The sequence below is a fragment of the Dyadobacter sp. CY261 genome, from assembly GCF_021440085.1.
In the GTDB taxonomy this organism is placed as follows: domain Bacteria; phylum Bacteroidota; class Bacteroidia; order Cytophagales; family Spirosomataceae; genus Dyadobacter.
The window spans coordinates 1-49481 of sequence record NZ_JAKCPW010000013.1; the positions used below are offsets into that span (position 1 = coordinate 1).

Annotated in this window: 40 protein-coding genes; 15 read left to right on the forward strand and 25 right to left on the reverse strand. The window is 46.7% G+C overall.

What is annotated here, in order from left to right; translation table 11 throughout:
• The first annotated feature begins 210 nt into the window (after positions 1-210).
• From LZD49_RS28660 to LZD49_RS28680, 5 genes are read left to right on the forward strand one after another with little or no spacing between them, the layout of a single operon-like run.
• A complete protein-coding gene (locus LZD49_RS28660) occupies positions 211-1485 on the forward strand; it encodes an oligosaccharide flippase family protein (RefSeq protein ID WP_234671328.1) in 1275 nt (424 codons plus the stop codon).
• Positions 1486-1496: 11 nt separating this feature from the next.
• A complete protein-coding gene (locus tag LZD49_RS28665; RefSeq protein ID WP_234671329.1) occupies positions 1497-2261 on the forward strand; it encodes a glycosyltransferase family 2 protein in 765 nt (254 codons plus the stop codon).
• 58 nt (positions 2262-2319) lie between these two features.
• Positions 2320-3375 (forward strand): polysaccharide pyruvyl transferase family protein, encoded by a 1056-nt coding sequence (locus LZD49_RS28670; protein WP_234671330.1) that lies wholly within the window; start codon positions 2320-2322, stop codon positions 3373-3375.
• Positions 3376-3386: 11 nt separating this feature from the next.
• Positions 3387-4625: a glycosyltransferase gene (locus LZD49_RS28675; protein ID WP_234671332.1), complete on the forward strand. Its 1239-nt coding sequence runs from the start codon at positions 3387-3389 to the stop codon at positions 4623-4625.
• Positions 4622-5239, forward strand: coding sequence for an acyltransferase (locus tag LZD49_RS28680; protein WP_234671334.1), 618 nt, complete (start codon positions 4622-4624; stop codon positions 5237-5239). The genes LZD49_RS28675 and LZD49_RS28680 overlap by 4 nt, the downstream gene beginning before the upstream one ends.
• A 54-nt stretch (positions 5240-5293) precedes the next feature.
• Here the strand turns inward: LZD49_RS28680 and LZD49_RS28685 are convergent, their stop codons facing one another.
• The 3 genes from LZD49_RS28685 to LZD49_RS28695 all read right to left on the reverse strand — a co-directional run bounded on the left by LZD49_RS28685 (position 5294) and on the right by LZD49_RS28695 (position 9969).
• Positions 5294-7480: a glycosyl hydrolase family 28-related protein gene (locus tag LZD49_RS28685; protein ID WP_234671336.1), complete on the reverse strand. Its 2187-nt coding sequence runs from the start codon at positions 7478-7480 to the stop codon at positions 5294-5296.
• Between the two features lie 167 nt (positions 7481-7647).
• The gene (locus LZD49_RS28690; RefSeq protein ID WP_234671338.1) at positions 7648-8736 is read right to left on the reverse strand and encodes a glycosyltransferase family 4 protein; all 1089 of its coding nucleotides are present in this window, start codon (positions 8734-8736) and stop codon (positions 7648-7650) included.
• 18 nt (positions 8737-8754) lie between these two features.
• On the reverse strand, positions 8755-9969 hold the full coding sequence (locus tag LZD49_RS28695) for a hypothetical protein (RefSeq protein WP_234671340.1): 1215 nt from the start codon (positions 9967-9969) through the stop codon (positions 8755-8757).
• A 312-nt stretch (positions 9970-10281) separates the two neighbouring features.
• Between LZD49_RS28695 and LZD49_RS28700 the strand changes: the two genes are divergently transcribed.
• On the forward strand, positions 10282-11415 hold the full coding sequence (locus tag LZD49_RS28700; RefSeq protein WP_234671342.1) for a glycosyltransferase family 4 protein: 1134 nt from the start codon (positions 10282-10284) through the stop codon (positions 11413-11415).
• A gap of 52 nt (positions 11416-11467) precedes the next feature.
• On the opposite strand, the gene LZD49_RS28705 is transcribed toward LZD49_RS28700, so the two are convergent.
• The 6 genes from LZD49_RS28705 to aspS form a co-directional block, all read right to left on the reverse strand.
• Positions 11468-12616, reverse strand: a complete 1149-nt coding sequence (locus LZD49_RS28705) for a hypothetical protein (RefSeq protein WP_234671344.1) — start codon at positions 12614-12616, stop codon at positions 11468-11470.
• Between the two features lie 14 nt (positions 12617-12630).
• Positions 12631-13713 (reverse strand): EpsG family protein, encoded by a 1083-nt coding sequence (locus LZD49_RS28710; RefSeq protein ID WP_234671347.1) that lies wholly within the window; start codon positions 13711-13713, stop codon positions 12631-12633.
• 78 nt (positions 13714-13791) lie between these two features.
• The gene (locus LZD49_RS28715; RefSeq protein WP_234671349.1) at positions 13792-14592 is read right to left on the reverse strand and encodes a glycosyltransferase family 2 protein; all 801 of its coding nucleotides are present in this window, start codon (positions 14590-14592) and stop codon (positions 13792-13794) included.
• Between the two features lie 55 nt (positions 14593-14647).
• Positions 14648-15709, reverse strand: coding sequence for a Wzz/FepE/Etk N-terminal domain-containing protein (locus LZD49_RS28720; protein ID WP_234671351.1), 1062 nt, complete (start codon positions 15707-15709; stop codon positions 14648-14650).
• A gap of 2 nt (positions 15710-15711) precedes the next feature.
• Entirely contained in the window at positions 15712-18096 is a 2385-nt protein-coding gene (locus LZD49_RS28725) for an SLBB domain-containing protein (RefSeq protein WP_234671353.1), read from the reverse strand.
• Between the two features lie 143 nt (positions 18097-18239).
• Positions 18240-19997, reverse strand: a complete 1758-nt coding sequence (gene aspS / locus LZD49_RS28730) for an aspartate--tRNA ligase (protein WP_234671354.1) — start codon at positions 19995-19997, stop codon at positions 18240-18242.
• Positions 19998-20089: 92 nt separating this feature from the next.
• On the opposite strand from aspS, the gene LZD49_RS28735 reads away from it, so the two are divergent.
• The 3 genes from LZD49_RS28735 to LZD49_RS28745 are packed head-to-tail and all read left to right on the forward strand — an operon-like array spanning position 20090 to position 25032.
• Complete coding sequence (locus LZD49_RS28735; protein ID WP_234671355.1) at positions 20090-21013, forward strand: PE-PGRS family protein; 924 nt, start codon at positions 20090-20092, stop codon at positions 21011-21013.
• 9 nt (positions 21014-21022) lie between these two features.
• Positions 21023-22909: a CocE/NonD family hydrolase gene (locus LZD49_RS28740; protein ID WP_234671356.1), complete on the forward strand. Its 1887-nt coding sequence runs from the start codon at positions 21023-21025 to the stop codon at positions 22907-22909.
• A 32-nt stretch (positions 22910-22941) separates the two neighbouring features.
• Positions 22942-25032, forward strand: coding sequence for a prolyl oligopeptidase family protein (locus LZD49_RS28745; protein WP_234671357.1), 2091 nt, complete (start codon positions 22942-22944; stop codon positions 25030-25032).
• Positions 25033-25118: 86 nt separating this feature from the next.
• Here LZD49_RS28745 and LZD49_RS28750 read toward each other — a convergent pair whose 3' ends face one another.
• Together LZD49_RS28750 and LZD49_RS28755 are read right to left on the reverse strand one after the other, a co-directional pair.
• On the reverse strand, positions 25119-26051 hold the full coding sequence (locus LZD49_RS28750; protein ID WP_234671358.1) for a hypothetical protein: 933 nt from the start codon (positions 26049-26051) through the stop codon (positions 25119-25121).
• A gap of 3 nt (positions 26052-26054) precedes the next feature.
• Positions 26055-27491: an MBOAT family protein gene (locus tag LZD49_RS28755; RefSeq protein ID WP_234671359.1), complete on the reverse strand. Its 1437-nt coding sequence runs from the start codon at positions 27489-27491 to the stop codon at positions 26055-26057.
• Between the two features lie 352 nt (positions 27492-27843).
• Between LZD49_RS28755 and LZD49_RS28760 the strand changes: the two genes are divergently transcribed.
• A complete protein-coding gene (locus tag LZD49_RS28760) occupies positions 27844-29967 on the forward strand; it encodes a bifunctional aldolase/short-chain dehydrogenase (protein ID WP_234671360.1) in 2124 nt (707 codons plus the stop codon).
• Positions 29968-30030: 63 nt separating this feature from the next.
• The gene (locus LZD49_RS28765) at positions 30031-31314 is read left to right on the forward strand and encodes a TIM barrel protein (RefSeq protein WP_234671362.1); all 1284 of its coding nucleotides are present in this window, start codon (positions 30031-30033) and stop codon (positions 31312-31314) included.
• Positions 31315-31433: 119 nt separating this feature from the next.
• Here the strand turns inward: LZD49_RS28765 and LZD49_RS28770 are convergent, their stop codons facing one another.
• Entirely contained in the window at positions 31434-32453 is a 1020-nt protein-coding gene (locus LZD49_RS28770) for a GntR family transcriptional regulator (RefSeq protein ID WP_234671364.1), read from the reverse strand.
• Positions 32454-32562: 109 nt separating this feature from the next.
• On the reverse strand, positions 32563-33855 hold the full coding sequence (locus LZD49_RS28775; RefSeq protein WP_234671365.1) for a DUF6600 domain-containing protein: 1293 nt from the start codon (positions 33853-33855) through the stop codon (positions 32563-32565).
• A gap of 116 nt (positions 33856-33971) precedes the next feature.
• On the opposite strand from LZD49_RS28775, the gene arfB reads away from it, so the two are divergent.
• Together arfB and LZD49_RS28785 are read left to right on the forward strand one after the other, a co-directional pair.
• Complete coding sequence (gene arfB / locus LZD49_RS28780; RefSeq protein WP_234671368.1) at positions 33972-34379, forward strand: alternative ribosome rescue aminoacyl-tRNA hydrolase ArfB; 408 nt, start codon at positions 33972-33974, stop codon at positions 34377-34379.
• 14 nt (positions 34380-34393) lie between these two features.
• The gene (locus LZD49_RS28785; protein WP_234671369.1) at positions 34394-35635 is read left to right on the forward strand and encodes an MFS transporter; all 1242 of its coding nucleotides are present in this window, start codon (positions 34394-34396) and stop codon (positions 35633-35635) included.
• On the opposite strand, the gene LZD49_RS28790 is transcribed toward LZD49_RS28785, so the two are convergent.
• The 7 genes from LZD49_RS28790 to LZD49_RS28820 form a co-directional block, all read right to left on the reverse strand.
• A complete protein-coding gene (locus LZD49_RS28790) occupies positions 35632-35982 on the reverse strand; it encodes a DUF6984 family protein (protein WP_234671370.1) in 351 nt (116 codons plus the stop codon). The genes LZD49_RS28785 and LZD49_RS28790 overlap by 4 nt on opposite strands.
• A 27-nt stretch (positions 35983-36009) precedes the next feature.
• Positions 36010-37041: a hypothetical protein gene (locus tag LZD49_RS28795; RefSeq protein ID WP_234671371.1), complete on the reverse strand. Its 1032-nt coding sequence runs from the start codon at positions 37039-37041 to the stop codon at positions 36010-36012.
• Between the two features lie 47 nt (positions 37042-37088).
• Complete coding sequence (locus LZD49_RS28800) at positions 37089-37355, reverse strand: DUF5615 family PIN-like protein (RefSeq protein WP_234671372.1); 267 nt, start codon at positions 37353-37355, stop codon at positions 37089-37091.
• 19 nt (positions 37356-37374) lie between these two features.
• Positions 37375-37557 carry a DUF433 domain-containing protein gene (locus LZD49_RS35855; protein ID WP_310590508.1) on the reverse strand — a complete coding sequence of 61 codons (183 nt, stop codon included), beginning with the start codon at positions 37555-37557 and terminating at the stop codon, positions 37375-37377.
• 127 nt (positions 37558-37684) lie between these two features.
• Positions 37685-41113 (reverse strand): HEAT repeat domain-containing protein, encoded by a 3429-nt coding sequence (locus tag LZD49_RS28810; protein WP_234671384.1) that lies wholly within the window; start codon positions 41111-41113, stop codon positions 37685-37687.
• A gap of 132 nt (positions 41114-41245) precedes the next feature.
• A complete protein-coding gene (locus LZD49_RS28815) occupies positions 41246-41806 on the reverse strand; it encodes a Uma2 family endonuclease (protein WP_234671373.1) in 561 nt (186 codons plus the stop codon).
• Between the two features lie 78 nt (positions 41807-41884).
• The gene (locus LZD49_RS28820; RefSeq protein WP_234671374.1) at positions 41885-43090 is read right to left on the reverse strand and encodes a DUF763 domain-containing protein; all 1206 of its coding nucleotides are present in this window, start codon (positions 43088-43090) and stop codon (positions 41885-41887) included.
• A 143-nt stretch (positions 43091-43233) separates the two neighbouring features.
• Here LZD49_RS28820 and LZD49_RS28825 point away from each other — a divergent pair, with 143 nt between their 5' ends.
• Both LZD49_RS28825 and LZD49_RS28830 read left to right on the forward strand, forming a co-directional pair.
• Positions 43234-44526 carry a hemolysin family protein gene (locus LZD49_RS28825; protein WP_234671376.1) on the forward strand — a complete coding sequence of 431 codons (1293 nt, stop codon included), beginning with the start codon at positions 43234-43236 and terminating at the stop codon, positions 44524-44526.
• A gap of 68 nt (positions 44527-44594) precedes the next feature.
• Positions 44595-45011, forward strand: a complete 417-nt coding sequence (locus LZD49_RS28830; protein WP_234671377.1) for a hypothetical protein — start codon at positions 44595-44597, stop codon at positions 45009-45011.
• On the opposite strand, the gene LZD49_RS28835 is transcribed toward LZD49_RS28830, so the two are convergent.
• From LZD49_RS28835 to LZD49_RS28855, 5 genes are all read right to left on the reverse strand, one after another.
• Positions 45008-45697 (reverse strand): SDR family NAD(P)-dependent oxidoreductase, encoded by a 690-nt coding sequence (locus LZD49_RS28835; RefSeq protein ID WP_234671378.1) that lies wholly within the window; start codon positions 45695-45697, stop codon positions 45008-45010. The two genes, LZD49_RS28830 and LZD49_RS28835, sit on opposite strands and share 4 nt — an antisense overlap.
• Positions 45698-45717: 20 nt before the next feature.
• Positions 45718-46581 carry a UTP--glucose-1-phosphate uridylyltransferase GalU gene (galU, locus tag LZD49_RS28840; protein WP_234671379.1) on the reverse strand — a complete coding sequence of 288 codons (864 nt, stop codon included), beginning with the start codon at positions 46579-46581 and terminating at the stop codon, positions 45718-45720.
• A 170-nt stretch (positions 46582-46751) separates the two neighbouring features.
• Positions 46752-47747 carry a mevalonate kinase gene (locus LZD49_RS28845; RefSeq protein ID WP_234671380.1) on the reverse strand — a complete coding sequence of 332 codons (996 nt, stop codon included), beginning with the start codon at positions 47745-47747 and terminating at the stop codon, positions 46752-46754.
• A 183-nt stretch (positions 47748-47930) separates the two neighbouring features.
• The gene (locus tag LZD49_RS28850; RefSeq protein ID WP_234671381.1) at positions 47931-48458 is read right to left on the reverse strand and encodes a YceI family protein; all 528 of its coding nucleotides are present in this window, start codon (positions 48456-48458) and stop codon (positions 47931-47933) included.
• Positions 48459-48588: 130 nt separating this feature from the next.
• Positions 48589-49320 (reverse strand): outer membrane lipoprotein-sorting protein, encoded by a 732-nt coding sequence (locus tag LZD49_RS28855; protein WP_234671382.1) that lies wholly within the window; start codon positions 49318-49320, stop codon positions 48589-48591.
• Positions 49321-49481: the final 161 nt, after the last annotated feature.

A 49481-nucleotide genomic window follows, 5' to 3' on the forward strand; every position in this document is an offset into this window, starting at 1 on the left:
GAATCCGGGGTCGAGGGTCACAGAAACAAGGCGCAGGGTACGACAAGCCGGCCGGTAAGTTTGCGGCCATTGGTGGTAGTTTATTACAAAATATCGTGATTACCTTTGTAGGCGATTGGCAGTGAAACCGATGGGAACGGAACAGCAATCAGGAGGCAGGGGCACACACGTACAGAAACCTGCGGTTACAGCAGTTAACGTAACATTTTTATGTTGAAGAGTTATCAGGGGTTAATTTCAAAATTAAAGACTCACAAAACAATTATAAGTAGCTTTGGTTATCTGAGTATACTTCAGGTGTTGAATATGGTAATGCCGCTGGTGTCATATCCATATTTGATCAGGGTCTTGGGTACCGAGTCTTACGGCCTGATTATCTATATTACGACTATCGCCTCCTATTTCTCAATATTGGTCAATTTTGGGTATCAATTAACGGCGACTAAGAAGGTCGCACAGAACAGGCACAGAATTGCGAAGCTAAATCAGATAGTTTCTGCCGTGATTATCAGCAAGGTTTTTTTGCTTCTGATATCCGCCGTAATATTTGCCGGGATGATTGCTGCATTTGACGTTTTATCGTCCAATAAAATGCTTGCCATTATGTGTTTTGCCGTTTGTGTAAACGAAGTAATATTTCCTAGCTGGTTTTTCCAGGGGATGGAGAAGATGAAGCATATCACGGTGATAAATGTCGTCAGCCGTATCGCATCTCTAGGGCTAATATTCCTGTTTGTAAAAAGTCCGGGCGATTATTTACTGGTTCCCATTTTCAATTTTTTGGGTGCATTTGGCGGTGCTGCTTACGGCTGGTATAATATGACACAACGTTATTCGATCAGGCTCCTTGTTCAACCTTATCGCCGCATTAGACATTACCTGCTTGAAAGCTGGCCCGTATTCGCTACCACTATCACTGGAATTGTGAAGGACAGAACAAACGTCATTTTTATAGGTGCGTTTTTAGGAAATAAGGAGGTTCTATACTATTACTTTGCTAATCGGATCGTTACCACGCTCCTGGCACTTTTTTATAATGTTTCGGCAGCGATTTTTCCGAATCTATCAAAATCCCGGAACCATCTGCTGCTCAATAAGGCCGTTAAGATGACTGCGTTGGCTGGTATATTCGTCGCGTTATCCATTGTGGTTTTAAGCAAATTTATAGTAACAGTTTATGGTGGAAAGGAAATGATACCTTCAATCCCAATTCTCCAGATATTATCCGTTATGCTGATAATCGTGCCTTTGACATCCCTCTTTGGATTGCCGTTAGTAATTAATGGTAAGTACGATCTCCTTTACAGGGGCTCTCTTTACTCAACGTCCGTTTATCTGATAACAATTTGCGTTCTATATGTAATGGAATGTATCAACATATATTCAGTGACCTTCGGATTGATCTTCATTTTAATGTTCGAATTGGCAAACAGGTATTATTTATGTAGGAAATCCGGATATGGGCATTGGATATTTTCAAAATAACCGGAATGGATATGAATCAGCCTAAGATATCGATTATTACCGTTTGCTTTAATAGTGAAAGCACCATCTCTGAGACGATTGAAAGTGTTTTAAATCAGGATTTTGGCGACTTTGAGTACATATTGGTGGACGGCGGATCGAAGGATAATACGTTGAATATCATTGCAGGATATGCCGATAAATTCCATGAAAAAGGCTTAGGATACTCATTTAGAAGCGAGCCGGATCGAGGTATCTATGATGCAATGAATAAGGGTATTTCCAAGGCCAGAGGGGAACTAATAGGGATCATAAATTCCGACGATTGGTATGAGTTATCCACGCTAGGGAAGGTTTGGAAGGCATATTCCGGATTGGAAGAGAAATGTAACACGGTCATATATGGGATGATACGTCTGTGGAAGCAGAATATGGAATATGCCATCCGGCGGTATCATCATAATTTCGTGACGACCGAGGTGATCCAACATCCTACCTGCTTCGTACCCAAGGTCGTTTATGAGAAATACGGAATGTTTAATCCGGATTTTCGGGTATGCGGCGACTTTGACCTATTAAACCGCCTTCATGCAAATAACGTCGCTTTTAACAACATTGACGAGGTTTTAACCAATTTCCGTATCGGCGGTGCAACTTCTTTGCATACACTAACTGCCGCTGCCGAAGGCCTTGAAGTGAAAAGAAGTTTCGGGACAATCGGTGAGGAAGAATACAAGGCGGCGATTTGGCGTATCAAGTTACGGAAAATGCTAAGAAAGTATTTTAGACGGGGCTAAGTTTTGGCGTTCAACCCAGCGTTTTAATAAGCATCAAAATTCAATGGACATAAGTCAAATGTTAAGCTATACATACAAAGCCTCTAAAAGGGAAATAAAGAACTGGCGAAATGCTTTTCGCTCGAAACAAAAATTGTCTGCAAATGTAAGCCTGGAAAGGATTGGCTTGATGGACCCTTCGATCGGAACCAGTAATATGGGCGACTACATTATTCAGGATGCGGTCAGAAGGAACATTAGGGAAATTTTTCCTACCTCATTTGTGTCTTCCTATCCGACTCAATTGAGCCGGAAGATGGATGCTATTAAATTGATGCAGGACCAGGATATAATCCTGATTGGGGGTACCAATCTTTTGGCTTCCAACATGGATAGCCGTTTTCAATGGAAAGTTACTCCCCGGGACAGTTATTTTTTGGCCAATAAAATGGTTTTATTCGGCACCGGCTGGTGGCAATATCAGGACGCTCCCAATGACTATACCAGAAATCTTTTTTCCGGCCTTCTAAGTAAGAAATTTATCCATTCGGTACGCGATTCGTACACAGCCGCTAAACTTAAATCGATCGGCATAGAGAATGTAGTTAATACTACCTGTCCTACGTTGTGGAGCATAAGCAAGCAACATTCCGAGTTGGTACCTGTTAGGAAAGCGAAAGATGTGGTTACCACACTTACTTTCTATAATAAGGATCATGAGAAGGACGCAGCATTAATTAAACTTCTGCAGAAGCATTATGAGAATGTCTATGTGTGGATCCAGGGATATGAGGATATGCATTATCTGCGGGAGATAGCTCCGGGTATGGAGAGGATTTTACTTGTTAATCCTGATTTGCATTTTTACGACGAATTGTTGGAAAGCCATCCGGATCTCGACTATGTGGGCACCCGACTGCATGCGGGAATCAGGGCAATTCAAAAGAAGAAACGTACACAAATCGTTGCGGTCGACAACAGGGCTTATGAGATTAGTAAGGACACAAATCTGAATGTCATCCGACGAGCGGAGCTGGATAGATGTAGTGATTTTATCGTTAATGACTATATAACCGATATCAGACTTCCCGAGGAAGAGATTGCACTTTGGAAGAGTCAGTTCGTTGGGCGGTAATTGGAATTCGGATGAAAATACTTTGGTTTTGTAATACTCCTTCACTTTACAAAAATATTCAGCATGGTTATAACGGAGGCGGATGGATGTCTTCGTTGGAAAGAGCCATGTCGAGTGTTCCGGATTTGGAGCTTGGTATTTGCTTCTTACTGGCAGGTAGTGAGGAGTTTAAAGTTAAAGAGGGGAGCACTACCTATTATCCAGTCTCCCTGTACAATAGCAAATACAAGCGAATCAAGCGTGCTTTTTTTTCAGCTACTTCAGATGAAACGGAGACGGGGAGATATTTGGAAGTTATAAATGACTTTGAGCCTGACATAATCCATATTTTTGGTAGTGAGCAGGCATTTGGACTTGTCCAGGGTCGTACGCAAATTCCCGTCGTTATTCACATCCAGGGAATCCTAATACCCTATCTGAATGCGATGTTTGCTCCTGGCACCAATGCTTTGGACTATTTTCGACATCTTGGATTGAGGTCTGGAATTACCCGATTGAAGGATTTGTCCGTATTTGCACACAACGCTCGTCGCGAGGAAAAAATCCTGAGATTATGCCGGTATTTTATGGGCAGAACGGAGTGGGACAATACGGTAGCCAGATATTACGCGCCGCACTCTCAATATTTTTATTGCAGTGAGATGCTACGTTCGATTTTTTACGAGGCAGCTCCCTGGAGCAAACCCAGTAATAGTATTTTACAACTCGCAACCACGATTTCAGGGACGGATTACAAAGGTTTCGATCTAATTTTGAAAACGGCGCGTTTGTTGCAGGGTATCGAGGGACTTCGGTTCGAATGGAAGGTGTTCGGAATCATGGATTTTCCATTTTGGGAGAGAAAACTGAAGACAAGGCCTGACGAGGTTGGTTTGCAACTGATGGGAGTGGCCTCTCCGGAGGCGCTGGTCGCGCATTTGCAAAAGTCGGACATGTTCATACATCCTTCTTATATCGATAATAGTCCGAATAGTGTCTGTGAAGCCCAATATCTAGGCGTGCCGGTAATTTCGACAAATGTGGGCGGGATATCCAGCCTTATAACCGATGGGGAAAGCGGGTTGTTAGTGCCGGCAAACGATCCTTTCGCGCTTGTAGGCAAAATCATGAAAATTGCCGGCGATCATGATCTGGCTATTCGAATAGGAGAAAGGGCCAGAACCGTGGCCATCGCACGGCATGATCCTGACCGCATCGTGGCACAGAATCTGGCTGCATACAACTCGATCTTTGAAGCAAACCGAAAATGATATTAAGAGAATTGAATTTTTTCTTAAAGAGGATCAGAGCCCGCAGCGCTTCGTTGCTATCTCCTGTCCTCACCCGCTGGAGGTTCAGCCTGAATGGGGTTGAGTACAAGAGCTTCACGTGCCGTGGAGTACCGATCGTGGAAGTGGATCGGAGCGGTAAATTGACGATCGGTGAAAACTTTACTTTTTACAGCGGTACCCGGCACAACATGATCGGCCGACAGCAGCCTTGCTATTTTATTGTGAACAAAAACGCAGTTCTTCGGATAGGCAACAATGTAGGCATCAGCTGTGCGGCGATTGTCTGTCATAATAGCGTCACAATTGAAGATAATGTAAAAATTGGAGGAGGCGTGGTGATATATGACACCGACTTTCATTCGTTGAATGCGTCCGAGCGCAACGGCATTCCGGAGAACTTTGATAATGTTAAAACCAATCCGGTGCATATCAAGTCTGGAGCATTCATCGGCTCTCACGCAACCATTCTTAAAGGGGTAACAGTCGGAGAAAATTCGATAGTAGCTTCAGGGTCCGTCGTTGTAAAGTCTATTCCGGATTTTGAGATTTGGGGTGGGAATCCTGCCAGGTTTATTAGAGTAATAGATGCCTGAAAAAACAAGGGTGACAATTTTGCCACCCCCACTGAAATGCTTGAAATATAGTTGTTACGGCTGTACTGTCCAGGTTCCAATTATTTCCTTGATAAACCAGCTATTATCCAGGGTCTTTTTCAAAACAATTTTGCTGCCTACTACTTTGCTGGTGATGTATTTTCCGTTTACGGGCGACAAGGGAACGATATTGTCTGTTGCGTTAGGATAAATTGTCACAATTTGAGGCGAGCGTACTTCCACCGTTATTTCAGGAAATCCCGCGTTTACTTTCCCCAAAGTCAGGTTTCTGGTGCCCGTCGATGTCTGATTAGTGTATAATGGCTTGTAATAGGTATAGTCAGCTATACTATTGCCGGTGGCAAACTCATGGACCATCGAATTGTAGCGATCCGACAGCAGGATCTCGGCATTGGCTATCATGTTGGTGCCTGGGAAGAAGGAGCCGACCTTTATAGGGTCTATGATGCTACAGTTAAGGATCTTGTTATTTGGGCTAGCCCAATCCTTGAAACTAAATGCTCTTTGGGTCAGCATCGGCGTTCTTAAATCCATTATTTTCGGATTAATAATATGGATGTTGCCCAGGTTTGTATCACCGACATCTGCGGCCTCCCGGTGAACGTAAAAGGCGGCGCCGGCCGTAGGAGAAGTACTCGCACTCGTGTTACAGTTGATCACTGTCGGGTTCAAAAGGGTAACGGCACATGCGCGATAGCCCCAGTTCCGAGCGACGAAGCCGCAAAGGCGCGAGTTTTTCCATGTGGGACTTTCAATCGTGACTGATCCCCCCAAAACGCTTTTACCTGAATTTACCAGCAATCCATATTGGCTGCCGTCGTCGATATGGTTGGTGATGTAGACTTCAATCATCCGATCAGAACCCGAGAGCATGCCAGGGTTGACGACGATCCCAGGACCAGTATTTCCACCAGTGGTTACATTTTGAACCCGAACACCCTCAAGTCGGTTTTCGGCCGAGTTTATCTCCATATTTAGGCCGGCCTGGGGGCCTTCTCCTTTGGTATTGGTCAGAACGGCGTTGCTGATTTCAATGTTTTTGCCTGTGGTTAACGCGAGACCATGCCTTCTGTTATTGTTCGCACTGACATTCGCTATTCTAATATTCTCGCTCACTTTCCTGACGCTTCCTGCTCCAATGTAGAAACCGTCACCACCACTATCATTGGCGGCCATTCCTTCGAGCGAAGCATTGAAGACACCTTCAAGGGAGAAAATGTGCCTGTACTGCCCGCTTGTGTAATTCTCGCGATGATCTTTAAAAGTAACACCATGTGCTCTGATGATAATATTGTTGACATCGTACATGTAAATCAACTTCTCACTGGTACCCAGCGTCCCCAACCCTTCGACAACCGTCCCCTCTTCGAAATTTAATGTGGTATTGCTTAATAGTCTCAGCGTCTTTATACGATAGGAGCCAGCACCTTTTGGGAAGAAAACATTCCGGTATTTGGCGCTGTATAAAATCGCCTGCAACACCGCCGTCTGATCAGTAGTGCCGTCGGCAACAGCCCCAAACCAGGTTACGTTAACGGCACCTTCATAAACGCGCTCGTAGCGTCGGCCTCCGCCTAAAATAGTCATGGCACCGTCGTCGGGAGAAGTCGATGACGCATTATACCGGAACAGTCCATATTTGCCATTATCAGTAATGAAGACAGCTCTGGCTGTATCCGCAGCTCCTGCCCGAACCTGGCTGATGCTCAAATAAGGAACATATCCTGGCGTTCCGGTCAGAGCGATTCTTGCGTTAGCGTCATCCGCAACGGGAAGACCATCTTCAGTCTTAAAGGATAGCGTGGCGACTTGTATAAATGTGCTTTGGTTATCAGCCTTCTGATGACTTCTGAGAAGTTGGAAGACGCCGTCGTTCGCATCCCTCGTAAACTTTCCCTTAACCGTGTATGAAACATAAGGCTTTGTTGAAGAAAGCTCAGCACCTGCAAAATCCGAAAAACTTCCGCCGGTTTGCTGAAATCCATCCGGTAATACAAGTTTGAGCCGAAATGAATTGGCACCTTCAAAGACGAAAGCCGTATTTGCCGGAATGTACATGTAACTCGCTTTAATACTGATCTCAAACTCCTCATTAACAGCAACATTGGTTGCAGATGTGCTGATAGAGAATTTTATTGGATCGATTTTCGGAGAAGCATCGAGTTTGTTCTGTAAAAATGTAAATATTGTAAGTAGTAGAAAAATAAAATAAATTCTCATAATTGTGTATATTGGCTTCTGTATTGTAACACGAATTACGACAAAAATTTAAAATAATTCTACATATTTTGTAACAAATTTTTCTTTTAGTGCCAAAACGACGAATGGCCGGCATTTTTGCCGGCCATTCGTCGTTTTGGTTTGTGTAATATGCTGATAATGGCTACTTAGGCTTCGAGTTGCTCAATAAGAGAGTCCTTATACTCTTCCCTGGAAAGAAAATTTTTATGACACTTTGTAGAAATCCTTAGATAGGTATTTGGATTAGCTATTACTTCGCTAATCTTACCAATATCGTTTTTCCATACTGCCTCATCAAAAATGTTGATAAAGATAGCCGACTCCATGTCGCGCGCATAATGGACGATTTCACCGACGGGCGAGACGACACACACAAGACCGTGCTGCATCGCTTCCGCGACGCTCATCGCCATACCTTCGAACGAACTAAGCTGGAGGTAAAAATGGTACCGGTGAAAAAGGTCACTCCTCTGGCTGCTGGGAACTTCTCCCATGAACCTTATGTGTTCTTGAAGATTGGCTTGGCTAATCCGCTCAATGGCCTCCTGGCCATCGCCATCATTTCGCCCATAAATGTCAAGTGTCGCAGGTATTGACATTCCACGTAAAGTTTCTATCACGCTGACCATCAATGGCAAGTTTTTTACCTTGTTGATCCTGCCAAGAAACATAAATCTGACGCTCTCATCCGGCTTGGGAATATTACTTGTGATCTTCTCCGGTGCTTTTTGTGTCAGGAACGAAACAATTTTTACAGGTGCTTTCGGCCGTAGTTTTTCCTGAACAAAGTTACTTGTCGCAATTCCGTCCGTGAGTATTACGTCGGCAGTTTTAGCGGCCATTCGGGTGAAGAATGATGAAAAGAAATGCGGGAAGCGTGTACTATGGTTAAAGGAATAGAACTTTACTCTGCTGTTGCCCAGTTTGACCAGCGTGCCCACCATTGATGCTCGCCATAATGAGCAAATAAGTAAATCGGGGCGGTGCTCCGAGACCTTTCGCAATATTTTGGGCAGAATAACAGGATAAAGGAAGAGTGGATAGTCAAATGCGGTAAAAACCTGCTTTTCTTCAGCGCTCAAATGTGCCACCATCGAATCATTAACGGTACCCAGCACGATAACCTGAAGATGATATTTTTTGTGTAGAGCGGGCAGTGCCGAGATAAATGCAACCTCGACCCCGCCGACTGCTATATCATGCAGAATGTAAGTAACTCTTTTTTTGGATTCCAACTCAGGGTGTATATAATGCTAATTAATAGATAATTTGTTGCTTTTGTTGGCCAGGTCAATCGTCCTGTTGATTGCTTTATCCCCACTTTTATTTTTTAGTCCAAACGCTTTTCCCTGGCGTACGAATTTGAGGTTGGAAAGTGTATATTTCACACCGCCTTTTCTTGCTTCCTCATGACCATGCAGGAAATAGTAGTCGTACTTTTCCTTCTTCGTGTCGCGAATGATGGTAGCATTGTTAATCGTGAATGTCCCGTTAATGTCCTTAGTGTCATACTTTTCCATACTGCCGCTAGCGACATCAAAGGAAGCTCCGTAACACGCAGGATCGTCGTTCAGGTCTTTCCAGTTATTGATCGAAATACTGATGTTATTCGGGCCGCATGTATTCTTGGTATAAATGGCGTAAAAGTTAGTGGTGGCGACTACTGGTCCCAGGTTATTTTTTGTTTCCAGATTGGTGAATTTACAGTTAATATACTTACTCGTGCAATCATTTGGCTCGAAGGACAGCGCAGTCTGCGGCTTTACAACTTTTGACTGGTCTTTTTCTCCGGTTCCTTCGATGTAAATATTGCGGAAATCACCGTTCTCTATTCCCGTGATAAGCATACCCACGCGGCTGGCGTTCACAATAGTGGCTTTGTTGATGACAATATTTTTACTTTGCTTGTTCCAATGCGTTCTGACGGTGAGGCCATCCCCGGAGTTCTTCGTAATGGTAGCATTCAGCACAGTCACTTTAGTTGGGGCGTACATCGCAATGCCCGCGCCATAAGGGGAAGGCTTGTAGTCGGCATTCACCTTACTTCCCCTTAGATTGATCCCATCGATAAAAACGTCAGACACTGCCCAGGACACGAACACCATGTAGCCGTTTGTTTTCATATCGGTGGGACAAACCAGCTCACTGCCTTTGGGGAAGTACAGTCTGTTTCCGGAATTGACGACCAAATGGCTCCGGTAACTCTTAAATGAATCGTCGATGCCAATGGTAAGCGCATACGGAGGGAATTTGACGTATTTGTTCTCCTTCAGAAATTTGTTGATATGCGGCGAATAATTGAAGCCTTCGACGATTTTGCCGTTATTCAGACTTTTGAGGAATGGTTCGATCTCGACGCCATATTTAATGGTACTGTCTCGGATAACTTGCTGCTTATCTGCGCCGTAAGTATCTAAGATCGTGAAGAGAGTGAGTACAAAGCATGCGTACAATGAATACCTTTTCATAGTCAAAAAGCTTGAATTAGTGAAAAAAAACCGTTTCCGAAATTGGCTTAGAGAAGGTTACTATAACCGAAAGAACGGAAATTTTTCTTTTGGTATTGCCGTTTTCCGGTGATAAAAGTCATCTCTAGGTGTTTATCCGTAATTTTCATGCCTTCACATCACCGATAATATCCAGCATTTGACCATGAACTGAAAAAATTTTAACATTCGTGTGGCATTTCGTAATTTCAGCGCCAGTGCTTCCCCGATGTTAATAATTTTTGGACTCTTTCGGTTTATTGCTGCTAGCGATAATAATAATATCACCTCACTATGAAAATTGCTTACACTACTATCTACGATGCACAGGATATCCATAAATGGTCGGGATTGGGTTATATGATCGCAAATGCACTAGAGCGCCAGGGTAACGAAATCGATTTCATAGGAGGCCTGAAGTCGAGTCCTGCCATAGATATGTATCTGAAGAAGCTGTATTTCAAAATTCTTCGAAAGGATTTTGATTTCGGAAGAGAACCACATACGGCATCGGAATACGGGAAGCAAATCAAGGCGCTTTTAAAAGATGATACGGATATTATCTTTTCTCCGGGGACCATTCCTATTTCCTTGTTAGAAACCAACAAGCCGAAGGTTTTTTATACCGATGCTACGTTCGCGGGTATGATCGGATTTTATAAGGATTTTTCAAACCTTTCTTCCGAAACCATCAAACACGGCAATTTTCTGGAAAAAGCCGGGCTCGAGTCTGCCAGGCTGGCTATTTATTCTTCCGACTGGGCTGCGCAAAGCGCTATCAAACATTATGGTGTAAATCCGGAGAAAGTCAAAGTCGTTCCTTTCGGTGCGAACCTTGAATCCAGTCGTTCGCTGGATGATGTGAAACAAATGGTTTCGCGCAGACCTCAAAACGAATGCCACTTGTTGTTCTTAGCGGTGAACTGGGAGCGTAAGGGAGGAGATATAGCCGTAAAAATAGCCGGGAAACTGAATGAGGTGGGCATTAAGACGATCTTACATGTGGCGGGCATAAAAGAGATCCCCATGGAAACCATACCATCATTTGTTGTTAACCACGGTTTCATCAGCAAATCAAATAAAGAAGGGCAGCAATTGATCAACAAGCTGCTGTCGACCAGTCATTTTTTGCTACTCCCGACTCGCGCTGATTGTACCCCGGTAGTTTTCTCAGAAGCGAATTCATTTGGCCTGCCTTGCATCACTACCAATGTAGGCGGGATTCCGACGATCATCAGGGACGATGTTAATGGAAAGACATTCCCGTTGGATGCGAGCGTAGAGAGCTATGCAGGTTACATTCAATCGGTATTCGAAGACAAGAAGCGTTATGCTGATTCCGCCGCTTCCTCCTTTCATGAATACGAAAGCAGGCTCAATTGGGATATTGCCGGCAAAACGATTAATGATTTAATGAAGGATCTTTAACGCCCGGGCAGGTAACGTCAAATATGCCGGGATAATTTTGCGTTTCGTTGCTTCAAACGGTTTGATTGAGCTGTTGCGTAAGATTTGCGGGGCTCATGTAATGATACTTCAGTTTTCTGATGTTATCGGTGAAACGTCGGTACTGGTCATCAAAATAGCTGTCTCCACGTTCAATGAGTGATATAATATGTTCATTAAGTTCCTCGGCAGTGTCAAAAGCCCGTCCGATCTCACCCGTTATCGTCACGTAATGATCGAAGTAATCGTTCCGTACATACAGCAGCGGTATTTCCATGTTAATGGCATCCCAAAATGCACCGCTCGAGCACATGGAATAGTCCCTGTTATCGTAGTAAAAAACGCAGTAATCCGAGTTGCTCACCACTGTTTCCAGCTCTTTGCGACTGTACGAACCAAAATCCTTTTTGTAATTGACGAAATCGTTCAGGTACGGAACCATGTTTTTATAAACCCGTCCTCCAACAATAAATTTGCATTTCTGGGTTAACCCAAGTTGCGACGCTTTTAATGCTGCCATGAACAGATATTGCGAATTCTTGAAAATTGACGCAACCCCCAGAGAGGAGAAGGTAATGGTTTCGTTTGGCGAAAACTTCTCCGGTCGTCGGGAAAAGGGATAAGGATGGTCGAGGATGATCGTATTCTGGTCCGTAAATGACGGCAGCACCTTTAAAAGGTTATCGTAAATGCTTTTCCCCAGAATAATGTAACTTAGGTTTGGGCGCTGTGTGGTGAGTGCTTTTAACAAAAACCATCCCCAAATTTTATTTAGAAAATGCTTATTGAATTTTAGGGATTCCAGCTCACCGTGCATCACTACCGAAATTTTTTGATCAGTAGGTGCAAATTTTTTCAAAAGAAAATGAGCAAAGGGATGTATAAGAAGTACATATATCTGAGTCACCGTCCTACCTTTTGCCGAGCGGATTACTCCTAATAGCGCCTTGAACTGGTAATATGCACGAATAAACTCCCGAAGTCCACCTCTCTTGTCATACACGTAGATAGCATTCGACTCAATTCCCGGAGCCGACCGGGATAAAATGACCTTCCCGTGGTTCTTTTCAGCAAAGAAAGCGATCGGCGTGCCGGGGTTATTTTGCCGTAACAGTTCTATAAACGATTTATTGAACTGTTCGTGCTGAACGTAAATCGAGGAAATATCCGCAACATAAATCATCCTGAAAGTATCGCTTATGAATCAAAAATTGTCCGGTACGGGATCAACGACCCGTCTTCACTACCTGAAAGCGTCGTGTAAAACTTGAAAAATGAAAAAGCAACTATTATCGAAATGATAATGATTTTTTGTGTCCTGTTGGCAAGTGAATATGCCATGGGTATAATCAGGATCTGGCAAATGTCGTAAGGTCGGGCTAGGCGGCTGAAAACAAGGTTAATAGGTGTAAAAATAATATACATGATAATTCCCGTGATGTAGATATTGAATATGCCGTTATAATGACTGTTCCCATCCGACTTATAGTTTACAAAACCGATGCAAATCATCAGGAACAGAAAACGACCGGATAGTCCTTTCAATAGCGCAACATATGGATTATCAGCCCGTACCGCGATGAGGCCCATCTCCATGTAGTGCTCCGTTTTATGCGCTGAAATGAGCGGTCCGAGGGTGATAATAAGCCTTTCGGACATCAATACACAAAATATAACCCCGATGAGCACAACGACCACCTTAACCGTGTTCCATTTAAACGTATAGAGAAAGTATGCAGGCAGGAACATGACAGCCGAGTTGTGGATTAACGCCGCCGTTAGTACTGTCGCAAAAAACTTGAAAGGGGATCTTTCCGTGATAAATATGATGGAAAAGAATGTCAACGCAATGGACAAGTCTTGCCTTACGCCGAAACCACTGCCCACCACGCTGTAAGATATCAATAGAAACAGCGAAAATAATGGGAAAGGGCTCAGTTTATATAGGCTGGTATACGTAAAGAAAACGATGAAGGAGGCGCAGAAAAATAGAAATGGTGTTTCGTCTGTATTGGTAAGGGCCTTGACAGTCCGGACAAGCACCTCATATCCGATCTCCATGCCCGACAATCCCCAAATCCTTTGCTCGATCGTTTTATAATAGTAGTGGTATTGCGGCCAGTCAGTGCCTGTTTCCCACCTTATTCCCGCGAACACGATCATGGTCAGACCCAAAATGCCCATCAAAAAAAGTATAACGCTTTTTCTCCTCCCCGACACAAATACATTGAAGGTCGAAAAAAGAAAGAAAATAGAGTATATAACAAGATAAATGGCCATTGTTTCTTTTCCTTGGCTTGTGCGTGCTTTTAAGTCGTTGCCGATGCAATCGAGATGCTGTCAGCCATCAGGGAATTATTAATTTTTTAGAATTCCTCGTATTCTGTTTTTCCATTCTACGCCGAAGGCTTTGATAATAAGGTCGATAACTAGCAGCTTGAACGCGGAAACGTGCCATGAAAATGGCGGTATGGAACGGTACATCTTGTTTTTGATCTGGGCTTTTCGTGTATCCCGCAGCAAATCTATTTTGCTTGCTGTAAAACTTATGCCGTCTGCCCGCATTTTGGCAATCATCACCGGGAAAAAGGTAGCTTCATGATCTTTCAAGTGCCTGAGCAAAAAGTCATAATCACCTGCGATCCTGAAATTCTTATCAAAGCACCCGTTCACGAAAAGCTTTCGGGAGTGGAAGGTTGCCTGATGCGGAATACACATCGCCACCTCCCTGAACCGTTTTTTTAGCGATCCCCATTCAGCTCCGTAGGTTTTCTCCGATTGATCCGGATATATAAAGCCAACCTGCCCATATGCGATCTGGTGAGTTGAATTGCGAAGATAGGGTACGGCCTCCTCAATCACCGTAGGGCTTAAAAGGTAATCATCGGAGTGAATAAATAGCAGCCAATCTCCGCTGGAAGCTCTGACCCCCTTATTCATTGCATCGTAAATGCCACTATCGGGCTCAGAAACCCAGAAAGAAATCTGATCCTGGTATTTTTTTATGATTTCAATCGTCCTATCCGTAGAGTTGCCATCAATTATAAGATATTCTATATTTTGATAGCTTTGATTTACGATGCTCTTGATTGTGTGTTCAATGTGCTGTTCTCCATTCCGAACAACTGTAATGATGGATATCTTAGGGGAAAGATTCATTGGATCTGATTGCTCGTTTCATTTCTTTGGCGACGGGCTTGTATTCAAAGCTCGCCTAGATATCCGCCAATAACTTCAAATGAAATTTTTCCTTGAAGAAAACAATGTAGAACATAGTAAGCACCGCACCAATGACACCAAAAATAAATCCGATCGTAAGACGTTTTGGGCTACTTCTGGAAGTAGGAACTTTCGTCGGTTCGAGTACCTTAAAAACAGGTCTTTCTTCTTTCACTTTGATCCTCGCCTGTTCAAGTTTCACAATCAGATCGGAATATATGGATTGCGCAAGGGTATATTCGGCCTGTAAACGTTGTTCTTCGATCCTGGCCACATTTAAATAAGCGCTCCTGTTGTGATCGCGATAGCTTTGTAGCGCATATTCCGCATTTTGCTGGCGTTTTTTAGCCTCGGTGACCCTACTTTCCAGAAAAATTGCCTGCTCGCTAGTTTTGGATGTGCGGTAATCTTCGACATAGTTGACGAGGTAGTTTTTACTTGCTTCCACAACTATCGCGGCAACAACCGGATCGGTTAACTCACTTTCCAAGGTTATAATGCCATTCTTGCTATCGACGTTTGTTCGCACGAGGCCTATTGCACCAGAGATACGGCTTTGTTCCTGAGTCGACAGGGACATAATACCGGGCGAAGGGATTGATACAGGAGGTCCTGATTTTGTTGGAGGACTTGACTTAAAAATGGATGTCAACTTAGATAGAAGACTTACGGAGGTGTCACGTGCCATGTATTCTTTCAGGGATTCGTATTTCCTTCCGTTCACGTCAGTAATTTTTTCTTTCAGGAGATACTGGCCGAAAGGTGTACTGCTAAGAATGTTTGGGTACAGTTCGGGAACGAGTTTCTCCGCGCCGGTCCTATCACTTCCCATGGCCATGCTGAAAAACGAGTTATCGTTCCCCATGCTATATTCAGGCAGCAGGATAGTTTGCGCCGTGTATTTTTTGGTCACAGAAAAGCTGAAAGCGATACCAAGGATTCCACACACAACCGCTGAACCGATCACGAGCAAAATGTACTTTTTTGCGAATCTGATCAGGTCTTTCAGGCTGACCTCGAGTGGATCTTTGTTAGGTATACTGAGATGATCAGTCATAGTTACAGTATGCGTATTAAAGCAATGGCCAGAGTTGAGAACAAAGAGATGATTGCCAATCTTTCGCCGCGCGACATAGGTTGATCATTTCTCGGTTCTTTAATCGGAATCGTTATCACTGATCCCGGTTCGACCTTTGGATAGGATTTAAAAAACAAGAATTTGGTAGTACGATGTGTTCTTCCGTTGGGATAGGAAACATACGTTCTGCTCTTCCGGGCTCTTTCCGTAAATCCACCGGCCTGGGAAATATATTCTTTAAATGAAAAGTTCTTATCAAAGTTGACAAGCGATGGATTGTAAATCCCTCCCTGAATGCGGATCATTTCCGATTTTTTTGGCACTACGAGCGTATCGCCATCGGCGAGGAGCAGGTTTGCTGGAATGGCTGGTTTGTCAAGGATTGCCTTAAGATCAAGCGCAACCAGCTCTCTGTTCCGGTAAAATCTCGCTCCGTCAATGTAAGCTTCTTTCCTCATTCCACCTACTTTTGGAAACAAATCAGAGATTCGCTCAAAGTTGTTACGGATCGTATAAGTTCCCGGGTAGAGGACCTCGCCCACCACTGTTACCGTTTTCTGTTGCTCATAACGTGGGGATTTTCTTATCAGGATGATATCATAAGGCAGCAACTTGAACTTCTGATCCTCTTCGTTCAAGACCAGGTTATCGCTTACATTCAGTGTGAAGATCCTTACATTCTGATTGTCGGGCAAACCGATTGTGTCATTTTTGACCCGGCGCGACACCTCGATGCGATAAGGAACTCCGCCCTCCGTATATCCGCCCGCCTGAAAAATAACGTCGGCGATGGTAATGTCCTTATAGTAATAATATGCCCCCGGGTTGATAACTGAGCCACCGACCGACAAATACGTAAATTCCCGGAGGTCTTCAACTGATTTAATAGTGAGGATGTCGCCAGCCAGAAGTTGTATATCCGGAATTTCCCCGTTCAACAATTTCCGGAGATCGATTGCCACCAGGCCTGTTTGCGTATCACCGCTGGCTCTTTCCAGCAACGCACGGTTCAGGAATGCTCTGGGGCCAATTCCCTGTGCGATAGTGATGAGGTCTTTGACGCTTTTCGTTCTTTCATCAAGAGGATATATGCCAGGACGAGTCACAGATCCTCTTATCTCGACTTGGTTAGCGACAACATCCAGTATCCTTTTCACTCTGAACAAGTCGCCGTTCTTAGGCTGAAAAGACGCTATCTGTGTGGAATCAATAGACCCTATTATAAAGTTATTACCTGTGTTGCGCTGATATTGAATGAGGTCCGTGAATGCATCGGGTGTAAAGCCACCTGCATAGCGCAAAATGTCTTTCAACGTTTCATTACCTGTTGCTTCAAAGATGCCCGTCTTTTTGACCTCTCCTGATAATTCTATTTTCCTCTCATATGGACGGATCAGAATGATGTCCTGATCTTGCAGCGCAATATTGTCCTGCATATCGGCATCAATAAGGAAACGATATAAGTCGATTTTTTTGATGGTCTTGTTATTCCTGATAACCTCGATGTTTCGATATGAACCGTTTCTGCCGGGGCCGCCTGAAACATACAATGCGTTGAAGGCAGTCGCTAAGGAAGAAACCGTATAGGTCCCTGGTCTGGCAGCTTCTCCCACAATCATTACCCGAATACTACGGACATTTCCCAGCGTAATGGTGGAATAGGTGCCCGAGCCGGGTCGGTTGAGTGTGGAATAGGCTTGTCTTAATCTGTTGACAATACGCTCATTTGCCTGCTCAATAGTAAGCCCATTGACAAATACTGGCGCGAGGTTAAGCATTTTGACTGTTCCTTCAGGACTAACTTTCATCCTGAAATTCTCCACAGCATTACCGTAAATATCAACGACAAGCTCATCATCCGGGCCTAAAACATAATTCTTGGGTGTGGGAATTCTAAGATTAGGTTCGAACGTAACGGTCGATCTACGAAAAAACGAGGAACCGAAAGTCCGGCTCAGAGCCCTGGACCTTGCGCGCCTCGCAGAAGTAGAGTCATTTTCATTATTGGTTTCTTCGTCGAGCTCATCCAAATCATCCTGTTCCCTTGTTTCGTCGATTTCATCGCGGTTAGGGTCGTTTTGCGTATTATTTTTTGCGGCCGATTGTTGTAAACGTCTCCGAATAGCAGAAATATCGTCCAGGGTATATCCTTTCTGTAGAGCGGCTCTTTCTATATCCATATCGGACATGCCAGCGCCCTTGGCCTGGTTGTAAAATTCGACAGCTTGTGAATTGCTGATCGTAGAGGGGTCTATCTGTGGTTGCGTCGCCGGGGCGGTTTGCGGAGCAGTATTTTGTGTAAAACCTTGAAAACTAAAAAGTGTTAGAAATACAATGTAAATGCCAACAATGTGTTTTCTTGTCATAGGTGGATAATGCATGCAGAGTATTTTAATATTATCTAGTATTCAAGGATTAACAAACGAAACCAACGCCGTAACCTGGCAAAGCTACAAAATCTTCCATCAATAAGACTATTCGGCAATCAATTCAAATCGCAAAGCCGGGTTTATTGAACCTTAATGGCAAGCTCTTTCAATTGTGCTTCCGAGATCGTCGAAGGCGAATCGATCATGACATCGCGGCCGGAATTGTTTTTAGGGAATGCAATGAAATCCCGGATCGAATCCGCACCACCAAAAATAGAGCAAAGCCTGTCAAAACCAAATGCAATACCGGCGTGAGGAGGAGCGCCGAATTCAAATGCATTCATCAGGAAGCCGAATTGATCCTGTGCTTCTTCGGCTGAGAATCCGAGGATCTCGAACATTTTCCGTTGAAGCTCTTTTTCGAAGATCCTTACAGAACCTCCGCCCACTTCAACGCCGTTGATCACCATATCGTATGCATTGGCGCGAACCAACCCTAAATTTTTATCCAGTAATTCGATATCCTCCGGCTTGGGGCTCGTAAACGGATGGTGCATCGCAAACCAGCGGTTTTCTTCCTCGCCAAATTCCAGCAGTGGGAAGTCAATCACCCACAGTGCGCGGTATTCATCAGGGTTACGCAAGCCCAGGCGCGAGCCTATTTCCAAGCGCAGCTCGTTAAGTTGCTTGCGCGTTTTATCACCTTGGCCCGACAGGATCAATAAAAGATCGCCCGGCTTGGCATCAAACGCTTCAACCCATTTTTTAAGCTCTTCTTCGGTGTAGAATTTGTCAACGGACGATTTGATTGATCCATCGGTGTTGTAACGAACGTACACAAGGCCTTTCGCGCCGATTTGCGGACGTTTGATCCAGTCTGTCAGTTCATCTACCTGCTTTCTCGTGTAAGTGGCACAGCCGGGTGCCGAAATACCCACTACCAGGTCGGCATCGTCGAACACGCCGAAGCCTTTTCCGGAGGTAAGATCCTGGCCTTCACCTTTCAGTTCGACGAATTGTATGTCGAAACGGATATCCGGTTTGTCGGAACCATACAGACGCATGGCATCCGCGTAAGTCATGCGTGGAACTTCGGGGAGGGCGATACCCTTCACTTTGGCGAATAGGTCGCGGATCATGCCCTCGAATGTATTCAAAACGTCTTCCTGCGTCACAAACGACATTTCGCAGTCGATTTGCGTAAACTCAGGCTGGCGGTCGGCGCGCAGATCTTCGTCGCGGAAACATTTCACGATCTGATAGTAACGGTCGAAACCGGCTACCATGAGCAATTGTTTGAATGTCTGCGGGGATTGGGGTAATGCGTAGAACTCACCCGGGTTCATCCTGCTGGGTACTACGAAGTCACGGGCGCCTTCCGGGGTCGATTTGATCAATACCGGGGTTTCGACTTCGATAAAATTCAGGTCGTCGAGGTACGCACGCGTGTAGCGGGCTACCTGATGGCGCAGTTGTAAGTTTTGGCGGACCGTATTCCTGCGCAGGTCGAGATAGCGGTATTTCATGCGGATATCGTCGCCGCCGTCGGTTTCGTCTTCGATCAGGAATGGAGGCAGCTTCGCAGGGTTTAGAATACTAAGTTCCGCTACGCGTATTTCGATGTTCCCAGTAGCAATTTTGTCATTTTTGGACAAACGTTCGATGACCGCGCCCTTGGCGGAGATTACGAATTCGCGGCCCAGTGAGCGCGCGGTTTCCAATACACTGGCGGGAGTTTTTCCCTCTTCGAAAAGAAGCTGGGTGATGCCGTAACGGTCACGCAGATCGAGCCAGATCATGCCTCCTTTGTCGCGGACGCGCTGAACCCAACCACATAATACAACGTCTTGATTTACATGTCCTAAGCTTAATTCCCCGCAGGTATGTGTACGTAACATATAACTATTTTAATACTGATATAATGAAAGCCGCTGATAATAAATGCCGCAAAAGTACGTATTTTTAGCAAATCTAACATGAAGTGTTTTTTATGAAAGTATATGGCAGCATGGGCGGACAAGCGAGGCTCATTATTTCTTCACTTGTTTTTTGTGTAACCTGTTCATGCGGCGATCCCGAGCCTGCGCCGGGCGGTTCAGGGCAGTCGGACCAGTTCGAAACGGCACCTGAGCAATTTCCCATAGCACCAGGCATTATCGACGAAGCGTCCGGCCTCGCGGCGAGTGCGACAATGGCCGGTTACCTGTGGACGATCCAGGATTCAGGTCAGCCCAACTCACTTTATCTGATTAGCAAGGACGGCAAAAGCATTAAGGAATATAATGTACCGGGCAGTAACAACCACGATTGGGAGGAAGTAGTTATTGGCCCCGGACCTGACAATGGGGTGTCCTACGCTTATATTGCCGACATAGGCAACAACAATTCGCCGGTCACTTCTACCAATATCATTTACCGTATTCCCGAGATTACCAGCGCCGGCGGTTCTTTTAGCCAGAATGCATTGCAAAAGATCACTTTCAGCTACCCCGACGGCCCCCGCGATGCCGAAGCGCTGATCGTCGATCCGCAAACGAAGGATATTTTTATAATATCGAAGGAAATGCAGGGCACCAATATTTACCGACTGGCCTATCCGCAATCGACATCCGATGTTACGGTTGCCGAAAAAGTTGGAACTGTGCCGGGAGTGACGTTGGCAACTGCCAGTAGTATTTCAAAAGACGGCAGCGAAGTTGTCGTACGCACTTATCTCGGTGTATTTTATTGGAAAAGAAACACTGGCGAGACTGTCGGTCAGACGCTCATGAAATCTGCCACAAAGACTTTAACGGTCGCTCTTGAACCTCAGGGCGAGGCGATCTGTTTTGAAACCGAAGGCAAAGGATTCTATACATTAAGCGAAAAAGGCAATGCCGCCAGCGTTTCACTGAGTTTTTATAAAAGAAAATAATCACAAACAATGATCAGAAGTCTATTCTGCGCAGCACTCATTGTGCTGGCCCAGTACGTTTATGCGCAAAATCCGTCGGATGAAAAGTATATCCGCGAGAATTACTCCAAAGCTGAATACGACATCCCGGTGAGGGACGGTATCAAGCTCCACACCATCGTTTACTCGCCTAAGGATGCCTCATCCGAGAAGAAATACCCTTTCCTGATGCAGCGGACCTGTTACAGCGTGGCACCTTACGGAGCGGACGCTTACCCGCCCCGCCTGGGACCAAGCCCTGCATTAATGCGTGACAAGTTCATTTTTGTATACCAGGATGTACGAGGCCGCTACATGAGCGAGGGCAACTGGACGAACATGACCCCGCATATCGATCAGAAGAAAGGGAATAAAGATGTGGACGAAGCTTCGGATACATATGATACCATCGAATGGCTTCTGAAAAACATCCCGAACAACAATGGCCGGGTAGGGCAGTGGGGCATTTCGTATCCCGGTTTTTACACCACGGCCAGCGCATTGGCGGGCCACCCTGCATTGAAAGCATCGTCGCCGCAAGCACCTATTGCCGACTTCTTTTTTGATGATTTCCACCATAACGGAGCATTTACGCAGGGATATTATCTAACATTTCCGGTATTCGGTATCAAGCCTCCCAAGCCAACTACGGCGTCATGGTTTACCGGTGAAATGTTTACGCCAAAGCCGGATGGTTACACATTCAACCTTGAAATGGGGTCGTTGAAAAACTTTGATAAATATTACAGTCAGAACTTTTACTGGCAAGAGACGGTCAATCACCCAAATAAGGATGATTTCTGGAAAAAGCGTGATATCCTTCCGCATTTGAAAGGGGTAAAACACGCATTTATGACCGTCGGTGGCTGGTTCGATGCTGAGGATTTGTACGGGCCTTTAAATACCTATAAAACACTCGAAAAGAATAATCCGTCGATGTACAATACACTGGTGGTTGGACCATTCGGACATGGGCGTTGGAGCCGGGAAACTGGACACACGCTGCATAATGATATTTATTTCGGTGACAGCATTGCCACGTTTTATCAAAACAATATTGAAGCCAAATTTTTCAAACACTTTTTGAAAGAAGCCGGTGATGGGAAAACCGGTTTACCGGAAGCTTATTTGTTTGACACCGGTAAAAAGGAGTGGAAGACGTTCGATAAATGGCCGGTTGCAAGTGCAGAAAAACGGAAGTTGTATTTTAATGCAAAAGGCAAACTTGGTTTTGAAGCACCTAAGGAAAGTAAATCGGTGTCAGAATACGTGAGCGACCCGCTCAAACCGGTGCCTTATACTGCGAACTACAAACAAATGTCGGGCTTTACGCCTTTTGAATATATGTCGGAAGACCAGCGTTTTGCCGCGACCCGTCCCGACGTGCTGGTTTTTGAAACCGATGTGCTGACCGACGATATTACGCTTGGTGGGGAAATTAACGCATTACTCAAATTCAGCACGATCGGCACCGACGCCGATTTCTTCGTGAAACTGATCGACGTGTATCCGGACGATGAAAAGAACCACGCTTATCTGCCCGATCCCAAAGTAGTTCTCGCTGGTTATCAGCAAATGGTGCGAAGCGAGGTCATGCGCGCGCGTTTCCGCAACAGCTTTGAAAAGCCGGAACCGGTGGTGGCAGGCAAGGTTACGGACCTTAAATTCCGTTTGCAGGATGTGCTGCATACTTTCAAAAGAGGCCATCGAATTATGGTACAAGTGCAAAGTACTGCATTTCCGCTGTTTGACAGGAACCCGCAGAAGTATGTCGAGAATATCTACAAGGCACAGGATTCGGATTTTATCAGCGCCAAACAGACGATTTATCACCAGGCCGATGCCCCCAGTTCGCTGGAAGTAGAAGTTATCAAGTAGCGGCCGCATTTGTAGATTCTAAAATTTTAGTGATGACTTTATTGACAGCATCGGCATTATCGGGCAACGGCAGCGCCCAGCAATTGAAATATCCTGAAACCCGGAAACAGGAGCATTACGACGAATACCACGGCGTAAAAGTAGCGGATCCTTACCGCTGGCTCGAAGACGACCGCTCGGAAGAAACGGCACAATGGGTGAAAGCGCAGAACGAGGTCACATTTGGTTACCTGAATGCGATCCCGTTCAGGGAGAAAATATTCCAGGATCTCGAAAAGGCGTATAATTATCCCAAATATTCTGCCCCACGGAAGAAGGGCGAATATTTCTATTTTTATAAAAACGATGGTTTGCAAAATCAGGCAGTGCTCTATCGCCAAAGAGGTCTGAACGGTAGACCTGAAGTTGTGATCGATCCGAACAAACTTTCCCCTGACGGCACTACGCGGCTGACCGTTTTCAGCCTTTCCAAAGATGGTACTCATGCCGTTTTAGGGTTTTCAAAAGGTGGTTCCGACTGGCAGGAATACCAGGTGATGAAAATGCAAGACTTGTCCATGCTGGCAGATAAGGTGGAATGGGTCAAAGTTTCCGGTGCTGCGTGGCAAGGCGATGGGTTTTATTACAGCCGCTATCCTAAACCCGATGGCAGCGCATTGGCCGCCAAAAATGAAAACCATCAGGTGTTTTATCACCGAATGGGTACGGCACAGGAAGAGGATAAATTGGTATTTGAAGATCCGGCCAATCCGCAGCGCTTTCACACTGTAGGTACAACCGAGGACGAGCAATATGCCGTGCTTAGTGTAAGCGATCGCGGAAAAGGGAAGGATGGCAATGGGGTGTGGGTATTGAAACGAGGTGAAAAGCATTTTGTGCCGGTGCGCGAGGAAATTACCGACTCACGTTTCCGCATTATAGACAACATCGGCGGCGATTTTCTGATCGAAACGAACGATGATGCCCCAAATGGAAAAGTGATGCTTTTTAAATCGGCTGACCGGTCCTGGAAAACTGTGTTGCCCGAAAAAGAAGAGCCACTCGAAAATGCCGAACTGGCGGGCGGAAAGCTTTTCGCTTCCTATTTAAAAGACGTCACCACGCGTGCGTTTGTATACAATACGCAAGGAGTCTATGAGAGCGAAATTCAAATGCCGGGCTTAGGCTCTGCCACGGGTTTTGGAGGCGATAAGGAAGATACCTTCGTATTTTACACATTCACTTCTTTCAACTATCCGGCTACCATTTTCCGGTACGACATTGCCAGTGGAAAAAGTGGTGTTTTCAGGGAGCCTGAGGTTTCGTTTAAGCCATCGGAGTATGAAACAAAACAGGTATTTTATCCCAGCAAGGACGGTACACGCATCCCTGCATTTATTACCCACAAGAAAGGGCTGAAACTGGACGGCGCCAATCCGACCATCTTGTACGGCTATGGCGGGTTCAATGTAAGTTTGCCGCCTGCGTTTAGTCCTACCCGTATTCCGTTTTTTGATCAGGGAGGAGTGTATGTGCAGGCGAACCTCAGAGGCGGCAGCGAATATGGTGAAAAATGGCATGAGCAGGGAATGAAGTTGAAAAAGCAAAATGTGTTCGACGATTTCATTGCGGCCGCAGAATATTTGATCCTGGAAAAATATACCTCACCCGAGCATCTGGCTATACAGGGAGGTTCCAATGGTGGCCTGCTGGTGGGCGCGGTGATGAACCAGCGTCCGGAGCTATTTAAAGTTGCGTTCCCTGCAGTGGGTGTAATGGACATGCTCCGTTTTCACAAGTTTACAATCGGCTGGAACTGGATTGCAGATTATGGCAGCAGCGATAATGCGGAGGAATTCAAGGTTTTATACGACTACTCCCCGCTTCATAATATCAATGCAGACGGGAAATATCCTGCTATTATGATTACCACCGCCGACCACGACGACCGTGTTGTACCCGCGCATTCGTTCAAGTATGCCGCCGAGTTACAAGCCAAAGCCGGCCAATCTTCGGTAAATCCGTTGCTGATCCGGATTGATACCAACTCCGGTCACGGCGCTAGTAACACCCAAAAAGCGCTCGAAACCCAGGCGGATATTTATGCGTTTTTGTTTCGGAATATGGAGCTGGTTTGGAAGTGATTTGTTGGGGCTTACTAGCTAGTATTAATCTTTAATAAATATTTGTAACCGGAGTGTGACTATGTTATGCATTCGGTTACATTGTATTAATCTCTTTTTACAACCATCCGTAAATCATCTATAAGCATCCTAGTTCGAATATCAATGCCCGGCTTGGTAAGGTGATAATAGGTGTCGAAAAACAAGGAATCGTCAAAACGATATTTTTCCGGCATTGAGATCACCGGTAGGTCTGCTTTCGCCAGTGCCTGCATGACGCTGTCGATGATCGCAGCATGATTTGCATAAGAACTGGATTGATACGCAGGCGGGACTATGAGGAAGTCGGCAGATAAAGAATTAACGTGGTCTTCAAAATCTTCTATAAAGGACACTACCTCCCCGCTTACCTGTTCGTCGGCAGAAATAGGGCTGGCAGGTTTGATATATTTACGGGGCAAATTCCAGTGGATGAAAGCATCTCCATGCTCATTGAAAGCTTTGCGATCATAGACGCTGATTGTCTGATTTTTACTGCGTTTTTTAGTCGGTTTTAGTTTGGAAACGGCATATCCGGGGATGAACTTTAACAGTCGGCACCAATGTCGGAAATCCAGATGCATTTGACCTTCCCTATACACGTCGAAAAGGACACAGACCAGTTCGGTCCGTCCGTAAAAGGCATCAGTGTAAAATTGACCATATTCGGGGGACAGAATCACCAGATCGCCTTTTCTAATGTAGGGCTTGATATCGTTAAGATAATACTTCATACCAATGGCGGCATGTAAGCCCGCATTAACCACCGGGATTTGGAGTTGTTCTTCAATTTTTTTGCTATCCAATCCAAAACTGAGGTTAGACCCACCAATAAAGATGATCCTGGGAGAAGGTGTTTGTTCGAGACGCTTGTGCTTATCCAGCAAAGCACTCATCATATTGTGCTCGATAGCCGGGTTTGGCATTAGTAGGAGGGCATAAATGAGAATGATTCCCGTTACTAACGCAAACAACAAGGTTTTAAGAATAAATTTCTTCATCGCTTAGAATTGAAAATAAATGAATTCCTGGTTCTGTTTGAAATTGGCAATGCAAACCATCAAAAGGACAACGTATATCGCCCAGCGAAAAGCTATTTTCGGGGATTTGTCGATAGTCATAGGGTGCAACTGGTGGCGTTGAAACCATTCCACGAGAATCATGAATAGCATCTTGGGAAACATGGTGTGGTAGCCGTCGTGTAGGGGCAGACTTAAAACCGAGGGATCGAGGATGCCCTTGAAATACAGGATTGCAGTGGATAGGTCGGGAGCGCGGAAGATGATCCAGCCAATCACAACAAGAACAAAGGTGGTTAGTATTTGAAATAATTCTAACGGAGATGGAAGTAATTTCCCCTCAGCCACGATATTGGTATGTTTGCGATTTTTATCAAAGACTAAAAGTGGCAGAAATAGCAATCCGTGATAGATACCCCAAATGATATACGTCCAGTTCGCGCCATGCCAGAAACCGCTTATGAGAAATATGACGAGGGTGTTTCGAATGCTCTGTAATTTTCCGCGTCTGCTTCCTCCAAGAGGGAAATACAAATAGTCTTTGAACCAGGACGACAAGGAAATGTGCCATCTGCGCCAAAACTCGGCGATGTCTCTTGAAAAGTAGGGAAATGCGAAGTTTCTTAACAGCTCAAACCCGAAAAGCCTCGCTGTACCGAGCGCGATGTCGGAATAGCCCGAAAAGTCCCCATAGATTTGGAAAGCAAAGCAAATGGCTCCGACAATCAGGGTACTGGCAGAATAATTTTCGGGGTCTGAAAAAACCAGATTGGCATATTCTGCACAACTATCCGCAACGACAATTTTTTTGAAAAATCCCCACAGCATCTGCCGAAGACCATCCACGGCTCTGGAGTATTCAAAACGCCGGGGTTTTTCGATCTGCGGTAAAAGGTGATTGGCGCGTTCGATTGGCCCGGCCACAAGCAGAGGGAAGAAACTCACAAAGAGGGAATAGTTAGTTAAATTAGTGGAAGGCTTTATTTTATGATTGTAGATGTCGAATACGTAAGAAAGGCCATGAAATGTGTAAAAGGAGATGCCGATCGGCAGGATAATATTAAGTGTTTGTATGTTAAATGATAGTCCCACGCTTTGCAGCAACTCTGAGAATGAGCTAAAGAAAAAATTATAGTATTTAAAGTAAGCAAGAAAACCAATGTTAATGACGACGCTGGTAATCAGCCAGCCCTTGCGTACGGACGATGATTCCGAGTGATGTATCTTCAATCCGGTATAAAAATCCAGCCCTGTCGAGAACATGAGCAGAAACATGAAACGCCAGTCCCAACACCCATAGAAGAAGTAACTGCTTGCAAGCAGCAGGATGTTTTGATATTGAAGCGACTTTCTTGCTATGAACCAATACAGGACGAAAACCACGGGAAGGAACGCAGCGAAGCCAGGTGAATTGAATAGCATAAAATAGAGAAGGAATTGTGATATTCTTGTTAAAGAAAGTTAGCAAAACCCCTCTATTTAATTACCTTGTGGTGACAATTAATTATTAAACGGTCACTTGTGCGGAGTAAGGTTATTCTTGACTTTTGAAGTCTATCACTTCTAAGTGAGCTGTTTTCATGGAGGGATAATTGAAAACTTCCAATTCTCACATTAATTCTCAAATTATTTCAACATGCAGGATACAACAGGACGGTGTGCATTGGTAAGTTTCCTAATCTTGCACATGCGTTCAGAGTAGTATTAATCTGTTAAAATACTTTCAGAAAGAAGACTTCTTACCTCACAAACGATCAATAATCAGGAAACAAATATGAGCAGTTCTAAAGTAAGCCAGTACAGGTATGTAAGCTATTTATGGGATGAAGAGAAAGCCGCCTCTCTTGGTGACGATCAGGTCGCACTCCTCTTGTACCGTTCAAATCTGTTGGGTGCCGATCTACGCCTGACCAACTACGCTGGTGGAAACACGAGCTGTAAAACCATTGAAAAAGATCCGCTGACTGGCAATCCTGTCGAAGTGATGTGGATCAAAGGCTCGGGTGGAGATATTGGTACTTTAACAAGAAGCGGACTGGCGGGTCTGTATGTTGACCGCCTGCATAGCCTGAAAAGCATCTACCGAGGACTGGAATTTGAAGATGAAATGGTGGAACTGTTCAACCATTGCATTTATGACCTGAAATCGAAAGCGCCTTCGATCGACACGCCGCTACATGGTTTGCTGCCGTTCAAACATATCGATCACCTGCACCCCGACGCGCTGATCGCGATCGCGGCTTCCAAGGAAGGTGAGGCTATTACCAAGGAACTGTTCAATGGCGAACTGGCATGGGTGCCCTGGCAGCGTCCCGGCTTCGACCTCGGTTTGCAGCTCGAACAGGCGCTGAATGATAATCCGGGCATCCGGGGTATCGTACTCGGCGGACACGGATTGTTCACATGGGGCGATACTGCCTACGAATCTTACATTAATACACTCGACACGATCGAAAGAGCGTCGGAATATCTGGCCGAAAACTACGGTAAAAGCCGCCCTGTTTTCGGGGGAGTGCGTCTGGAAAGCGAGCCGAAAGAACGCCGCGCCTCGATAGCGGGCAAACTGGCACCTTACCTGCGCGGTTTGGCCTCAGAACAGCAAGCGATGATCGGTCACTTTACCGATGACGAGCGTGTGCTGGAATTTATCTCGAGCCACGACCTGGACAAACTGGCGCCACTTGGTACCAGTTGCCCCGACCATTTCCTGCGCACGAAGATCCGCCCGCTGGTGCTCGACTTGCCATTTGAAAAACTCGAAGCGGCTGACACCGAAATTCTGGATCATATCCGCCCACAATTCGAGGCTTACCGCGCGGATTATATCGCTTATTACAACCGTTGCAAGCATTCAAACAGCCCCGCAGTGCGTGACCCGAACCCGGTGATTATCCTTCTGCCAGGTGTGGGGATGTTCTCGTTCGCAAAAGACAAGCAAACTGCACGTGTAGCGGCCGAATTTTACATCAATGCGATCAATGTAATGAAAGGCGCCGAGGCGATTTCTTCTTATGTATCGTTACCGGAGCAGGAAGCATTCGATATCGAATACTGGTTGCTGGAAGAAGCAAAATTGCAGCGTATGCCGAAAGAAAAATCGGTTTCCCGCAAAGTGGCATTCGTAACCGGCGGCTCGGGCGGTATCGGTAAAGCAATTGCCCAAAAGCTGTTGCAGGAGGGTGCTTGCGTGGTGATTTCCGATATCGATGAAAAAGCATTAGCAGAAACGAAAGCGGAATTCGACGCTAAATTCGGCAAGGACTTTTCAGATACTACCGTAGCGAACGTGCTCGACGACGAGGCGATCAAAGCCGCATTGCACTCGACCAAATTGAAATATGGTGGTTTGGATATAGTGGTAAATTGCGCAGGTTTATCGATTTCGAAGCCATTAGCGGATACGACTATCAAAGACTGGGATATTTTGCAGGATGTATTGGTAAAAGGCCAGTTCCTGGTATCGCAGGAATCAGTCGCGATTATGCGTCAGCAAGGGTTGGGCGGTGATATTATCAACATTGCAAGCAAAAACGGAATTGTTTCCGGCCCAAATAACGTGGCTTATGGAACAGCCAAAGCTGCACAGCAACACATGTCGCGCCTGCTGGCTGCCGAGCTCGGTCCGGACAGGATCCGCGTGAACGTGGTGAACCCCGATGCGGTAATCGCCGGAAGCAAGATATGGGAAAGCGGCTGGGCTGCCGGACGTGCGAAAGCGTACGGCATTAAAGTAGAAGAACTGCCGGCCTACTATGCAAAAAGAACGGTACTGAATGCGGAAATCCACACGGACGACATCGCAAACGGCGTTTACATCTTCGTGAGCGGATTGCTCAACAAGAGCACCGGAAACGTCATCAATGTGGATGGCGGCGTACCGGCGGCATTCCTGAGATAATTTAAACATTCACAAGCATTGCCGGGCCTCCAAGCCTGGCAATGCTTTTTTCGTACTATCCGGATGAAAATTGAACAATATCAGATAGACCAGCATAACGATAGCCTGTTTTCGCGGCATAACAATCAGTTCATTTTCCTGCAAGAGCAGCTGGGCGAGCAGGGAATCAATGCAAAAGACATTGTGAAGGCGCTGGAAGCATTCCAGGTGGCGATCCCGAGCTGGGCATTGGGCACCGGCGGAACGCGTTTCGGCCGGTTCTCTGGCGTAGGCGAACCGCGCTCGCTGGAAGAGAAGATCGAAGATGTTGGTTTGCTCCATGCATTGAACCGTTCCAGTGGCTCAATTTCGCTGCATATTCCGTGGGATATTCCCGGCCAGGCGCAGCAGATCATTGATCTCGCAACCTCGTTGGGCCTTACTTTTGACGCAGTCAATTCCAATACTTTCCAGGATCAGAAGGATCAGGAGCATTCCTATAAGTTCGGCTCTTTGTCGCACGTGGATGCGAAGGTGCGTAAGCAGGCGGTTGAGCACAATATCGAGGTGATTAAACATGGTGTAAATCTCGGTTCCAAGTCGCTATCGATCTGGCTTTCGGACGGATCATGCTTCCCCGGCCAGTCCAACTTTGTGCGGGCATTCCAGAATACGCTGGAATCATTGCAAGAAATTTACGCTGCATTGCCAGACGACTGGAAGGTCTTTGTTGAATACAAAGCCTACGAGCCGAATTTCTATTCCACCGTGATCCAGGATTGGGGCAGCTCGCTGCTTTTTTGTCAGAAACTAGGCCCCAAAGCGGATGTACTGGTGGATCTGGGCCACCATTTGCCTAATGCCAATATTGAGCAAATCGTAGCAACCCTGATGATGGAAGGCAGACTTGCCGGTTTCCATTTCAATGATTCCAAATATGGGGATGACGACCTCACAGTAGGCGCTATCCGCCCTTACCAGCTCTTCCTGATCTTCGTAGAATTGGTGGAAGGTATGAAACGCGCCAATCGAGCCAGCGACACCTACGCCTGGATGATCGACGCCAGCCATAATGTGAAAGATCCACTGGAAGACTTATTGCAATCAGTAGAAGCGATTTTGCTCGCTCACGCACAAGCACTGCTCGTCGACCGAAAGAAACTGGAACAAGCCAGAAATGATAATGATGTAGTATTAGCCCAGCAAATATTGCAGAATGCTTTCCGGACGGATGTACGCCCGCTCGTCCGCGAGGCCATGCGCCTAAGCGGCGGCTCACTCGACCCGATCGGCTTGTACCGTCACATCGGCGTCCGCAACGAGTTGCTGAACGAGCGCGGTAAACTGACGGTAGCGACGGGGCTTTAACGCATTGTCAGCCTGAGCGCAGTCGAAGGCCGGTACCTAAGCGGACGGGCGGTCGAAGCTCAAGTACGATGTTGCCGTACGGACTGTCTTCGACTTCGCTCAGACTGACATGTATCAAATCAAAGCGATTTTCGCCGGATTAATGTAAATGGGTTTTTGACAATTGCCCTTTTTCCTTCCCGGATAATTTCGGCTGCGGTTTTACCCATTTGCTCATGATCTGTCGAAATGGTGGTAATGCCGTCGAGTAGGATTTCCTTCAATGGTGTTTCGTTGTAGGAAATAATGCCAATGTCCTTCCCAATGACCAGTTGCTGCTCCTTGCATTTCTTGATCAGGTTCACCAGGTCGTTTTCTTCGATCACCACATAAGCGGTATCCTTCACAGCCGTACTGTTTTCATGAAAATCATACATGATCTCGTGCTCGAATTCGTGCTGTATGCAAAAGATCCGGAAGCCCTTGATAATCTCTTTCGGATAACGGATAATAGTCGGGAAAATGAGGACGAGCTTTTTGTAAACCTTCAATAAATCCACCGCCTCATTAAGCGCATGCACAATGTCCTTTTCAAAATTCTGGAAAACGGATGAATGCTTTTTGCTGTTGAATTCAATGTCCTTATCCAGCAGGATCAGCTTCTCGGGCGGGATCATTTTGAGCGTTTCAACGGCCTCTTCGGCCTTTTCATAGAAATGCGGCATGATTACATAGTAATCGTATTCGCCCAGACTGTTTTTGATCAGGTTCTTAAAGATATTGGTGTTGGAATGGTGAATGTGCAGGTCAACATTGACATTACGGCCGATATTCTCCACAAATGCATTGTAAACCTGCTTTTTATAATTACTAATTTTATTGAAAACCAGCAGAATGCGCAGCGATGTCTCAATATCCACGCGGTTGATGAAATAGCCTTTCCCCCGCACGGAAATCAATACGCCGTCTTTGATCAAATGCTTGTACGCCTTTTCGACAGTATCGCGGGAAAGCAGGTATTCTTCACTCAACTGATTGATAGAAGGGATCTTATCGCCTCTTTTCAACTTCCCCTTACTAATCGCCTGTAACAGCGATTTGATAATCTGCATGTACTTCGGTGCACTCTCCTTAAACTCAATGTCAAATTGTATTTCCATTCATTCCGTGGGTTTGGGATCAAGCTAAAAATAACATTTATAAAACAAAAACAACCCGTCGGATAATACTTACTATTCCGACGGGTTGTTTTTATATTAAGGATTAAAATTATCTCGGTCCTCTGCCGCTTCGCTCACTGGAACCACCTCCGCGGTTACCTCCATTATCGCTACTACGACTGCCTCCATTGTCGCCTCCGCGGTTACCCCGATCATTGCTGCGAGGTTCCGGAGCACTTCTCTCCTGGCGTTCCACACGGGGGGATGGCGATTCAGGAGTACGGTTGCTGCGTTCAACACGCTCTGGTCTTTCGATATTCGGGCGCTCCACGCGTTCCGGGCGGTTTGTACGTTCCGGACTATTGCCTGGATTGCCAAAGTCGCGGTTCCGCTCCGAGCGGTTAGGGGCTTCATTGCGGTCGTTGCGGCTGGGATTTGGCGCTTCGTAACGGTCATTCCGACTAGGGTTTGGCGTTTCATTGCGGTCGCTCCGACCATCGATCGGCGTAGACTCACGGTTACGCTCGCTGCGGCCATTGTTTCGTTCGTCGAAAGGGTTGCGCGAGCCACGTCTTGAGTTGTCACCGCGTTCAATGCGGTTATCGTCGTTGCGGTTGCTTCTGTCGATACGCGGATTGGCGTCAACGGTGCGGCCACCGCGGTCATTATCCCGGGTTCCGTAATCGTAACGGCCATTACCACGGTCGGCTATGATCACTCTTCCACGGCCTCTCGGGCTGGCGTCAATCGTCCGCACCGGCACGCTTCTGCGGGTCACACGTTCAATCTCGTCGCGGCGCGGACCGTATACATAGGTGCGGTTGTTGCTACGATAGTAATTGTTGATGATCACCGTATTATTGTAATAATGCGACACACGTCGTGGCGGGGCGCAATATGAATGCCAGCGCGGGCTGGTAATGTAGCGTTGCGGTACGAAGACCCACCAAAACGACGGAATGTTGATCGATACATTGATATTCACACCGGGGCCAAGTGGTGCCCAGCCGTAATAGCCGCCACCCGAACGCCAGTTCACCCACGCAGGGCCCCATTCGTAATCGGGGATCCAGAACCAGCCGTTGTAATCGTCGTACGACCAGCGGCCGTAGTGGAAAGGAGCCCAGCCCCAGTCGTATTCCGAAACCCAGGTGTTACCATATTCGGTCACTTCCCAATAGCCGGAAGTCGAATAGGGTTGAAAACCGCGGGGAACGTCGGGGATCCAGACGGAGCCATATTGGGGGTTACGCGTCCATCGGCCGTAAGGGGAGAGTTCGTCGTAGAACGTTTGAAAATTGATGCTGAAACCGGGCTGCGCCTGGGTTTTGGTTGAAACGGAAACACCTCCCAGCATCAAAATGAACAAGCTGAGTATCCTAAGTGTACGCATGGTGTCCATGGCTTTATGTTTTAATTGTTTTCCTGTTGTTAAAAATCGGTTCTTGGACGTTACTTTTAGATGCTGGTTTAATTGCCTCGCCGGACATTAACACGTGTTAACAAAACTTTGAAAAAATGATCGATCCTGTAATCCTGCATCCCGAACTGGTGTTCCAAACAGCCCGGAGCGGTGGTAAAGGAGGACAAAATGTGAATAAGGTCGAAACCAAGGTGGAACTGCGTTTTGACATCCCGAACTCACAATTCCTGGCCGACGAGGACAAGCAAAAGCTTACCGAAAAATTATCCAACCGATTAACGAATGGTAAAGTGCTGGTATTATACCATCAGACCGAACGCTCACAACTGGCCAACAAAGACAAAGTTGTCGAAAAGTTCAACCGGCTCATCCGCCAGGCGCTATTCGTTGAAAAGGACCGTAAACCCACCAAACCGACATTTGCATCCAAACTCGACAGATTAAAGGCCAAGCAACGCAACGCCGCTATTAAATCAATGCGCCGAAAGCCCTTTGATGAATAAATACCAAACATTTTATGACCGCCGTAACGCCTGTTCAACCTAAACTTAGCGCTGTATTTACACTGCCCGTCATTGTGGCCTCCCTCGGCTATTTTGTGGATGTTTATGATCTTTTGCTCTTCAATATCGTACGTGTACCGAGCCTGAAAGACCTCGGGCTGTCGGAAGAGGAGATTTCTCAAATAGGTGCCAGTATTTACAACTGGCAGCAAGCCGGCCTGCTGATTGGCGGGTTTATGTGGGGGATATTGGGGGACAAGCTAGGAAGGCGTTCGGTACTTTTCGGTTCCATATTGACCTACTCCCTTGCGAACATTGCCTGCGGATTTACCCAAAATGTCGAGGTATATTCCATTTTGAGGTTTGTTGCGGGGTTTGGCCTTGCCGGAGAACTGGGTGCAGGCATTACCCTCATTGCTGAAATATTACCAAAGGAATTGCGCGGTTATGGTGCCTCGGTTATGGCGAGCGTCGGCCTCGCAGGCGCGATCGCCGCATTCTTCGCCGTCAAGCTTACCGACTGGCGTATGGCTTATTTTATCGGAGGAGGAATGGGATTGATTTTGCTGATTTTACGTTTGAACGTGCTCGAATCGATTGTATTCAACAAAAGTCTCGAAAAACGGGGATCCAAACCCGTGCCCTGGTGGACGATCTTCACCAGTTGGTCGCGGTTTGTGCGCTATTTGCGCTGTATGGGCATTGGTCTGCCGACTTACATGGTCATTGGCATCTACGCCACATTCGGGAATGAATTTGCGAAAGCATTGGGCATTGCGGAGGAAATACAGGCTGGTACATGCGTGCTTTATACTTACATCGGCGTGGTCACGGGCGATTTTTTCAGCGGAATACTGAGCCAATGGCTGCGGTCGAGGCGAAAAGCAATTTTGTTAATGATGCTCATGACCCTGGTCGGCGTCGTTTGGCTGCTTTCCGGCGGTATCAACTCCGCCACGACGCTTTACATTTGCTATCTATGGCTTGGATTTTCGATCGGCTACATTGCCATGTTCCTCACTACCACTGCCGAACAATTTGGTACCAACCTGCGCGCGACTGTTACAACTTCTGTCGCGAACAATGTCAGAGCGACGGTGCTGCTCACCCTGCCATTGTTCCAGTTCCTGAAAAAGGATTCTGGCGTTTTGCATTCGGGCGCTATTGTTGCGGCTATTTGCTTCTCGCTGGCGTTGCTATCACTCTGGCAAATGGAGGAGACGTATGGCAAGGATCTGGATTATGAGGAAGCCTAGTCCTCAGTTTCTGGCGTTTTGCCGAATATCAGCTTGTCAGGTGTAGGGTATTCCAATAATTTGGTAAAATCGACCTTCCAGAAGTCGAGGTCGAGCAAACGGCCACTGGTATCTTGCGTGAGTGTGATCACAACCGGCGTGTTGTCGATATCGACATATTCGGCCTGAATGAGATCACCCGCATAACCATTGACGTCACCGCCCAAACTGATGCTGCCCATTTTCCCGTCCTCATATTCATCCACCTGTTCATTTACGGGGTAATCGATCGGATCCAGGTTCAGCTTTTCGAGCAGAAAATGGATAATATCGAGTTCTTCCGGGCGAATGGGTCTGATGTTGCTCATTGTATTTTCAATTGGTAAATAAATGGATTATGCCGATGCGTTGCCGCGCCATTGCTCGGCTTTCTTGGCCACAAACCAGAATGACAACGCCAGCAATGCAAAGAAAATCCCCGCATTGGTCCTGTCCCAGAAATATTCAAAATAGCGGGTGTAAATATTCAGCAGGAAGAAAATAAGTCCAAGGTCCCGCAGGGTTTCCTGTTTGTATTGAAATGCGTAAAAGAGCAGCCCGGCTAGCACCACAGTAAAACTGAGTGCCCAAAACCAGAAATGGCTTTGTTTGAGCATTTTCCACCCTTCATAGTCAGCATAGTTACCAAATATGGAGAGCGTCCAGGCGGCCAAAAGAAACAGAAACAGACCTACCGTGTAGGTAACTTCCTTTAAAAACGCCATAGACGAGATTTTTCCAACGATGAATGACAAAGCCCAGATTATCAACCCGAAAACCGTCATCCGCAGTGGGTAGTTCATACCCATGAAACGGAAACTGCCATTCGACCAGTAATGCGTTTGTGCACCCCACCAGCCGGCTAATGCGATAATAGCAGACACCCAAAGCAGGGTAGAGCGCAGGAAAACGGCAATGCCGCCGTAGGTCAGCGCCGCGAGTAGAAGCGGTAGTGCGTAATTGCCCGTTCCATCCAGCAATCCCCTCGTCCAGTAAGTGATCGCAATCGCGACCGTGAGGATAATGGCAATATTATACACCTCGTTACTGACTCTCGCATGCTGCGTTTTGTTCAAACGCCTTTTAGCAAAATATACCAGAAGACCCGCGACAGCTGTAAACCCGACGCCGACAATATTCTCCGAAAATCCCCAGCGCTTCCGCAGCAGCTCGATCCACTTTTCATCCAATACCAAAGCTCCAAATGCAAGCAATCCACACGAAACGGCCGCAATCAATGCATAAATAGCGATGGCATCCACATTCGCATTCCGGACGCTATAACTGCCTTTGAGCTCAGTGGCCAGTTCTTTGGAAATCCGCGATTCATCCTCCCATGTCTGTATCGCACGAGTGACGATTTCGGCTTCTTTCTTGTCTAATTCCATTCAGTTTTTTGGAATGTTGGTGGATTAAAATCGTGCCTGGCTTTGTGCTAGTTGAATGCCTCGATCTTGTCACTGAAAATTACCACCAATTTATAGTTTTGGTTCAATTCGGTAACTTCGTTCCAGACTTCGGAGACAAGCGAATGAAACGATTTCATAGAGATGTTACCGACCCGAAAATGAATGACCCGCGGCGGAGGAGAAGAAATAAGAATCCTGTTTGAGAAGTCAGAATCCTTGGTAATGATAGTCATCTCTGCTTTTTTGGCGTAGAACCAGATATCGGAGTCCTTTGCAGTTCGCTCGATGTCCATCTGATGAATGTAATCTGGATTATTCCAATTGAAAAATAGTAGGGTAAGTTGACATCGATAAGATACTTATGCGACATGCTTTCGTTCCCGCAAGGAGAAATTCCAGCACAGTTTGAACGGTGATCCGCATTCCCCTGATGATGGGCCGACCGTTGCAAATGTCCTGATCGATGGCGATTCGTTCGGTTAGATACGTTGTCATGTTTATCTTTTTTCAAATATACCCATTTCGTTATGATAACAATCGTGGATCGGAAATTGTCCTGAACCTAAAAATTAACCCCGGAATTAAAAAATCCCAGGGTTAATCACTATTTGGTTTCACAAGGTTACTTCTTCAAATTCGAGAGGAATTCGACGACATCCCTTATTTCTCTTTTTGACATAATGTTGCCCATTGGCGGCATGCTGGATGGAACGTTTTCGCGCTTCGCAATGCGGGAAACGGCGATTTTCAGCGGTTCGGCTTCGGAGGTTTTCAGCACCAGTTCGTGCTCGTTTTCCTGCGCCAGGATACCTGCGGCTGAGGTGCCATCTTTCAATGTGAGCATTACCATCCCGAAGCCCGGCGACAAACGTGCACTTGGCTCGACGAGCGCTTGCAGGATTTGTTCGCGGGTCAGCACACTTCCGATGTTGGAAAGGTTAGGGCCCACTTCGCCGCCTTGCCCGCCGATCGAATGGCAGCGCACGCATTCCGCGGCCGAGCTCGTCATAAAGTAACGGCGACCCATCTGCGCATTTCCGCCGAATAATGCATCCTGGTAATCGGCCGCCGTGACGCCTTGCTTGCGCAGGGGCGCTATTTTCGCGATTAAAGTGCTGGATTTAGTTGAATCAACGGCTTCGCCGAGATCAAGCAGGAGGTTTTGCGGTAATTTGCTGTCGGCCATTTTACCGATGAGACTATTAAAAATCGGTTCGGTTTTCTCAACCGGCAGCGTTCCCAAAACTCTCAGGATCTGCTGCTGTTCGCGAATGCTACCTTTTTCAAAGATTGTATTTGAGATATCAGCCAGCGCTTCTTTCGACATATTTACACTTCCAACCATGCCTAATGCGGCTGTCCGAACGTCGGCGTCGGAATCGCTCATGCCTTTTTTCATGACCGTCTCCATGTCCGTATATTTTAGATCGTTCAATGCAACAAGCATTGCAGCGCGTACCTTCGGATCGTTACTATCGTTCAGGATTTTCGCCAGTGTAGCATTATTGTCGCTCACGTTGAGATTAGTGAGCATTTGTGCGGTAGCGATCAGGATCACCGGTTCGTTGTCCTGCAAAAGATCGGCCACCATCGGCTTGATTTTCGCTTTCACAGCAGCCGGGTCACGCTCCAACGGGCCACGGTAGCGTCCGTCTACACGGTCGGTTACCGACGGGCTTGCCCAGGTTCCCAGCGTAGCCAATGCTTCGGCACGTATTTCTTTGTTGACGTCTTTTCTTTTTGCAAATGCGATCAGATCATTCAATTGCGTTTCACCACCCACGCGCAATGCAGCATTGATGGCCCGGCGCAATAGTGGTTCGGATGTAAAGCCTTTTTCATTCAGTACGGCCGCCAAGGCAGGCAATGCCGCCGGAATGGACAAGTCGTCGTTGATACCGCGAGCGGCTTCTGCCACGATGTATTCGTCCTTGTCTTTCAGGAACAGGCTGATCTGCTCATTTTTCATACGACGCAATACGAGAACTCCCGCAATGCGCAGCGATTTTTCGGGGCTGTTTGCCAATGCAACGATCGGTGCCACCTCGCCAATGCGTGAGAGTGCAAGCACGCCTGCATGACGCAGATATACGTCTTCGTCCTTATTCGCCTTCACCATGTCAATCAAAGGCTGTACCGCATTCTTGTCGGCAATGCGGCCTAGTGCCTGCGCCGCGTAGAATTGTGCGCGCGGGTTTTTGCTTTTCAGCATGGGAATGAGCATCGGCCCGGCTTCCGCAATTTTAGCATCGCCGAGTACTTTGGCAGCTTGCACAGCAATTTCTTCATCCGAATCTTTCAGCAAAGTCATCAGCACATTGGCATAAGCCTTATCCTGACGAGTCAGTTGGCCCATTCCCCAAATACCGTGAATGCGGCCAAACTGGTTGCCTGTTTGCGCAATGGCTTTGCTCAATACCGCCGCGCCTTTCGCACCTCTGGAAGCGAGTTCGAACTGCGCTTTCTGGCGGATACGCATGTCTTCGTAGGAAAGCAACGGTAGCAATGCGTCATCGGATTGTTTGGTGTAATCCAATTGCATTAAACGTTTCGTTTCCGTACGAACGACTTTCAGGTCGTTCTTGTCATCGGTAACGTCCAGTTTCCACACGCGGCCGTAATTTTTAGTATCCCAACCGTTGATCCAGTCCGCAACGTACAGTGCGCCATCGGGACCAAAACGGATGCCAGTTGGCAAAATACCTGTCAAAATATTTTTCTCTCCATCCAATACGAATGAAGCACCTTTCGGTTTCAAACCAAACGACCAGATGGGAGAACGCGCCGGGTTACCGACGAATTCAACGAGGAAGAACTTGTTTTTCCATTCCTTACCCAATGCGGTTCCGGGGTTGTATTGCATACCCGTCGGGCCGTTATGGAAGTTTTGAATGGGCGGAATAATGTATGCAGCCTGACCTTCCCAGCGTGGCTTGAACAGCTTTTCATCCATCCAAACCTTGTAACTGTTGTTTTTAGGATCGGTGTATTTGCCATATTGCCAGTTGGAGCGCCAGCCGGCATCGGAGCCTTCTACGACATGCACAAGGCGCTCGCTCTCGCCGGGATGGTCACCGTCGTTGTCGGAGCTGATGAGATTGCCATATTCATCGAACACAAACTCGTGCGTGTTACGGAGGCCGTGCGCGAAGATCTCGAAGTCGCTGCCATCCGGGTTGGAGCGCGCGATGATACCGGAGTTAGGATGCTCGTGCTTCACACCTTCCGCAGTGGTAATATTCGCGCCAATGTCGCCAATGTTCCAGTATATTCTGCCGTCCGGACCCTCAATAGGATTGGACATTCCGTGCCCGCTGAACCCGATATGCACACCGTAACCGTGGCTGATCGACGTTTTTTGATCCATAACACCGTCTCCATTGGTGTCTCTCAATCGCCAAACATCCGGTGCGATGGTGACGAACATGTCCTTCGCGCGAACAAGCAAACCACCCGCTACGTCGGAAACTTCGTCGAAGAAGTCGTCGAGAATGCGCATGGAAACGTCCGCAATGCCGTCGTTGTCAGTATCTTCAATACGCCAGACTTCGTCTTTTTCAACCGCCAGGTCTTTCCAGTCGTGGGAGCCGTCGCCATTAAGGTCTTTAAGCCAGTTGTTTTCCTTGCTTTTTTCTGGGGCGAATGTTTTGTGTAAAAATGTCCTGCGATCTTCAACCGTTTGCAATGCAATGGATTCGGTGATCCAGTTGCGGTGGCCGCGGATGTCGAATTCGGAATTCTTTTGGCGGTTGGTTCTGTTCAGGTAAACACGACCCGCGTCATCCATCGCAATCGCGACAGGGTCGGGCGCGAGGGAATCGGATGCCCAGAGATCGAGTTTCAGGCCATCGGCCAGTTTGACAACCGTTTTTTCGCGGATTTCTTTGGCCCTGGCTTTGCCGGTTGCGGCATCTTCTTTGACCACCACTTTCGTGCTGTTCGTTTTCACGACCGGCCCGGAGGCAGTCGGCGCCATTTTCATACAGGACACCACCGCAATTGCAGTAGCAGCCATCAGGGTTAAAGGTGTTTTGAGGTTTTTGGAGATCATTGAGGACATTGCTTGATGCAGGATTATTCAGGTTCCGCTATGAACCGGATACAAAGGAATCAAAAATGGAGCTAATATTTGCTCTTACGGTCTGGAAAGAATGCAGATATGACTTGGAATGGTCATCTATTTTCAAAAATACGTCGATAGCAAATCCTTAACGGCGATTTCAAAATCATCCATTACTGGAAATGCTGAGCAAAGGTCCAGGTCGGTGCAGATTTTGACTTGTTTTCTGGAAGTGTAGACATACACGACTTCGTTGTCGGGATAAATGTGCCAAACGACTCTGACATTCGAATCGAAATATTCGACTAATTTTTCTTCGACTTTCTCGGCGTCGTCAGTAGGAGAGATGACTTCGATCAAAAATTCAGGGATTGGTTCTTCATCGGATGCGGTAGAAGCGTCGATTTGCTGGCCGTTGAAAAAAGCGAGATCAGGACGGCGCATTTGAATGCCGCTGAGCATGACGTCCTGTTCCATGATCAAAGCACCGCCTTTTGAGAAAGCCGTGGTGCGGAAGAACAATTGTTGAAGTCCCCTGATGATGAAGAGGTGCTTTTTCTTCAATTTGCCGAATCGGATGATTTTACCGTCGTTCCATTCATATTTATAGCCATCGACGGGCTCCCAGTGGACGAATTCATCCAGGGAGCTAGGCAAAACAGACGATGTGGAACGCAGTATCATAGCACTTTGAGTTAGTTATTGTACTCGGTATTCAATCATAGAGGCTATCCATAAATTTAGCAAAACAATCCCTCACATTCAAAACAGTTCCAACTGCCCGTTCCAGCCTTTTGGTTTTGGGGCTTTGCCTTTTACGGTCCGGCCTTCGTATTTCCAGGAGTTGTCGCGCTCGTGCTGCACGATGTCGTTGAAGCGGTTGTTAGGTTCAAAGTCCTTTTCGAGCTGCGCGGATACTTTCGAGAGGTTTTTTAATGCATCGGATTTGTCTTTGTCACCCATTTTGGCGAGTTGAATGGCGCGGTCAAGGGTGAGAATGGACTCATCATAAACGGTAATGGGCACCGGAAACGGATGGCCGTCTTTGCCGCCGTGGGCAAACGAGAAGCGGGCCGGATCGCTGAACCGTGACGGCGTGCCGTGGATGATCTCGCTCACCAGTGTCAGCGACTGAATGGTACGCGGCCCGACACCTTCCAGCATTAGCAGCGATTCCATATTGTCGACAGGATTTTCATGGGCCAAAGCAAGGACGGCCCCCAGCCTTTTGAGGTTCACGTCTCCGGCCCGGACGTCATGGTGGTCGGGCATGACGAGCCGTGATATTTCCCGCATGATCTTGTCCGGATTCTCTTTCGTCAAGTCCAGAATGCCGGTGCGGGTGGGCGCGGCATCTTTGGCGGTCAGGTTCAGAATATTGCCCTGGTTCTGACCGTAAATGAATGTATGGGGCTCTTCAATGAATGACAGGATGCTAGGCGAGTGCCAATGATAGCGGCGTGCCAGGCGATCGTCGGTGTTCATTCCTTGTTGGATCACCGCCCAGTTTCCTTCTTTGGAAAGGACAAATGAATGCAAATAAAGCTGAAAGCCGTCTTGAATGGCTGTGTTGTCAACCTTGGCGGAAAGTTTACTATGATGCACAAGCAAATGTCCGTCTAGCCCTGTTTTGTCGGCGATTGCAAGCAGCTCGGCGGGTGTTTGCCTGGAATATTTGCCTCTTCCACCACAAAGATAGATACCCAGTTCCGACGATTTACGATTGACCGATTGCTTCAACGCCCCCATCACCGACGTGGTAATGCCCGACGAATGCCAGTCCATTCCCAGTACGCATCCCAGCGACTGAAACCAGAATGGATCACTCATTTTTTGCAGCAATGCATCGCGGCCATATTCCATCACGATCGCCTCCACAATAGCGCCACCCAACGAGCTCATGCGTTGCGCAAGCCATAGAGGTACTTTCCCGTAATGCAGAGGTAAATCAGCGTGACCACTTTTCATAATGGATTCAATTTACGAAAAATAGGGGTAGCGGAGGGTAACCGGCGGGGGATTAATGGCCGCCCCGGTTTCCCAATGGTATAATTTTTTGTTAAAATGCAGCTTTTAAACACGTTTAATCTTTAACTGATCCGGCGGCCTCTATGGTTTTACAGGTTATCATTACCCTTGTACTCGTTCTGTTGAATGGCTTTTTTGTCGCTGCGGAATTTGCGATAGTTAAAATACGTGCGTCGCAGCTCGAACAAAAGGCCCAGGAAGGGAACAGGATGGCAATTCTTTCCAAGAAAATTGTCGCAAACCTGGATGGTTACCTCGCGGCGACGCAGTTCGGGATTACGCTGGCAAGCCTTGGCTTGGGTTGGATAGGGGAGCCGGTGGTGTCCAAAATGATCATCGGGGCAATGGATTTGGTGGGCCTGTCGGTTGACCCCGAATTAGCGCATCACATTGCCTTACCTACTGCATTTGCCATTATTACCGTTTTGCATATCGTTTTTGGGGAACTCGCGCCGAAATCGATCGCTATCCAGCGGCCTGAGTCCACCACGTTAGCTTTATCCTATCCGTTGCATGGATTTTTTCTCGTATTCAGACCGGTTGTGTGGATGCTAAATGGTATTGCGAATGTGATTTTGAAAGGGGTCGGCATTAGCCCGTCTCATGGCAGCGAGGTACATAGTAGCGACGAGTTGCGCTATCTGGTTCAGCAGCAGAAGGATAGTGGATTGATCGAAGCGGCTGATTACGATCTTATCAAGAATGCATTTGATTTCTCCGAACGAATAGCGAGGCAAATTATGATCCCGCGCCCGCAGATTGTCGGGATCGATATTAATGATTTTTCGGAAGCCAAGCTTGAAAAAGTAATAGAAGACAGTTATTCCAGAATGCCGGTTTATGAAGATACGCTGGATGAGATAATCGGGGTTTTACATTTGAAAGACCTGCTTTTGAAAATGCGGCAGGGCAAAGAAATCGTATTGCGAGAACTCATCAGGCCAATCGCCACGGTGCATGGTTCTAAGCCTATCGGTGTTTTGCTCCGTGAGTTTCAGCTGAGCCGCCAACAAATGGCTGTGATTATCGATGAATATGGCGGCGTGAACGGCATTGTAACGATGGAGGATATTTTGGAAGAGTTGGTAGGGGAGATTCAGGATGAATATGACAATGAATTGCCTATTGTTAAAAACGAAGCCGACAATACTTATACCGTACAAGGTTCAGCGCCGATCGGCGATGTGAATGACAAGCTGCCGCACGACATTACCAAAAGGCCCGATTATGAAACACTGGCTGGTTACCTGATCTGGAAGTTCGGCCGCATTCCGGCAGTAGGCGAGAAGCTCAAGACGAAGCATTATGAGTTTACGGTGCTCAAAAAGCAGCGAAGTACGATTACGTTGGTTAAGATCGCGGTTTTGGTCGTTTAGTCCTTTGGGTTGTCAGATTTAGTCAGAAAGTTGTCGGTTGTAGTCAGGTATTGTCAGAAATATTTCGGATGGCTCGAAATTTAAATGTGCTGCTGTTTTTGAATTTTCTTGTATTGTGTGGAATGGGGTGCGCGCGTAGGAATCCTGGCAAAAAAGGCGACCATTTCCCCACCTATGAAGAAATGCGGGCGAAGGGTGTCGACATTTACTCTCCGACCATTTCACGTAATCCAGATGGACTGCTTCCGGACGGGCAACAATCGGTCAGGATCATTAGGATACCCTCATATCAGGGAGCATTCGAACTGCCGGCTGATAGTGTGGTTTATTTTTTGAATAACAGGAAGGTGAAAAGTCAGAAGAAGGCAAAGAAAGAGATCGAGGCTATGGCAGAGGATGTCGGGCAGATTTCCATCGGAGACGTAGGCCCTGGTGGTAAACGCGCAGTTAGAATCGAATATGTGCCAAGGCCCGTGAAAGATTAGGCCTCATTGTAAAGTTTCAAAACAGTTTGCCGCAGTTTTTTCCCCGTATCACTCAGTACAAATGCAATACTCTCGGCCATATCCGCCGCAGAAATCCATTTGTTGAAATCGGAGCCGGGCATGGCTGCGCGGTTATCAGGCGTATCGATGATGCTCGGGACGATCACCGTTGCGGTTATATTTTTTGATTTTCCTTGGGCATTAATGAGATCGGCCATTTGGAAAATCAGTGATTTTGAGAGAGCGTAGGCAAAGCTTCCCACGCCAGCCTCTGCGATAAGCGCAGGGCGTGCGCCTATGAAGATGAACTGACCGCCTCCATTTACCTCAAAATGCTTCATTAAAGGCTTAACGATATGGAATGCCGTTTTGAAATTCATCGTCAGCATTCGTTCGATGTCCGCATCGGTGGTCTCGGTCAGTCTGGCCATTGCGAAACCGCCTGCCAGTAGTACGCCTGCTTCGATTTTTCCGGCATTAACGATTGCTTCCGCTACAAATATTTCGGCTTGTTCGGCATTAGCCAGGTCGGCCAGGTAGTTCGAAACATTCGCATTGTCAGCATAGGCGTCGGCTTTGCCTTCTCGGACATTTATATGCAAGCCATAACCAAGCTCTGTGAGTTTCCTGACAACATCTTTACCGAGGTTTCCCGTGGCTCCGCTGACGATGACTTGTTTGGGCATGGTTATGGCTTTTTAAATGTTTATTTATTTAAAATATCAATCAGGAACTTGCGGAATGGTTCAGCGAATTCCTTTCTTTTTAAGGCAAACTCGACGGTCGTTTTAAGGTAATCGAGCTTGTCGCCGATATCGTGGCGCTTACCTTCGATATGGTGTGCAAATATATTCTCCCGTTTCAAAAGCAGCAACAGCGAATCAGTAAGCTGGATTTCATTGTTCTTGCCTTTCGGTGTCTGCTCGATGGTGTTAAAAATCTCTGGAGTCAGAACGTAACGTCCGGCGATGGCGAGGTTCGAAGGCGCTTTATCGATCGCGGGCTTTTCAATTAAGGTCGACAATTCTAAAATAGTGTCACTCAGCGAGTTTCCGCCTACGATACCGTAACGGTTCACTTTATTGGCGGGTACTTCCTCCACCGCGATCACCGATCCGCCGTATTGTTCGTACGTGTCCATTAATTGTTGCGTCACGGGAATTACGGAATCCATAATGGTATCGCCTAGCAGGACTGCAAATGGCTCGTTACCAACATGGTGGCGTGCATAGTAAATAGCGTCACCAAGACCATTTGCTTCTTTCTGGCGCACAAAATGAACATTCGCCATGTCGGCAAGGCGGCGCATTTCATTGAACCACATCAAATCTTCCTTCTCCTCCAAGCGGCTTTCGAGCTCCACATTGCGGTCGAAATGGTCCTCGATGGCACGCTTGCCTTTTCCGGAAATGATCAGGATATCTTCGATGCCCGAGTCCACCGCTTCCTGCACCACATATTGAATGGTAGGAATGTCGATAATCGGGAGCATCTCTTTCGGCATCGATTTGGTTGCCGGCAAAAATCGGGTACCAAGCCCGGCGGCAGGTATAACAGCTTTACGAATCATAGTTTTGGCCATCAGCTGGCGGTGGTATTACCGTCAGCATTGTTCTGTTTAAGTTGAACGGGCTTCGGGCTCCGGCCCTTCCACCATTTTAAATATAGTTGAGTATAAAAGTAATTAATGACTAACCCTGACCACTCTTGACAACATCCTGACCATTCCTAACAACTGCCCTAAACCACAAACGGCCTGATCACACGCGCATTGAATTTCTTCAACTGCACAAAGAGCTGGTTAAGCATATCGTCGTCCTTATAAATGCCGATAATGGTACCGCCCGAGCCTGCAAACTTGGCAGATGCCCCGCAAGCCCTGGCCGCATTGATCAGCTTCTTATTTGATTCCGGTACATTATAAATTTTACAACGCAGATCGAAGTTTTCATTCATCAACTGATGCAGGTCATCCGACCGGCCTTCGAGCAATGCGGTCCGCCCATCTTCCGCCTTTTGGGCGATTTGCCCGAGGACATCGATTACATCCTGCTCGCCGCGGTCATAACGGGTGCGTACGTCGTTGTGCACCTTACCTGAGACTTTGCTGAGATTTGTATTATAAGCCACATAAAGTTTTGGCAGTAGTTCGGGGTTAATGCGCTCGTAGCGGCCATAACCTCTCGTCTGGATCATTGTTTTGTCAAAATCCATATACACACAGCCTTCATAGCATTGGATCACGCGGTCCTGCAAGCCGGCCGTAATGCCTAGTTCCTCGGTTTCTGTTACCATTACCAGCTGCGGCAATATTTCAAGTGGTATTTCCACTTTATAAAACTGCATCAATGCCCGGAACAATGCGACAATGATCGCACTGGAACCCGACATACCCACTTGCCGAGGAATGGAAGACCGATAGCGTGCCGTGAAGTTCTTGTTGGGAAGCCGGATATTTTGTTCCTCACAATAGTCACCGAATTTCTTAATACCTGCTTTAATCAAAGGAATGCCGCCATTATAACCCAGCATATTTACCGAATCGCGGAGATGGAAAATGCTCCGGAACGTGTTTAGGTCCTGGGGTTGAGGCTCAATATGCAGCTCGGGCGACTCGTATAGCGATATCGATGCACCGAAGTTTCTTACAGATATGGAAATCGTTTTTCCGAAAAAGCCATCAGAAGGATTGCCTAAGAGCCCGGCACGGGCATAGGCGCGTGTTTCAATGATCAATGTAAATGCTTGTTTAGCCGGAAGTAATAACTATTTGGACGATAAAATACCATTTTGCCCTTATAAGCGGGCTTTTCAAATTTTTACCTAATGCGGGTTGAAATCTATGAACGAACCGGCTGGAAACAAAAAAAGCGGGATAAAAATATCCACGCTTTTCGTAAGAGGAACGGTCTATATATGTTATTGCTTCACAACCTGAACGTTAGCGATCAATTTCACGTCGTCACCTACCACAACGCCACCTGCCTCAGTCACTGCACTCCACTCGAGGCCGAACTCTTTACGGTTGATTTTACCACTGATTTCGAACCCTGACTTGTTGTTACCATAGAAGTCGGTCATGTTACCGCCGTACTCTACCGCGAAATCGATGGGCTTAGTTACGTTTTTCACAGTAAGATCGCCGTGAAGCTTGTAAGAATCGTCGCCTTTCTTGTCTAGTTTACCTGAGAAAGAAAGTTTAGGATGGTTTTCAGCGTCGAAGAAATCTGGTGATTTCAGGTGCGCATCGCGTTGAGCCTGGTTAGTATCTATACTGTCCACGTCGGCCGAGAAGTGCACGGTAGCACCGTCGAAATCTTCGGTTTCAGTTTCAATGCCGCCTTCAAAGCTTTTGAATGCGCCGGTTACAGTGGAAATCACAAGGTGTTTCACTTTGAACTGGATTTCTGAATGTGTAGGGTCAATCACCCATTTAGTAGTAGCCATGACGTATGATTGTTTTTTTTTGTGTATCAACATTTAATGTATATACATGTAAATGTAAGAAATAGTTTCAAATACATAAAAAAATCCCGGAAAAATGTTTCCGGGATGGTGACATGTACAAAAGATGACGTTACTGGGGCATGACGAAGATATTTGGATCGACCTTCGGGTTTACCTCCAGCGAAGTGATTTTAAGGCCCATTTTCGTGCCGGGCATTGCGGACGTCGTTACTTCGGAAGTGAACGGATAGTAGATGCCATCCACAGTCCGGAAGTCGGATTGTGTGTTTTCAGACATAATATCCTGACCATTGACGGTTGTCTGCGCGACAATTTTCAGAATGTAAAATGTGTCTTTTGAAATATAGTTGATCCGACGAACCCCGCCCGGCAAAGTCATGGTCACTTTGTAAACCTTCGCACCCGCGAGATCTTCTTCGCCATCGAGCGTCAGCTTGTAACCTTTCTCCTTATAATTGTAAAGGCCTGTCAGGTCGGTTTCATTGGCTAGGGACTTCACCGCATCTTCCGGTAGGGCAGTGGCCTTGGCATTCCCTGCCATCGGGTTGATGGCCCATCCCGTGTTACCATTCACAGCCTGTATGACGGTCATTCCCTGCACTGTAGTCTCGCTGCGAAAGCCTTTGTTCTGCACGATCGTCGTGGTAATGGGTACTTTCATATTCATAATGTCCATCTCGGCGCTAATTTTCATGCTCTGCAATTTGCCCAGCTTCTCGCCCCCCATTGCTTTGACATGTTTGGAAACAATTTCGTCGAGGTTTTGAGCGCCAACTGCGCTTGAAATACAGATTGCGATTGATAATGAGAGTAGTTTGAAAAGGCTTTTGGGATGTTGCATAAAGGTGTGGTTGGTTGATTTTGTCTCGCGGAAATAGTCAGATATTGTCAGTAGGTCAGGGGTGATATTAGTAAATAAACAAAAAAACGGCCGGATTGTTGCAATCCGGCCGTTTGGAATATGGTTTGGAGTAACCTTAGTTTTTCAATGCTTCGGCACCA

Excerpts from the sequence above, each read along its gene's own strand:
- LZD49_RS28660 (WP_234671328.1), top strand. The coding sequence starts at position 211 with ATGTTGAAGAGTTATCAGGGGTTAATTTCAAAATTAAAGACTCACAAA.
- LZD49_RS28665 (WP_234671329.1), top strand. The coding sequence starts at position 1,497 with ATGAATCAGCCTAAGATATCGATTATTACCGTTTGCTTTAATAGTGAA.
- LZD49_RS28670 (WP_234671330.1), top strand. The coding sequence starts at position 2,320 with ATGTTAAGCTATACATACAAAGCCTCTAAAAGGGAAATAAAGAACTGG.
- LZD49_RS28675 (WP_234671332.1), top strand. The coding sequence starts at position 3,387 with ATGAAAATACTTTGGTTTTGTAATACTCCTTCACTTTACAAAAATATT.
- LZD49_RS28680 (WP_234671334.1), top strand. The coding sequence starts at position 4,622 with ATGATATTAAGAGAATTGAATTTTTTCTTAAAGAGGATCAGAGCCCGC.
- LZD49_RS28685 (WP_234671336.1), bottom strand. The coding sequence starts at position 7,480 with ATGAGAATTTATTTTATTTTTCTACTACTTACAATATTTACATTTTTA.
- LZD49_RS28695 (WP_234671340.1), bottom strand. The coding sequence starts at position 9,969 with ATGAAAAGGTATTCATTGTACGCATGCTTTGTACTCACTCTCTTCACG.
- LZD49_RS28700 (WP_234671342.1), top strand. The coding sequence starts at position 10,282 with ATGAAAATTGCTTACACTACTATCTACGATGCACAGGATATCCATAAA.
- LZD49_RS28705 (WP_234671344.1), bottom strand. The coding sequence starts at position 12,616 with ATGATTTATGTTGCGGATATTTCCTCGATTTACGTTCAGCACGAACAG.
- LZD49_RS28710 (WP_234671347.1), bottom strand. The coding sequence starts at position 13,713 with ATGGCCATTTATCTTGTTATATACTCTATTTTCTTTCTTTTTTCGACC.
- LZD49_RS28715 (WP_234671349.1), bottom strand. The coding sequence starts at position 14,592 with ATGAATCTTTCCCCTAAGATATCCATCATTACAGTTGTTCGGAATGGA.
- LZD49_RS28720 (WP_234671351.1), bottom strand. The coding sequence starts at position 15,709 with ATGACTGATCATCTCAGTATACCTAACAAAGATCCACTCGAGGTCAGC.
- LZD49_RS28725 (WP_234671353.1), bottom strand. The coding sequence starts at position 18,096 with ATGACAAGAAAACACATTGTTGGCATTTACATTGTATTTCTAACACTT.
- aspS (WP_234671354.1), bottom strand. The coding sequence starts at position 19,997 with ATGTTACGTACACATACCTGCGGGGAATTAAGCTTAGGACATGTAAAT.
- LZD49_RS28735 (WP_234671355.1), top strand. The coding sequence starts at position 20,090 with ATGAAAGTATATGGCAGCATGGGCGGACAAGCGAGGCTCATTATTTCT.
- LZD49_RS28740 (WP_234671356.1), top strand. The coding sequence starts at position 21,023 with ATGATCAGAAGTCTATTCTGCGCAGCACTCATTGTGCTGGCCCAGTAC.
- LZD49_RS28745 (WP_234671357.1), top strand. The coding sequence starts at position 22,942 with ATGACTTTATTGACAGCATCGGCATTATCGGGCAACGGCAGCGCCCAG.
- LZD49_RS28750 (WP_234671358.1), bottom strand. The coding sequence starts at position 26,051 with ATGAAGAAATTTATTCTTAAAACCTTGTTGTTTGCGTTAGTAACGGGA.
- LZD49_RS28755 (WP_234671359.1), bottom strand. The coding sequence starts at position 27,491 with ATGCTATTCAATTCACCTGGCTTCGCTGCGTTCCTTCCCGTGGTTTTC.
- LZD49_RS28760 (WP_234671360.1), top strand. The coding sequence starts at position 27,844 with ATGAGCAGTTCTAAAGTAAGCCAGTACAGGTATGTAAGCTATTTATGG.
- LZD49_RS28765 (WP_234671362.1), top strand. The coding sequence starts at position 30,031 with ATGAAAATTGAACAATATCAGATAGACCAGCATAACGATAGCCTGTTT.
- LZD49_RS28770 (WP_234671364.1), bottom strand. The coding sequence starts at position 32,453 with ATGGAAATACAATTTGACATTGAGTTTAAGGAGAGTGCACCGAAGTAC.
- LZD49_RS28775 (WP_234671365.1), bottom strand. The coding sequence starts at position 33,855 with ATGGACACCATGCGTACACTTAGGATACTCAGCTTGTTCATTTTGATG.
- arfB (WP_234671368.1), top strand. The coding sequence starts at position 33,972 with ATGATCGATCCTGTAATCCTGCATCCCGAACTGGTGTTCCAAACAGCC.
- LZD49_RS28785 (WP_234671369.1), top strand. The coding sequence starts at position 34,394 with ATGACCGCCGTAACGCCTGTTCAACCTAAACTTAGCGCTGTATTTACA.
- LZD49_RS28790 (WP_234671370.1), bottom strand. The coding sequence starts at position 35,982 with ATGAGCAACATCAGACCCATTCGCCCGGAAGAACTCGATATTATCCAT.
- LZD49_RS28795 (WP_234671371.1), bottom strand. The coding sequence starts at position 37,041 with ATGGAATTAGACAAGAAAGAAGCCGAAATCGTCACTCGTGCGATACAG.
- LZD49_RS28800 (WP_234671372.1), bottom strand. The coding sequence starts at position 37,355 with ATGGACATCGAGCGAACTGCAAAGGACTCCGATATCTGGTTCTACGCC.
- LZD49_RS35855 (WP_310590508.1), bottom strand. The coding sequence starts at position 37,557 with ATGACAACGTATCTAACCGAACGAATCGCCATCGATCAGGACATTTGC.
- LZD49_RS28810 (WP_234671384.1), bottom strand. The coding sequence starts at position 41,113 with ATGATCTCCAAAAACCTCAAAACACCTTTAACCCTGATGGCTGCTACT.
- LZD49_RS28815 (WP_234671373.1), bottom strand. The coding sequence starts at position 41,806 with ATGATACTGCGTTCCACATCGTCTGTTTTGCCTAGCTCCCTGGATGAA.
- LZD49_RS28820 (WP_234671374.1), bottom strand. The coding sequence starts at position 43,090 with ATGAAAAGTGGTCACGCTGATTTACCTCTGCATTACGGGAAAGTACCT.
- LZD49_RS28825 (WP_234671376.1), top strand. The coding sequence starts at position 43,234 with ATGGTTTTACAGGTTATCATTACCCTTGTACTCGTTCTGTTGAATGGC.
- LZD49_RS28830 (WP_234671377.1), top strand. The coding sequence starts at position 44,595 with ATGGCTCGAAATTTAAATGTGCTGCTGTTTTTGAATTTTCTTGTATTG.
- LZD49_RS28835 (WP_234671378.1), bottom strand. The coding sequence starts at position 45,697 with ATGCCCAAACAAGTCATCGTCAGCGGAGCCACGGGAAACCTCGGTAAA.
- galU (WP_234671379.1), bottom strand. The coding sequence starts at position 46,581 with ATGATTCGTAAAGCTGTTATACCTGCCGCCGGGCTTGGTACCCGATTT.
- LZD49_RS28850 (WP_234671381.1), bottom strand. The coding sequence starts at position 48,458 with ATGGCTACTACTAAATGGGTGATTGACCCTACACATTCAGAAATCCAG.
- LZD49_RS28855 (WP_234671382.1), bottom strand. The coding sequence starts at position 49,320 with ATGCAACATCCCAAAAGCCTTTTCAAACTACTCTCATTATCAATCGCA.